The organism is Thiohalophilus sp. (assembly GCF_034521165.1).
Lineage (GTDB): Bacteria > Pseudomonadota > Gammaproteobacteria > UBA6429 > Thiohalophilaceae > Thiohalophilus.
Genome location: NZ_JAXHMV010000002.1, coordinates 114,462 through 170,309, shown reverse-complemented (window position 1 = coordinate 170,309; position 55,848 = coordinate 114,462). Strand labels below are relative to the sequence as shown.

Annotated in this window: 60 protein-coding genes and 1 tRNA gene (1 of these 61 cut by a window edge); 46 read left to right on the top strand and 15 right to left on the bottom strand. The window is 57.7% G+C overall.

The window, feature by feature from the left end; translation table 11 throughout:
• From U5K34_RS02590 to U5K34_RS02505, 18 genes are all read left to right on the top strand, one after another.
• On the top strand, positions 1-145 hold the 3' portion of the coding sequence (locus tag U5K34_RS02590) for a Stp1/IreP family PP2C-type Ser/Thr phosphatase (RefSeq protein WP_322566957.1). 665 nt of this gene lie to the left of the window's left edge; the window shows 145 of its 810 coding nt (coding positions 666-810); its start codon lies off the left edge, out of view; it ends in the stop codon at positions 143-145.
• Positions 146-167: 22 nt separating this feature from the next.
• Positions 168-818, top strand: coding sequence for an FHA domain-containing protein (locus U5K34_RS02585; RefSeq protein WP_322566956.1), 651 nt, complete (start codon positions 168-170; stop codon positions 816-818).
• 11 nt (positions 819-829) lie between these two features.
• Entirely contained in the window at positions 830-1,189 is a 360-nt protein-coding gene (locus U5K34_RS02580; protein WP_322566955.1) for an FHA domain-containing protein, read from the top strand.
• A gap of 179 nt (positions 1,190-1,368) precedes the next feature.
• Entirely contained in the window at positions 1,369-2,118 is a 750-nt protein-coding gene (locus U5K34_RS02575; protein WP_322566954.1) for a YebC/PmpR family DNA-binding transcriptional regulator, read from the top strand.
• Positions 2,119-2,287: 169 nt separating this feature from the next.
• Positions 2,288-2,815 carry a crossover junction endodeoxyribonuclease RuvC gene (gene ruvC, locus U5K34_RS02570; RefSeq protein ID WP_322566953.1) on the top strand — a complete coding sequence of 176 codons (528 nt, stop codon included), beginning with the start codon at positions 2,288-2,290 and terminating at the stop codon, positions 2,813-2,815.
• 299 nt (positions 2,816-3,114) lie between these two features.
• Positions 3,115-3,729: a Holliday junction branch migration protein RuvA gene (gene ruvA, locus U5K34_RS02565; protein WP_322566952.1), complete on the top strand. Its 615-nt coding sequence runs from the start codon at positions 3,115-3,117 to the stop codon at positions 3,727-3,729.
• A gap of 39 nt (positions 3,730-3,768) precedes the next feature.
• Positions 3,769-4,812 (top strand): Holliday junction branch migration DNA helicase RuvB, encoded by a 1,044-nt coding sequence (ruvB, locus tag U5K34_RS02560; RefSeq protein WP_416224004.1) that lies wholly within the window; start codon positions 3,769-3,771, stop codon positions 4,810-4,812.
• A 194-nt stretch (positions 4,813-5,006) separates the two neighbouring features.
• Positions 5,007-5,411, top strand: a complete 405-nt coding sequence (gene ybgC / locus U5K34_RS02555; RefSeq protein WP_322566950.1) for a tol-pal system-associated acyl-CoA thioesterase — start codon at positions 5,007-5,009, stop codon at positions 5,409-5,411.
• A 230-nt stretch (positions 5,412-5,641) separates the two neighbouring features.
• Positions 5,642-6,325, top strand: a complete 684-nt coding sequence (gene tolQ / locus U5K34_RS02550) for a protein TolQ (protein WP_322566949.1) — start codon at positions 5,642-5,644, stop codon at positions 6,323-6,325.
• Entirely contained in the window at positions 6,322-6,762 is a 441-nt protein-coding gene (tolR, locus tag U5K34_RS02545; RefSeq protein ID WP_322566948.1) for a protein TolR, read from the top strand. Before tolQ ends, tolR begins: the two co-directional genes overlap by 4 nt.
• A 2-nt stretch (positions 6,763-6,764) precedes the next feature.
• Entirely contained in the window at positions 6,765-7,664 is a 900-nt protein-coding gene (tolA, locus tag U5K34_RS02540; RefSeq protein ID WP_322566947.1) for a cell envelope integrity protein TolA, read from the top strand.
• A complete protein-coding gene (gene tolB, locus U5K34_RS02535; RefSeq protein WP_322566946.1) occupies positions 7,664-8,983 on the top strand; it encodes a Tol-Pal system beta propeller repeat protein TolB in 1,320 nt (439 codons plus the stop codon). Before tolA ends, tolB begins: the two co-directional genes overlap by 1 nt.
• A gap of 28 nt (positions 8,984-9,011) precedes the next feature.
• Positions 9,012-9,560 carry a peptidoglycan-associated lipoprotein Pal gene (gene pal / locus U5K34_RS02530; RefSeq protein WP_322566945.1) on the top strand — a complete coding sequence of 183 codons (549 nt, stop codon included), beginning with the start codon at positions 9,012-9,014 and terminating at the stop codon, positions 9,558-9,560.
• Between the two features lies 1 nt (position 9,561).
• Positions 9,562-10,410 carry a tol-pal system protein YbgF gene (gene ybgF / locus U5K34_RS02525; RefSeq protein WP_322566944.1) on the top strand — a complete coding sequence of 283 codons (849 nt, stop codon included), beginning with the start codon at positions 9,562-9,564 and terminating at the stop codon, positions 10,408-10,410.
• Positions 10,411-11,079, top strand: coding sequence for a 7-carboxy-7-deazaguanine synthase QueE (queE, locus tag U5K34_RS02520; protein WP_322566943.1), 669 nt, complete (start codon positions 10,411-10,413; stop codon positions 11,077-11,079).
• Between the two features lie 206 nt (positions 11,080-11,285).
• Positions 11,286-11,960 carry a 7-cyano-7-deazaguanine synthase QueC gene (gene queC / locus U5K34_RS02515; RefSeq protein WP_322566942.1) on the top strand — a complete coding sequence of 225 codons (675 nt, stop codon included), beginning with the start codon at positions 11,286-11,288 and terminating at the stop codon, positions 11,958-11,960.
• Between the two features lie 196 nt (positions 11,961-12,156).
• Positions 12,157-13,419, top strand: a complete 1,263-nt coding sequence (locus U5K34_RS02510; protein WP_322566941.1) for a YeeE/YedE family protein — start codon at positions 12,157-12,159, stop codon at positions 13,417-13,419.
• A 108-nt stretch (positions 13,420-13,527) separates the two neighbouring features.
• Positions 13,528-13,603: transfer RNA gene (locus U5K34_RS02505), tRNA-Lys, on the top strand.
• Positions 13,604-13,988: 385 nt separating this feature from the next.
• On the opposite strand, the gene soxA is transcribed toward U5K34_RS02505, so the two are convergent.
• The 5 genes from soxA to U5K34_RS02480 all read right to left on the bottom strand — a co-directional run bounded on the left by soxA (position 13,989) and on the right by U5K34_RS02480 (position 17,817).
• A complete protein-coding gene (gene soxA / locus U5K34_RS02500) occupies positions 13,989-14,882 on the bottom strand; it encodes a sulfur oxidation c-type cytochrome SoxA (protein WP_322566940.1) in 894 nt (297 codons plus the stop codon).
• Positions 14,883-14,921: 39 nt separating this feature from the next.
• On the bottom strand, positions 14,922-15,236 hold the full coding sequence (gene soxZ, locus U5K34_RS02495) for a thiosulfate oxidation carrier complex protein SoxZ (RefSeq protein ID WP_322566939.1): 315 nt from the start codon (positions 15,234-15,236) through the stop codon (positions 14,922-14,924).
• A 42-nt stretch (positions 15,237-15,278) separates the two neighbouring features.
• Positions 15,279-15,743 carry a thiosulfate oxidation carrier protein SoxY gene (soxY, locus tag U5K34_RS02490; protein WP_322566938.1) on the bottom strand — a complete coding sequence of 155 codons (465 nt, stop codon included), beginning with the start codon at positions 15,741-15,743 and terminating at the stop codon, positions 15,279-15,281.
• A 25-nt stretch (positions 15,744-15,768) separates the two neighbouring features.
• Positions 15,769-16,131 carry a sulfur oxidation c-type cytochrome SoxX gene (gene soxX, locus U5K34_RS02485; RefSeq protein ID WP_322566937.1) on the bottom strand — a complete coding sequence of 121 codons (363 nt, stop codon included), beginning with the start codon at positions 16,129-16,131 and terminating at the stop codon, positions 15,769-15,771.
• Between the two features lie 234 nt (positions 16,132-16,365).
• Complete coding sequence (locus U5K34_RS02480) at positions 16,366-17,817, bottom strand: M48 family metalloprotease (RefSeq protein WP_322566936.1); 1,452 nt, start codon at positions 17,815-17,817, stop codon at positions 16,366-16,368.
• Between the two features lie 215 nt (positions 17,818-18,032).
• On the opposite strand from U5K34_RS02480, the gene U5K34_RS02475 reads away from it, so the two are divergent.
• The 3 genes from U5K34_RS02475 to dsrE2 all read left to right on the top strand — a co-directional run bounded on the left by U5K34_RS02475 (position 18,033) and on the right by dsrE2 (position 19,295).
• Positions 18,033-18,353: a rhodanese-like domain-containing protein gene (locus U5K34_RS02475; protein ID WP_322566935.1), complete on the top strand. Its 321-nt coding sequence runs from the start codon at positions 18,033-18,035 to the stop codon at positions 18,351-18,353.
• 144 nt (positions 18,354-18,497) lie between these two features.
• Positions 18,498-18,728 (top strand): sulfurtransferase TusA family protein, encoded by a 231-nt coding sequence (locus U5K34_RS02470; RefSeq protein WP_322566934.1) that lies wholly within the window; start codon positions 18,498-18,500, stop codon positions 18,726-18,728.
• 90 nt (positions 18,729-18,818) lie between these two features.
• Entirely contained in the window at positions 18,819-19,295 is a 477-nt protein-coding gene (gene dsrE2, locus U5K34_RS02465) for a sulfur carrier protein DsrE2 (protein WP_322566933.1), read from the top strand.
• Between the two features lie 306 nt (positions 19,296-19,601).
• Here dsrE2 and U5K34_RS02460 read toward each other — a convergent pair whose 3' ends face one another.
• Positions 19,602-20,843: an OmpP1/FadL family transporter gene (locus U5K34_RS02460; RefSeq protein WP_322566932.1), complete on the bottom strand. Its 1,242-nt coding sequence runs from the start codon at positions 20,841-20,843 to the stop codon at positions 19,602-19,604.
• A gap of 314 nt (positions 20,844-21,157) precedes the next feature.
• On the opposite strand from U5K34_RS02460, the gene U5K34_RS02455 reads away from it, so the two are divergent.
• From U5K34_RS02455 to nusB, 9 genes are all read left to right on the top strand, one after another.
• Positions 21,158-22,456: an OmpP1/FadL family transporter gene (locus U5K34_RS02455; protein ID WP_322566931.1), complete on the top strand. Its 1,299-nt coding sequence runs from the start codon at positions 21,158-21,160 to the stop codon at positions 22,454-22,456.
• Between the two features lie 174 nt (positions 22,457-22,630).
• Positions 22,631-23,554: a hypothetical protein gene (locus tag U5K34_RS02450; RefSeq protein ID WP_322566930.1), complete on the top strand. Its 924-nt coding sequence runs from the start codon at positions 22,631-22,633 to the stop codon at positions 23,552-23,554.
• Positions 23,555-23,963: 409 nt separating this feature from the next.
• Positions 23,964-25,214, top strand: a complete 1,251-nt coding sequence (glyA, locus tag U5K34_RS02445) for a serine hydroxymethyltransferase (RefSeq protein ID WP_322566929.1) — start codon at positions 23,964-23,966, stop codon at positions 25,212-25,214.
• A gap of 173 nt (positions 25,215-25,387) precedes the next feature.
• The gene (gene nrdR / locus U5K34_RS02440; protein ID WP_322566928.1) at positions 25,388-25,906 is read left to right on the top strand and encodes a transcriptional regulator NrdR; all 519 of its coding nucleotides are present in this window, start codon (positions 25,388-25,390) and stop codon (positions 25,904-25,906) included.
• A 14-nt stretch (positions 25,907-25,920) separates the two neighbouring features.
• On the top strand, positions 25,921-27,021 hold the full coding sequence (gene ribD / locus U5K34_RS02435) for a bifunctional diaminohydroxyphosphoribosylaminopyrimidine deaminase/5-amino-6-(5-phosphoribosylamino)uracil reductase RibD (protein WP_322566927.1): 1,101 nt from the start codon (positions 25,921-25,923) through the stop codon (positions 27,019-27,021).
• 276 nt (positions 27,022-27,297) lie between these two features.
• Positions 27,298-27,954 carry a riboflavin synthase gene (locus tag U5K34_RS02430; RefSeq protein WP_322566926.1) on the top strand — a complete coding sequence of 219 codons (657 nt, stop codon included), beginning with the start codon at positions 27,298-27,300 and terminating at the stop codon, positions 27,952-27,954.
• 5 nt (positions 27,955-27,959) lie between these two features.
• On the top strand, positions 27,960-29,072 hold the full coding sequence (gene ribBA / locus U5K34_RS02425; protein ID WP_322566925.1) for a bifunctional 3,4-dihydroxy-2-butanone-4-phosphate synthase/GTP cyclohydrolase II: 1,113 nt from the start codon (positions 27,960-27,962) through the stop codon (positions 29,070-29,072).
• A gap of 12 nt (positions 29,073-29,084) precedes the next feature.
• Complete coding sequence (gene ribE, locus U5K34_RS02420) at positions 29,085-29,552, top strand: 6,7-dimethyl-8-ribityllumazine synthase (protein ID WP_322566924.1); 468 nt, start codon at positions 29,085-29,087, stop codon at positions 29,550-29,552.
• A 5-nt stretch (positions 29,553-29,557) separates the two neighbouring features.
• Positions 29,558-29,995, top strand: a complete 438-nt coding sequence (gene nusB / locus U5K34_RS02415; RefSeq protein ID WP_322566923.1) for a transcription antitermination factor NusB — start codon at positions 29,558-29,560, stop codon at positions 29,993-29,995.
• Positions 29,996-30,153: 158 nt separating this feature from the next.
• Here the strand turns inward: nusB and U5K34_RS02410 are convergent, their stop codons facing one another.
• On the bottom strand, positions 30,154-31,122 hold the full coding sequence (locus U5K34_RS02410) for an IS30 family transposase (protein WP_322566922.1): 969 nt from the start codon (positions 31,120-31,122) through the stop codon (positions 30,154-30,156).
• 214 nt (positions 31,123-31,336) lie between these two features.
• Between U5K34_RS02410 and thiL the strand changes: the two genes are divergently transcribed.
• The 4 genes from thiL to U5K34_RS02390 are packed head-to-tail and all read left to right on the top strand — an operon-like array spanning position 31,337 to position 33,844.
• Positions 31,337-32,317: a thiamine-phosphate kinase gene (gene thiL, locus U5K34_RS02405; protein ID WP_322566921.1), complete on the top strand. Its 981-nt coding sequence runs from the start codon at positions 31,337-31,339 to the stop codon at positions 32,315-32,317.
• Complete coding sequence (locus U5K34_RS02400) at positions 32,317-32,805, top strand: phosphatidylglycerophosphatase A (protein WP_322566920.1); 489 nt, start codon at positions 32,317-32,319, stop codon at positions 32,803-32,805. The genes thiL and U5K34_RS02400 overlap by 1 nt, the downstream gene beginning before the upstream one ends.
• Positions 32,802-33,194 carry a hypothetical protein gene (locus U5K34_RS02395; RefSeq protein ID WP_322566919.1) on the top strand — a complete coding sequence of 131 codons (393 nt, stop codon included), beginning with the start codon at positions 32,802-32,804 and terminating at the stop codon, positions 33,192-33,194. The genes U5K34_RS02400 and U5K34_RS02395 overlap by 4 nt, the downstream gene beginning before the upstream one ends.
• A 2-nt stretch (positions 33,195-33,196) precedes the next feature.
• Complete coding sequence (locus U5K34_RS02390) at positions 33,197-33,844, top strand: retropepsin-like aspartic protease family protein (protein WP_322566918.1); 648 nt, start codon at positions 33,197-33,199, stop codon at positions 33,842-33,844.
• A gap of 218 nt (positions 33,845-34,062) precedes the next feature.
• Here the strand turns inward: U5K34_RS02390 and folE2 are convergent, their stop codons facing one another.
• From folE2 to U5K34_RS02365, 5 genes are all read right to left on the bottom strand, one after another.
• A complete protein-coding gene (gene folE2, locus U5K34_RS02385; protein WP_322566917.1) occupies positions 34,063-34,860 on the bottom strand; it encodes a GTP cyclohydrolase FolE2 in 798 nt (265 codons plus the stop codon).
• 1 nt (position 34,861) lies between these two features.
• The gene (gene queD / locus U5K34_RS02380) at positions 34,862-35,248 is read right to left on the bottom strand and encodes a 6-carboxytetrahydropterin synthase QueD (protein WP_322566916.1); all 387 of its coding nucleotides are present in this window, start codon (positions 35,246-35,248) and stop codon (positions 34,862-34,864) included.
• 28 nt (positions 35,249-35,276) lie between these two features.
• Entirely contained in the window at positions 35,277-37,172 is a 1,896-nt protein-coding gene (gene dxs / locus U5K34_RS02375; RefSeq protein WP_322566915.1) for a 1-deoxy-D-xylulose-5-phosphate synthase, read from the bottom strand.
• 76 nt (positions 37,173-37,248) lie between these two features.
• Positions 37,249-38,136 carry a (2E,6E)-farnesyl diphosphate synthase gene (gene ispA / locus U5K34_RS02370; RefSeq protein WP_322566914.1) on the bottom strand — a complete coding sequence of 296 codons (888 nt, stop codon included), beginning with the start codon at positions 38,134-38,136 and terminating at the stop codon, positions 37,249-37,251.
• 3 nt (positions 38,137-38,139) lie between these two features.
• On the bottom strand, positions 38,140-38,418 hold the full coding sequence (locus U5K34_RS02365) for an exodeoxyribonuclease VII small subunit (RefSeq protein WP_322566913.1): 279 nt from the start codon (positions 38,416-38,418) through the stop codon (positions 38,140-38,142).
• 312 nt (positions 38,419-38,730) lie between these two features.
• Here U5K34_RS02365 and U5K34_RS02360 point away from each other — a divergent pair, with 312 nt between their 5' ends.
• The 3 genes from U5K34_RS02360 to U5K34_RS02350 all read left to right on the top strand — a co-directional run bounded on the left by U5K34_RS02360 (position 38,731) and on the right by U5K34_RS02350 (position 41,330).
• Positions 38,731-39,153, top strand: a complete 423-nt coding sequence (locus U5K34_RS02360) for a rubrerythrin family protein (protein ID WP_322566912.1) — start codon at positions 38,731-38,733, stop codon at positions 39,151-39,153.
• A gap of 96 nt (positions 39,154-39,249) precedes the next feature.
• Positions 39,250-40,584 (top strand): heterodisulfide reductase-related iron-sulfur binding cluster, encoded by a 1,335-nt coding sequence (locus U5K34_RS02355; protein ID WP_322566911.1) that lies wholly within the window; start codon positions 39,250-39,252, stop codon positions 40,582-40,584.
• Between the two features lie 164 nt (positions 40,585-40,748).
• Positions 40,749-41,330, top strand: coding sequence for a DUF3501 family protein (locus tag U5K34_RS02350; RefSeq protein ID WP_322566910.1), 582 nt, complete (start codon positions 40,749-40,751; stop codon positions 41,328-41,330).
• Between the two features lie 593 nt (positions 41,331-41,923).
• Here U5K34_RS02350 and U5K34_RS02345 read toward each other — a convergent pair.
• Together U5K34_RS02345 and traF are read right to left on the bottom strand one after the other, a co-directional pair.
• On the bottom strand, positions 41,924-43,054 hold the full coding sequence (locus tag U5K34_RS02345) for an IS110 family transposase (protein ID WP_322566909.1): 1,131 nt from the start codon (positions 43,052-43,054) through the stop codon (positions 41,924-41,926).
• A 212-nt stretch (positions 43,055-43,266) separates the two neighbouring features.
• Entirely contained in the window at positions 43,267-44,379 is a 1,113-nt protein-coding gene (traF, locus tag U5K34_RS02340; RefSeq protein WP_322566908.1) for a conjugal transfer protein TraF, read from the bottom strand.
• Between the two features lie 137 nt (positions 44,380-44,516).
• On the opposite strand from traF, the gene pcnB reads away from it, so the two are divergent.
• From pcnB to U5K34_RS02300, 8 genes are all read left to right on the top strand, one after another.
• Positions 44,517-45,788, top strand: a complete 1,272-nt coding sequence (pcnB, locus tag U5K34_RS02335; RefSeq protein WP_322566907.1) for a polynucleotide adenylyltransferase PcnB — start codon at positions 44,517-44,519, stop codon at positions 45,786-45,788.
• On the top strand, positions 45,785-46,276 hold the full coding sequence (folK, locus tag U5K34_RS02330; RefSeq protein ID WP_322566906.1) for a 2-amino-4-hydroxy-6-hydroxymethyldihydropteridine diphosphokinase: 492 nt from the start codon (positions 45,785-45,787) through the stop codon (positions 46,274-46,276). Before pcnB ends, folK begins: the two co-directional genes overlap by 4 nt.
• On the top strand, positions 46,269-46,922 hold the full coding sequence (locus U5K34_RS02325; protein ID WP_322566905.1) for a deoxynucleoside kinase: 654 nt from the start codon (positions 46,269-46,271) through the stop codon (positions 46,920-46,922). The genes folK and U5K34_RS02325 overlap by 8 nt, the downstream gene beginning before the upstream one ends.
• The gene (panB, locus tag U5K34_RS02320; protein WP_322566904.1) at positions 46,919-47,737 is read left to right on the top strand and encodes a 3-methyl-2-oxobutanoate hydroxymethyltransferase; all 819 of its coding nucleotides are present in this window, start codon (positions 46,919-46,921) and stop codon (positions 47,735-47,737) included. The genes U5K34_RS02325 and panB overlap by 4 nt, the downstream gene beginning before the upstream one ends.
• 22 nt (positions 47,738-47,759) lie before the next feature.
• Entirely contained in the window at positions 47,760-48,077 is a 318-nt protein-coding gene (locus tag U5K34_RS02315; protein ID WP_322566903.1) for a DUF4156 domain-containing protein, read from the top strand.
• A gap of 49 nt (positions 48,078-48,126) precedes the next feature.
• A complete protein-coding gene (gene panC, locus U5K34_RS02310; protein ID WP_322566902.1) occupies positions 48,127-48,966 on the top strand; it encodes a pantoate--beta-alanine ligase in 840 nt (279 codons plus the stop codon).
• Positions 48,967-49,118: 152 nt separating this feature from the next.
• Positions 49,119-49,499, top strand: coding sequence for an aspartate 1-decarboxylase (gene panD, locus U5K34_RS02305; protein WP_322566901.1), 381 nt, complete (start codon positions 49,119-49,121; stop codon positions 49,497-49,499).
• A gap of 765 nt (positions 49,500-50,264) precedes the next feature.
• Positions 50,265-50,714, top strand: coding sequence for a DsrE family protein (locus U5K34_RS02300; protein ID WP_322566900.1), 450 nt, complete (start codon positions 50,265-50,267; stop codon positions 50,712-50,714).
• Between the two features lie 384 nt (positions 50,715-51,098).
• On the opposite strand, the gene ppc is transcribed toward U5K34_RS02300, so the two are convergent.
• Positions 51,099-53,936, bottom strand: a complete 2,838-nt coding sequence (gene ppc, locus U5K34_RS02295) for a phosphoenolpyruvate carboxylase (protein ID WP_322566899.1) — start codon at positions 53,934-53,936, stop codon at positions 51,099-51,101.
• A gap of 194 nt (positions 53,937-54,130) precedes the next feature.
• Between ppc and pgi the strand changes: the two genes are divergently transcribed.
• Positions 54,131-55,795 carry a glucose-6-phosphate isomerase gene (gene pgi, locus U5K34_RS02290; protein ID WP_322566898.1) on the top strand — a complete coding sequence of 555 codons (1,665 nt, stop codon included), beginning with the start codon at positions 54,131-54,133 and terminating at the stop codon, positions 55,793-55,795.
• The last annotated feature ends 53 nt before the right edge of the window (positions 55,796-55,848 follow it).

Below are 55,848 nucleotides of genomic sequence, written 5' to 3'. Positions count from 1 at the left end.
CAAGACCGATGGCTGTAATCTTGAAGAAGCAACACAGGCACTTGTCGGGCTTGCAAACGACAAGGGCGGCAAGGACAATATTTCAATAGTGCTGGTATGCCTGCAACAGGCTTTTTCCGATTCCAGCGGATTAGAAGATGATTAATCCTGAGCGGAGCTCTTTGGAAATGGCAAGAATTATATTGACCCACAACGGCGCGGTCGTGAAGGAATATCCGCTGAGCAAGGAACGGATGACCGTCGGGCGCAAGCCCAACAACGATGTGCAGCTCGATGATCCGACCGTCAGCGGTAATCATGCCGCTTTCCTGATGCTGCAGCATGCGTATATCGAGGACCTGAACAGCACCAACGGGATACTGCTCAACGGCAAAAAAGTCAACAAGCGACAGCTCAATCATGGTGACGTGGTGCGTATCGGTCGCCATGAATTCAAATACGTGGATGATAACGCCGAGGATTTTGAAAGCACCGTCATTATTTCCGCGGATAGCGGTTCGGCCGGAAAGGCGTCCGCCCCCGCACAGCCATCGGCACCGCCGCCCAAAAGCTACCAGGTGAAAGTGCTCTCCGGCGCCAAGTCGGGTGAGAGCCTGCCGTTGACCAAACCCTATACCACTTTGGGAACCCCGGGCTCGCAAATGGCGGTCATCGCCCGGCGCGGCCAGAACTACTTTTTGATGCGCATGAGTGGCAGCGGCACCGCCAGCCAGCCGCCTGTCATTAATGGTCAGCCACTGAAAAGCGAAAGTCTGCAGCTGAACCCCGGTGACGTGATCGAGGTCTCCAATACCCAGATGCGTTTTGAGGAAGCCTGAGGCAAAGCGCGATGCCGGCAAAATTACTACTCAAACATGAAGGGTTGACCCTGAGCAGTTACGAGTTTGACCGCAAGGAAATGAATATCGGCCGCCAGGCCGGTAACGAGATTCAGCTGGATGATCCGGCCGTCAGTGGCCGCCATGCCCGGCTGGTCCTCAAGCCGAACGACTATCTCGAAAACTACTACGATGTCTATCTCGAAGACCTCGGCAGCACCAACGGCACCATTGTCAATGACAGCAAAATCATTCGCCAGCTGCTCAAACACGGCGACGTGATCAAGATCGGCAGCCACGAATTCACCTTCGACAGCGGTGCCGACGACGAACACTACGAACAGACTGCCATCTACCTCCCCGATAGTTAGTCGTCAGTTTGCAGTCATCAGATGGCAGTTGACAGCAAAAAACTGAATTAGAATTCTGCCAACTGCCAACTGCCAACTGCCAACTGCCAACTGCCAACTGCCAACTGCCAACTGCCAACTGCCTACTTTAATGTTAAGATCCCCGCTGTCGAAAGCTAACGGAACATCAAGAGGTGGTCATGGCCGGACACAGTAAATGGGCCAATATCCGTCATCGCAAGGCCGCGCAGGACGCCCGTCGGGGCAAGCTGTTCACCAAACTGATTCGCGAGATCACCGTCTCGGCCCGCGAAGGGGGCGGTGATCCGGAAACCAACCCGCGCCTGCGTACGGCCATCGACAAGGCGCTGTCGTCCAATATGACCAAGGACACCATTGAGCGGGCCATCAAGCGCGGCAGCGGCGATCAGGACGGCGCCAGTTATGAAGCGGTCCGCTACGAAGGTTACGGCCCCGGCGGGGTGGCGATCATGGTCGACTGCCTGACCGACAACCGTAACCGCACCGTCTCGGAGGTGCGTCATGCCTTTACCAAAAACGGTGGCAACCTCGGTACCGACGGCTCGGTGGCCTATCTGTTTTCCAAACTGGGCACGCTGAGTTTTCCACCCGGCAGCGATGAGGAGACCCTCATGGAAGCGGGCCTGGAGGCGGGCGCCGAGGACGTGGTCACCAGCGAGGATGGCAGCATCGAAGTGACGACCGCCCCGGAAGACTTTCTCGATGTCAAAAGCGCCATGCAGGCGGCGGGTCTGGAGCCGGAAATGGCGGAAGTGACCATGCGCGCCGCCACCAGCGTCGATTTGCCGCTGGAAGAAGCCGAGCAGGTGATGAAACTGATGGACATGCTCGAAGACCAGGACGACGTGCAGAACGTCTACACCAACGCCGACTTCTCCGACGAAGTCCTCGAACAACTCGGCCAGTGACCTTATGTAATTTTGAATTGCAGACCCAGATTCCATTCAAAATTCAACATTAAAAATTCAAAATTACCCGAGCGCCTCTGCGTTAAAAAGCCGCCCTCTGAGCTGCCGCGGACGTCGAAGCAGCCTGAAAACCGTTTTCTCGGCTGCCGGTATCCTGTACTCTTTTTGAATGGCACGTATTCTGGGCATTGACCCCGGTTCCCGATTGACCGGCTTTGGCATCATCGAGATGCAGGGATCGCGCGCCCTGTGGATCAGCAGCGGCTGCATACGCACCGCCGATGGCACCCTGGATACCCGCCTGAAAACCATCTGTCAGGGGATTGAGGCCCTGCTCGAGGAGCATCGTCCCGACGAGGTGGCGATCGAGCAGGTATTCATGCACCGCAATCCCGATTCCGCGCTCAAACTGGGTCAGGCCCGGGGCGCGGCGATCAGCATGGTCGCGCTGCGTTCCCTGCCCATGAGTGAATACAGTCCGCGGGAAATCAAAAAGGCCATTGTCGGCAAGGGCAGTGCCGCCAAGGCGCAGGTTCAGCACATGGTCCAGCATCTGCTCGGGCTTAACAAGCTGCCCCAGGAAGATGCCGCCGATGCCCTGGCCGTGGCGCTCTGCCATGCCCATCTGCGTCAGAGCATGCAGGAGTTATCATCCCGGTTGCCGCCCGATGTGCGTCGTTTGCGCCGGCGTCGATAGCGAGGTTTCTGGGAAATAACGCGGAGGGCGCGGAGACGCGGAGTCGCAGAGAAGACATGATTTTATTTCCTTCAGATCCAGAACTGACTTGAGTCGTATTTACTGAAGACAAGTTTCAGGATTTTCATCATTCCGGGCCATTCTGAGCTGAGAAGTGTGTCTGTTGTGAGGTAGGTCCTGCCGTGAGCCAAATCCAGAAAATTTTGTCTCCGCGTCTTTGCGCCTCCGCGACCTCCGCGTTAATTCCAGAGAACTCAAGAAATGGTACAGTTAGACAAAATCCAGGCAGGAGTTAACAGGTGATCGGGCGTATTCAGGGGATTCTGGTCAGCAAGCAGCCGCCGCAGTTGCTGGTGGACGTGCACGGGGTGGGCTATGAGATCGAGGCGCCCATGTCGACCTTTTACCAGTTGCCGGAGCTGAACCAGCCGGTGACCCTGCAAACCCATCTGGTGGTGCGCGAGGATGCACAGCAGCTGTACGGATTCGCGAGCGAACAGGAACGGCGTCTGTTCCGCAGTCTGATCCGGGTGAACGGCGTGGGGGCCAAGCTGGCCCTGGCGATTCTTTCGGGTATGAGCGCCGGCGAATTTGCCCGTTGCGTGCACGACAACGACAGCCGCAGCCTGGTCCAGTTGCCCGGAGTGGGTAAAAAGACCGCCGAACGGCTGATCATGGAGATGCGCGATCGGCTGGCCGACTGGGAGGACGAGGAGCTGGCGGCCACGCCGCCAGCCGGGGGCGTGGCCCCCGCGGCCGGCTCGCAGGAGGCCGACCGGGAGGCGGTCAGCGCCCTGATTGCTCTGGGCTACAAGCCCCAGGAAGCTTCTCGTATGGTCCAGTCGGTGGACAGCGAGGGCCGAAACAGTGAAGATATTATCCGCGCCGCCCTCAAGGCGGCGGTAAGTCGTTGATATTATAATTATTCCAACACAGGCTCCTGGAACCCGATGATTGAAAACGATCGCCTGATTGCCGCCCACCAGCAGGGCGCCGAGGATGCCCTGGACCGGGCCATCCGGCCCGCCAGGCTGGCCGATTATGTGGGCCAGGCGGCGGTGCGCGAGCAGATGGGGATTTTCATCGAGGCGGCGCGCAACCGCGGCGAGTCACTGGACCATGTGCTGATCTTCGGGCCTCCCGGGCTGGGCAAGACCACGCTCTCGCATATTATCGCCAACGAGCTGGGGGTAAACATGAAACACTCCGCGGGGCCCGTGCTGGAACGCCCCGGCGATCTGGCGGCATTGCTGACCAATCTGGAACCCCACGATGTCCTGTTTGTGGACGAAATCCATCGCCTCAGTCCCGTGGTTGAGGAGATCCTCTATCCGGCCATGGAGGATTACCAGATCGACATCATGATCGGCGAGGGGCCGGCAGCCCGTTCCATCAAGCTGGATCTGCCGCCTTTTACCCTGGTCGGCGCCACTACCCGTGCCGGCCTGCTCACCTCGCCCCTGCGGGATCGTTTCGGGATTGTGCAGCGGCTGGAATTTTACAGCCCGGACGATCTCTTGCGTATCGTGCGTCGTTCCGCGCAGATTCTCGAGGTGGAGATTGAGGATGAGGGCGCCCTGGAGATTGCCCGGCGCTCCCGTGGCACACCGCGCATAACCAACCGCTTGCTACGCCGCGTACGCGACTACGCCCAGGTCAAATCGGACGGGCGCATCAGCGCCGCCGTGGCCCACGAGGCGCTGGATATGCTGGATGTGGATAACCACGGTTTTGACATGATGGATCGCAAACTGCTGCTGACCATCATCGAAAAATTCAGCGGCGGACCGGTGGGCATTGACAACTTGGCCGCCGCCATCGGCGAGGAACGCGGCACCATCGAGGACGTGCTCGAACCCTACCTGATCCAGCAGGGCTTTATGATGCGCACCCCGCGCGGGCGCATGGCCACCCGCCATGCCTATCTCCACTTCGGCCTGCCGGCGCCGGCGACAGAAACCGCGGCCAGTTCCCTTGAACTTTTCGACAATCAATAAAAATAATTTTTCAACGCAGAGGCGCAAAGACGCAAAGATCGCAGAGTTTTATTGGTTTTGTCAGAGATGATTTCAACAACGGATATCGGAATTTACAGAGTCGTTCATCAAATCAATGCGGCCATTTTCCTGAAAGTCTTTGCGTTCTCTGCGCCTTTGCGCCTCTGCGTTAAAGTTTTTTGGAGTAAGGAATCGTGAACGAGTTCCTGTGGCCGGTGCGGGTTTATTACGAAGATACGGATGCCGGTGGGGTGGTGTATTACGCCAATTATCTCAAATTCATGGAGCGGGCCCGTACCGAGTGGTTGCGCAAGCTGGGTTTTGAACAGGATGAACTCATCGCGCAACACAATGTCTTATTTGCCGTACGCCGGGTGACGGTCGATTATCGTCAGCCGGCCCGGTTTAACGAAAAACTGGTCGTCAGTGCCCGTGTGGCGGAAGCCGGCAAGGCCAGCCTGACGTTCGCCCAGGCCATATACCGTGAAGCGGGCAATGTCCTGTTGTGTGATGGCGAAGTCAAAATCGCCAGCCTGGATGCGTTAACGTTCAGGCCGCGCGCGATTCCGGGGGAGTTACAACAAAAACTGGTTGTTTGACGGACAGTCCTTGAATGCACCTTTCAGCAGTGAGGCAGTAACTACTGAAGACACCGAAATTACCGAAAAGGTACTTCTTAACCTGGAGTCTGGTTCGGCACATTCAGTACCTTCGGTGTCGTCGGTGGTTCTAAAATACATTTGTTTCAGTCAGGCCGATTTGGTCTGGCCGTGACAAAGTTCATTACCAGACCCATGATATTAAACAGGGGAAATACACGTTGCCGGAAATGTCGATCACCCACCTGATTCTCGAAGCCAGCTTTGTTGTGCAGCTGGTCATGTTGTTGTTGCTGGTTGTCTCGATCCTCTCCTGGACGCTGATCTTTTTTAAATACGCGGTGATTAAACGGGCGCGGGCGGCCGCCGAGCAGTTTGAACGGCGTTTCTGGTCCGGGGTCGATCTGGGGGATCTGTATAAACGACTCTCCAGCCGACGAGGCCGACTGGAAGGCATGGAGCTGATCTTCGAGTCCGGTTTCCGTGAATTTGCGCAGCTGCGCAAGAATCGTAATGTGGACTCGATGGCCGTGATTGAAGGTGCCCAGCGGGCCATGCGGGTGGCATTGAACCGTGAGATCGATCGCCTGGAAAATCATCTCTCTTTTCTGGCCACGGTCGGCTCCACCAGCCCCTATGTCGGTCTGTTCGGGACCGTCTGGGGCATTATGAATTCATTCATGGGGCTGGGCGCGGTCAAACAGGCGACCATTGCCACCGTCGCGCCGGGTATTGCCGAGGCGTTGATCGCCACGGCGATGGGCCTGTTCGCGGCGATTCCGGCCGTGATTGCCTATAACCGCTATTCCAATGACGTGGAGCGGTTGATCAGCAAATACGATATTTTCGCTGAAGAGTTCTCCAGTATTCTGCAACGTCAAACTCATACCAGCAGCGCAGCGGACTCGTCATGAAAGTCACCAGCGGACGCGTCAAGCGTAAACGCATGTCGGAGATCAATGTGGTGCCCTACATTGATGTCATGCTGGTACTGCTGATCATCTTCATGGTGACTGCCCCCTTGCTGAGCCAGGGGGTTGAGGTCAGTCTGCCCGAGTCGGGCGCGAAAACCCTGGATGAGACCGGGGAAGAACCGCTGGTGGTGTCGGTCAATCGTTCCGGGAATTACTTTCTTAATCTCGGTGAACAGACCGATACGCCGCTGGATAGTGACACGCTGGTGCAACGGGTCAGGGCCGTATTGTCCAGGCGCAGCGACAAAACCGTTTATATCAAGGGCGACAAGGAAGCCCGTTACGGTCAGGTAGTGGCGGTGATGGCGTTATTACAGGAATCGGGGGTCCGGGATCTGGGCCTGGTGACCCGCTCACCGGATGACGCTGACCGCTGATTATGTGGCAAATCATCAAATCGTACCCGCTGGCGGCGCTGGCCGCGGTTATGGTCCATGTGCTGTTGATACTCATTTTGATGATCAATATTGACTGGCCATCGGAGGACGCCAGCGCCGACAAGCAAACCGAGGTCGAGGTCATCGAAGCCAAAGCCGTCAGCGAACAGCAACTGGCCGAGCGGGAGCAACGCCTGCGCGAGGCCGAACGTCAAAAACGCGAAGCGGCACTGGCCCGGCAACGGGAACAGGAACGCAAACGTCAGGCCGAGCTGAAAAAACAGCGTGAAGCGGCCGAACAGCAACGTCGCGAAGAAGAAGCCCGTAAACAACGTGAGGCTGAGGAAAAACGCCGACAGGAAGAGGCCGCACGTCAACAACGTGAAGCCGAGCGCCAAAAACAGCGCGAGGCCGAAGAGAAGCAGCGTCGCGAAGAGGAAGCCCGCAAACAGCGTGAAGCGGAGGAACAACGCCGGCAGGAGGAAGCGGCGCGTCAGCAACGCGAGGCCGAACAGCGTCGTGAACAGGCGCGGGCGGAACAGGCATTGCAGGAAAAGCTGGCGGCCGAAGCCGAGGCGCAGGCCCGGCGCGAAAAGCTGGCGGGGCGCGAGGATGAGATCAATCAGTATAAAAACCAGATCAAGCAACGCATCACGCGGGTGTGGCGCATTCCCGCCTCGGCCCACAGTAGCATGCGTTGTGAAATTATGGTGAGATTGTTACCCGGCGGCGAGGTGGCCCGGGTCGAGATTGTGCGCAGCAGCGACGATGCCACGTTCGACCGCTCGGTGGAAGATGCGGTGCGCAAGGCCTCGCCCCTGCCGGTGCCGGATGTGGAGTCGGGACTGTTCGATGAGTTCCGGGAACTGAAATTTTCATTTGAACCGAAGCATAAACGCTGATGATCTGGATAAAACGCCTTTGTTTGTTGCCCCTGTTATGGCTGCTTGTCAGCCTGCCGGCGCGGGCTGTATTGACCATCGAGATAACCCAGGGACTGGATAACGCCATGCCGATCGCGGTGGTGCCCTTTGCCTGGGAGGGCGAGGGGGAAGCACCGGCGGCGGTCGGCGAGATCATTGCCGCGGATCTGCGTCGCAGCGGTTTTTTCCGACCCCTTGCCGAGGACGATCTGATCGCCCGGCCGCATCGCGCGGCACAGGTTAATTACCCCGACTGGCGGGCGCTCAAGGTCGATCATCTGGTGGTTGGCCGGATGCTGCCGCGCGAGGATGGCGACTATACCGTGCAGTTCCAGCTGCTGGATGTGAATCGCCGCCGGCAGCTGGCCGGCTACAGTCTGCGCGCGAGCAAATCGGAGTTGCGGCGTACGGCGCACCAGATCAGCGACATTATCTATGCGGAAATTACCGGCAAGCCCGGCGCGTTCGATACCTTTATTGCCTATATCACGGTGACCGGCGATCGCACCGACCGGCCAGCCTATCAGCTGGCGATTGCCGATTCCGACGGCCATAACGAGCAGATTGTGTATCAGTCCCGTCAGCCGGTGTTGTCGCCCGCCTGGTCGCCGGACGGGCGGCACCTGGTGTTCGTCTCCTTCGCCCGCGGACGCTCGGAGATCTATATCCAGAATATCCAAAGCGGTGAACGCCAGCGGGTTGCCGCCTTCGATGGGCTTAACAGTGCGCCGGCCTGGTCACCCGAGGGTCAGTATCTGGCCATGACCTTGTCCCGGGACGGCAACCCGGAGATCTATGTGATGCATCTCGAGACTCAGAAATTGCAGCGCATCACCCGCAATTACGCCATCGACACCGAACCGGCCTGGCTGCCCGATGGCCGGGGGCTGGTGTTTACCTCGGATCGGGGCGGCTCGCCGCAGATTTACGAGGTGGCGCTGGACAAAAACAAGCGCGCGAGCGGGCGTCCCGAGCGGCTCACGTTCGAGGGGCGCTACAACGCCCGTGCCTCGGTCTCGCCCAACGGGCGCTATGTCGCCATGGTCCATCGCCAGGACGGGCAGTTTCGCATTGCCGTGCAGGATCAGGAGAGTGGCCTGTTTCGCGTGCTGACCGATTCCCGCCTGGATGAGTCGCCCAGCTTTGCCCCAAATGGTAGTATGATTATCTATGCCACCGAGGAGAATTACCGGGGGGTTCTCTCCGCTGTTTCGGTGGATGGGCGTGCCCAGCAACGCCTGAGCCTGCAACAGGGCGACGTCCGTGAGCCGGCCTGGTCGCCGTTGCGGCCCGAATAACAACGGGGAGTCAAAGGAGAAAAATATAATGCGCCAGTTTCTGACCTATCTCTTGCTGACACTGTTTGTGCTGGCGCTGGGCGGTTGCCGCTTCGGCCCGGTCAAGGATCGTGGCGACGAGGTCACCGAACCGTCCGGCGAACAAAGCCAGCAGGAAACCGTGGAAGGCGGCGATCTCAGTTTCTCCGGCGATCTGGGCAGCGGTGCCCGGATGGAGGAGCTGAATGATCCGGACAGCCCGCTCTCCAAGCGGGTGCTTTATTTTGATTTTGACAGCAGCAACGTGACCGAGGAGCAGCGCGAGATCATCGATGCTCACGCGGCATTTTTGAGCCGTAACCCCGATGTCAGCGTGGTGCTGGAAGGCCATGCCGACGAACGCGGCACTCGCGAATACAATCTGGCGCTGGGCGAGCGCCGTGCCAAGGCGGTGGAACAACTGCTCCAGGTCCAGGGGGTTGCCGCCGACCAGATACAGGTCATCAGCTTCGGCGAGGAGCGCCCGGTCGCACTGGATCATAACGAATCGGCCTGGCGTCTCAATCGCCGGGTTGAAATCCTCTATTCCGGTTACTGATATGATAGCTCGCCTGTCCCGTCTCCTGATTGTTTTCCTGGCGCTGGCCCTGCCGGCGTCGTGGCTAGCCGCGCAGGAGAATCCCTCGACCGACCAGCGTCTGGAAAGGCTGGAGCGGCTGGTCGACAGTCAGGGCCTGGCCGATATCCTGATGCGTCTGAACAGCCTGGAGGCCGAGGTGCGCGAGTTGCGCGGTCTCAGTGAAGAGCAGACGCATACCATTGAAGAGTTGAAAAAGCGCCAGCGTGAGCTGTATATCGATCTCGATCGGCGCCTGTTGCAACTGGAACGTGCCGGCGTAACGTCACAACAGGATGCCCGGGCCCCTGAGCCGGCGCAATCAGCTTCAACCTCCGAGCGACGCGCCGTCGGCAAACCGACCGCCTCCGACAGCATCGCGCCGCAGGAGCGTCGCCCGGGAAGCACGCCTGAAAAGGCGGTACCCATGTCGGTGGAGAAAAGTGAGCAGGAAGCCTATCAGGAGGCCTTTAATCTGCTGCGGGAGCTGGAGTATGACAAGGCTATCGACGCTTTCGACCGGTTCCTGCAAAACTATCCCGACGGGCGCTACGCGCATATTGCCCGTTACTGGCTGGGCGAGGCCAATTATGCGCGACGCAATTTCCAACAGGCGATTGTGCATTATCAGAACCTGATCGACCGTTATCCCGACAGTCCCAAGGTGGCCGAGGCCATGCTCAAGATCGGCTACAGTCACAACCAGCTGGAAGCTTATACAGCGGCGCGCGATGTGCTCGAAAAGCTGATCGCGAGTCATCCCGGCACCACCGAGGCCAGCCAGGCCCGTAACCTGTTGCAGAAAATCCGCGCCAAACTGAGCGACGGGTAAATGTCACAGAACCAGGTCAATGCCGCCGGCGATCGTCTGCGTATCACCGAGATTTTCTATTCCCTGCAGGGCGAGGCCCGCAGCGTCGGCTTGCCGACGGTGTTTATTCGCCTGACCGGTTGTCCCCTGCGCTGCGGTTATTGCGATACCAGCTATGCTTTCAGCGGCGGGCAATGGTATGAGCTACCCGAGATCCTCGCCGAAGTGGTCCGGTATAATACCCACCATATCACCGTGACCGGTGGCGAACCCCTGGCGCAAAAAAACTGTCCGGCCCTGCTCACCCAACTGTGCGATCATGGTTACAGCGTCAGCCTGGAAACCTCCGGCGCCCTGGATGTCTGCCAGCTGGACCCGCGGGTGATCAAGGTGATGGATCTCAAAACCCCGTCCTCCGGCGAGCTGGACAAGAACCTTTACAGTAATATCGACTGTCTCAATTTGCAGGATCAGGTCAAATTCGTCATCGGCGATCGAGCGGATTACGACTGGGCGCTGGAACAACTGCAGCACTATCAACTGGCCGAACGCTGCGAAGTGCTGTTCTCGCCCGTGTTCGAGAGCCTCAAACCCGCCGAACTGGCCGACTGGATCCTCCAGGACCAGCTCCCCGTCCGCTTCCAGCTACAACTGCACAAACTGCTGTGGGGCGACGAACCGGGGCGCTAATTTCACCACGAAGACTCGAAGTCACGAAGAAGATCTTTCTCTCGCAGAGACGCGAAGAGATAATTTTGAATGTTGAATTCTGAATTTTGAATTGTGGTTCATAATTTATTCAGAACTCAGAACTCAGAACTCAGAACTCAGAACTCAGAACTCAGAACTAAAATTACTCCGCGCCTCTGCGTTGAAATTATTATGAGGATAAGGTTATGAAAAAAGCGGTGGTGCTGGTCTCGGGTGGGCTGGATTCGGCCACGGCGCTGGCGCTGGCGCGCGAGCAGGGGTATGCCTGTCATGCGATCAGTTTCGATTACGGCCAGCGCCATAAATGCGAGCTGGAGGCCGCGCAGCAGGTGGCGGGCTCGCTGGGGGTGGTCGAGCACAAGCTGATGCAGTTGAATATGGACGACCTGGGCGGCTCGGCGCTGACCGATGCGAGTATCGAGGTGCCGAATGAAGGGGTCGGTGAGGGGATTCCGGTCACTTATGTCCCGGCGCGCAACACGGTGTTTTTGTCTCTGGCACTGGGCTGGGCCGAGGTGCTGGATGCCGAAGCCATCTTTATCGGGGTCAACGCGGTGGATTATTCCGGTTATCCCGATTGTCGGCCCGAATACATTGACGCTTACCAGCGACTGGCCGATCTGGCCACCCGGCGCGGGGTGGAGGGGAATCCCATCCGGATCGCCGCACCACTGATTCACCTGACAAAGGCCCGGATTATCCGTGAGGGCACGCGCCTGGGCGTCGATTACGGCCTGACAACCTCCTGTTATGCCCCCGATGCGCAATGCCGTGCCTGTGGCCGTTGTGATGCCTGTCGTTTGCGCCAGGCGGGCTTTGAGGCCGCCGGTATCCCGGATCCAACCTGCTACCAGTCCTGAATCTTTTAGAAATCATTGACTTATATGAGTGCATAATGCACCGGCGGTGAAGTACGGGGTTGTGAAACTGGTCACTTTTGGGGGAAGCCCGTACAATGCCGCCATTTGGTCGGACTTGTGCGGAGGAGGTACCGGTCAGGCCCTGGGCGCCCTGCGGGCGAGATCATAATTATGCGTAAATCGAGAGGGTTGTATCATGACATTCGAAAGCTTTGCGGATGCGCACTGGACGATTCTGTGGCTGGGCTTTGCCATCGCCTTCGTCATGGGGGCGGTCGTCAATAAAACCAATTTCTGCACCATGGGTTCGGTCTCCGACATGGTCAACATGGGCGACAGCGGTCGTTTCCGGGCCTGGCTGCTGGCCATTGCCGTGGCCATGCTCGGCGTGGCGATTATCGAAGGGCTCGGGCTGATCAGCGTCGATCAAACCGTGCCGCCGTATCGGGCCAGCAACTTTGCCTGGCTGGAATATATCCTGGGCGGCGTTCTGTTCGGGATCGGCATGACCTACGGCAGCGGTTGCGGCAGCAAGACCCTGATCCGCATTGGCGGCGGTAACATCAAGTCGATTATTGTGTTTGCGGCTATCGCCGTCTGTGCCTATTTTATGCTCAACCCCTTCCCGGGGACCGACCAGACCATCTATTCCCTGGTGTTCTACCACTGGACCAGCCCGACTTCCGTCTCGCTGGCGTCCCAGCAGGATCTCGGGACGCTGCTCGGTCGCGCCTTTGGCAGCGAAGCCGGTGTCACCCGGGTTGTGGTCGGGTTGTTACTGGTCGCGTTCCTGGCCTGGGTCCTGTTCAAGTCCGCGGATTTTCGCAAGAACTTCGACAATATCCTGGGCGGCCTGGTGGTTGGCCTGGCGGTCCTGGCGGCCTGGTATGTGACTGACGCCGCGGTCATCGATGTCGGGGGCGAGACCTTCACCTGGTCGGGCTATGCCGAGCCCAATAACTGGAGCTTCATGGAATCTGGCCAGCCGCCCCGTTCGGTCGGGACCCAGTCCTATACTTTCATCAACCCCGTCGGTCAGACCCTGGGCTATGTGAGCGAGAGTTTTGCCAGTCGCTATCTGACCTTCGGCGTGATGGCCGTATTCGGCGTGATCCTCGGCTCCCTGTTCTGGGCCATCATTTCCCGGAGTTTCCGGGTCGAATGGTTCGTCAATTTCCGCGACTTCATCAACCATGTGATCGGTGGCGTACTGATGGGCGTGGGTGGTGTGCTGGCCCTGGGCTGCACCGTGGGACAGGGGATTACCGGCATCTCGACCCTGGCCCTGGGCTCCTTCCTGGCCTTTGGTGGCATCGTGCTGGGCAGTGCCATGACCATGAAAATCCAGTACTACAAGATGGTCTATGAAGACGAGGCTACCTTCGGCAAGGCGTTTGTTACCGCGCTGGTGGACTTCAAGCTGCTGCCCGAGGGCATGCGCAAACTGGAAGCCATCTAACGCCATCCGGGCGGTTCACCGGGGACGGGGTTGCCATTCCCGGTGAGTCCGGTAAAATGCGCGCTTCCTGTTACATCCGGCTCTCACAGGGCCTGTGACAGATTATTCGGGACGTTAGCTCAGTTGGTAGAGCATCCGGCTTTTAACCGGTTGGTCGAAGGTTCGAGTCCTTCACGTCCCACCATATCGGGGGCTGCCCAGGCGGGTGGCCCCTTTTTTTGTCCTTCCGGAACGCGTTATACCCCGTCATTTATTAACCTGAGTTCTGAGTTCTGAGTTCTGAGTTCTGAGTTCTGAGTTCTGAGTTCTGAGTTCTGAGTGCTGAGTGCTGAGTGCTGAGGGGCAAGTTTGCAGATGGCAGTTGGCAGCCAATGCCGGGTATGGTCAGGTTGTCCCCATTTGGATGGGTTACGTTGAGAAAGTCACGCAGGCTATCGCCAGCGTGACCTACGCGGTGGGGCTGTCCAAGCTAGATTATCTGACGACTGCCATCTGCCAACTGCCAGCTTGTCTCATAAAAAAAGCCCGGCAGAGCCGGGCTTTTCTTTTAGCGGTATGTTGCTTGCCGCTTACTGGCGGATAGCCGGACCGTTCAGGCGGATGCCGTTGCTCATATAAGTATGGAAATACTCCAGAGCCACGTATTCCGGATGCTGCATACCGCGCTTGTAGTCGCCGTTTTTGTACTTGTTCAACGGCAGGGCACGGACCTGCTTGTTGCAGCCGCTGTAACGACGCTGGATGGTACCAAAGCCTTTCACGCCGCTTTCATTGCCCTTGGCCCACTTGCGGCGCCATACCGGGAAGTGCGAGGTATGACCCAGTGCGGGGCTGAGCAGGTTACCGCGTGCCATCATGCCGGAGTTGTAAACGTGGCAATCGGCGCAGGCCATGTTCAGCTGACCACGCTTGGCGTAGAAGTGCTCCTTGCCTTTCTCATAGATGGCCAGAGCGCGATCGTCGTTCGGAACAACCACGTTCTGTTTCTCACCCCGGGAGGTGTAGGCCATGTAGCCGGCGATAGCAGCGAAGTTGCCCTTGCCAAAACGCAGGCCTTCCGCTTTCAGGTCCACGTTCTTGCGCTTCAGGCAGGTCATCAGGTCGCCTTCCAGGGTCCGTACGGTGCCGGACTTCTTGTCGAAGTAGGGATAGTGCTGTTTGATGCTCTTGCCGCCGTTTTTGAAGCAGCTGGCCAGGCCATATTTTGTAAACATGGCACGTCCCTTGTTGACGCCGTCTTCATAGGAAGGAAACTCTTCCATCATCCGCCATTCGTCACGGCGGACCTTGTCGAGGGCGTAAATCCCGTCACTGTATTCCTGCAGTTTGATGCCAGGGAACTTCTTGTAGAAGTACTGGCGGAACTCGTTCAGGTCTTTTTCCGGATCGGTTTTGGCGACCGCCGTGGCGGAGGCACCACCCAGAACCGAAAGCGCTGTCATAGCGATTATCAGTTTTCTCATTGTTATAACTCCTGTCATCCAGTTGGATTGACTCGTTGATTACTTGATCTGGGTGGTCAGGGAGTCTTTCTGCCCCTTGTTGTCGACCCAGCTGATGGAAACGTCGTCGCCGGATTGGCCACCCGTGAACTGGTAAGACAGATACGGGTTCTTGGAGACGGCCGGTCCCCACTGCGCCAGCACGATTTCGGTGCCGTTGTGGGCGCAGCTCACTTCCTGAATGAAGTGGGCGGGGATTTTCTTGCCGGTTTTCTCGTCTTTGCGCATACCGGTTTCCATAACGTGCGTAATCAACGCTTTGACCGTGACGGTGTCCCCCTTGAGGGTCGCCCGGGCTCGGATACTCTTAGCCATAATTAAAATCCTCTTGATTCAATTCGTTTGAGGTCGGGCTGATTAACCGCCGCAACCGCCGATGGTGACTTTGACCTCTTTGCGGGCCGAGTAGGCCTTGCCGCCGGTTTTGACCACGGCGATGACATTCGAGGTTTTGGCCATCTTGATGCGGGTGGAGACATAGCCTTTGGCATTGTTCGCCAGCTTGAAGTTGGCGGCCAGGGGGCTGCCGTTCTTCTCGGCGATGATGGCGATTTCCTCAATGCCGCCGATGCCGGTTTCCACGGAGACCGGGACCACGGCGCCGTTTTCGGCGATATCCGGGGCCTTGATGGTGATGTCATCGGTCGGCTGGGTCTGGGCGGTACCGAACAGATCGTTCATGGCCGTTTCCATGCTTTCGGTTTCGAACGCCCGCTTGGGCCAGGCGGCCATGACGGCGCCGGGCGTCAGCAGGCCGGCACTGACGGCCACCGCGACGGACCCGCTGGCCAGGCTGCCTTTCAGAAAGGTTCTACGTTGCATTGATAGTGTCCTCCACTTGCCGGAATTAAAGGGTATAGACCCACTCAGTCACGTGATCGATCTCTTCTTCGGTCAGAATGTTGTGCTTGCCGAAGGGAGGCATCATGGTGTCTGGATTGGTTTTGGTCGGATCGGCAATCCACTGACGCAGTTTGCTTTTGTCCGGGAAGCGGGCTTTCATGGCCACCAGCGGCGGTCCGATGTTACCCGGCAGGTGGGCGCCTTCGTAACTATGGCAGGCAAAGCAGTTGCCGGCTTTGCGATCTTCGGCAATTTTCTTGCCCATTTCTGCGCTTGCAGCGACTGCTGTGCTGGGTACCAGTGCTGTGGAACCGAGCAACATAGCAACAGTACTGGCGGCAGCTATGAGTTTAGCGGGTTTCCGCATGGTCTCCTCCTCATTGAAGTTAGAGATGGGGTCAGTTTTAAGGCTGACGGTCTTATTATTGTGGACGCTTATCATGCTGATAAGACTTATACCTCCGTTACGGTTCATAGGATACAGATTGAGAACCTAATAGCAAGCATCGTCAGTGTGTTTCAGTAAATCAGTTATCGCTAATGTACTGATTAACCGAACGATTATGCTGTTCGCCAGTGTAGTGCAAAACGCGGGGCGTTGTCAGGAGCGATCTTCGAGTGCGGCGATTTCGTTTTTCAATTCCTGCAGGCGGGCCTCGGCACGGGCGGCGTCGTAAAAGTCGAGCGCGTCACTTTTGAGTGCCTGGTTGAACTGGCTGATGGCCTGACGGGAGAGGCCGGTGCGGTAATAGTATTCACCCTGCGCGATCTGGGCGTGCGCGCGATTGCCGAGTTTCTCTTCGGCTTCGGCCAGCAGTTGATAGAAGCGGGGCTTGCGATCCCGTTCGCGCAGGAAATCCCGCAGGACCTGACGGGCGGTGTCGGCCTGGTCACTGCGTAACAGGCTTTCCGCATAGCCCTGGGTCAGCGCGGGATTTTGCGGATAGAGCTTGAGCGCATTGCGATAGTGTTCGAGTGCCGCGTCGATTTTGCCCTGCTGGAAGTTCAGCTGCGCGCGGCCCAGCAAAAAAGCGATGCGCTGCGGCTGCTCGGCCAGCAGGGTGTCCAGCTGTTGGCGGGCGCGTTTGACATCGCCGGTTTCCAGCAGACTCAGGACATAGCCGTAACGCTCGGCGGTGCGGTTGAGATAACGGCCGGATTTCAGATTGTCGGCAAACTGGTCGCGTAGCCCGGCGGGTTCGCGGCTGGTCAGCACCTTGATGCGGTTACGCATCAGATGGAAGCTTTCGGCGTCCTCGCTCAGGCTGGGCGAGTATTCACGCGCACGGTTGCGCGCGTCGGCGATACGCGTGTCGGTCACCGGGTGGGTACGCAGAAACTCCGGTCCCTGCGGGCCGTAAAGCCGGCTGGCCTTGTGCAACTGCTCGAAGAAGCTGGCCATGCTGTTGGGGTCGAAACCGGCATTGGCCAGCAATTTGATGCCCTGATGATCGGCTTCCTTCTCATTGGCACGGGTGAAGTTAATCCGGCTCTGGATGCTGCCGGCGGTCATCGAGGCGATGGCTGCCTGGCCGATCTCCGGGCTCTGCGCGCCCAGCACGATGGCGGCGATCAGCGCGGCCAGCACCGGCAGACTGCTGCCACCGCCAAAATCGTAGGCGCGGGCATGGTGGCGCTGGGTGACATGGGCGATTTCATGGGCCATGACCGAGGCCAGCTCGCTCTCGGTCCGGGTGGAGAGAATCAGCCCGTAGTGAATCCCGATATAGCCGCCGGGCAGGGCGAACGCGTTGATATCGGGCGCGTCGATCAAAAAGAAATGAAAATCGGTCATGTCGCTGTCGCCGGCGGCGATCAGCCGGTAACCGAGATGGTTGAGATAGCTGTCGATCAGCGGATCGTTAATGATGCGCCCGCTGCGCTGGATATTGCGCATCACCGTCTCGCCCACCCGCTTCTCCTCGGCGGGCGTGGCCACGCCCGCCGCAGCATCGCCAATATCCGGCAGATTCGGCTCGGCCGGCAAGCGTGCCGGCGTGAGAACCAGCAGGGCGATGAGCAGCCAGCCGGGATGGATTCTGAAAGGGCGCAAAATAATCTCGTTAGACCTCGTCAACAGCAGGGTATTGGCATCATACGGTGATCCGGTCGCGATCGCGATGACCGAACCCGCAATCTATGACCCCCGGCAACGTGATGGGTTCGACTCGTATTCATTTCAACATTCCAGTAGACTATGCGCGCTTTGTCTAAAGCCCTGCTTGCCTCAGGGTTTTAGGGTGCCAGGAGAGTCATGGGAGAGACACGATGCAGGTATTCAAGGAGATCGAGGTTGCGGATCTGGCCAGCATGCTGGAGGATAGCGACCACGGCATCAGCCTGATTGATATTCGCAATCCGGTTGATGCTTCGCAGGAGAGCATTCCAGGGGCCCGAAATGTGCCCATGTACCAGCTGCCCCTGGAACTGGACGAGCTGGAGCCGGAACATCTGGTGGTGCTCTATTGCCAGATAGGACAGCGATCCGCCCGGGCGTGTGCCTACCTGAGCGCCAGCGGGTTTGACAATGTGCATAACCTGCGAGGCGGGATTCAGGCCTGGAAATCCAGCGGCCTGGCGGTGGCATGAAGCCCTCATTGACAATACTGGATTACCACAAAAATCTTGTGTTCCAAATCCAGTTGTCATATAAGTGTAAGTTTGATTGCTAATATTCAAGCAACTTTTTTCTGAAACCCAAACCAACTCAGATGACTTGAAGGAGAGAACGAGATGGCTGATTTCGATCAAGAACTGGACGCTTCAGGCCTGAACTGCCCGCTGCCGATCCTGCGTGCCAAGAAATCCCTGGCCGGTATGTCCGCAGGACAGGTCCTGCACATCATCGCGACCGACCCCGGTTCCGTAAAGGACTTTGAAGCATTTTCCAAGCAGACCGGTAACGAGCTGATGGAATCCAAGGAAGAAGGCGGGAAGTTTTACTTCCTGATCAAAAAGGCCTGAGGCCGCTGACGACTATTATTATAAATACATTAAAACCGCTGTTACCGTGCCCGGCATATGGCGGGCAGGTGACAGGCATCGAGGTGCACTATGTCTAAAAAACTTGCCATTATCGCGACGAAGGGGACGCTGGACTGGGGCTATCCGCCGTTCATCCTCGCCTCCACCGCCGCCGCGCTGGGCTATGACGTCCAGATCTTTTTCACCTTCTACGGACTGCAGCTGCTGAAGAAGAAAATGAACGTCAAGGTCAGCCCGCTGGGCAACCCCGGCATGCCGATGCCGATGGGCATGGACAAGTGGTTCCCCGTGATCGGAACCGCCATCCCTGGTATGCAGGCGGTGATGACCAAGATGATGAAAGCCAAGATGAAATCCAAGGGCGTTGCCAGTCTCGAAGACCTGCGCGACCTGTGTGTCGAAGCCGACGTTAAAATCATCGCTTGCCAGATGACCGTCGATCTGTTCGACATGAACCATTCGGATTTCATCGACGGAATCGAATACGGCGGTGCCGCCATGTTCTTTGAATTCGCCGGCGAAGCAGATATTACCCTGTTCGTCTAAATCCGGATTCAAATCGTGGGAGAGAAAAAACCCGAAGCTTGCGCTTCGGGTTTTTTTATGTCTGTAGGAGCGGCTCTGCCGCGATAGCTCGTGGCAGTCGGGAATCGTAAGTCATTAATCGTCAATCGCAAGTCTCAAGGTGCAGATGGATGACCATCGATGATTATTTCCAATCGCAAGGTAACTGTTGCCTGAGGACCGGGCAGGAGCGGCTGCGCCGCGACAGGCCTGCGTACGTACCGCCAAGGCCCATCGCGCCAGAGGCGCTCCTACCCAACCACTAACTCAGCACCTGGCACTCAGTACTCAGAACTTCATTGATATCCCGACACTGATCAGATCCGAGTCGGATTTGTAGGTGCCGTTGTAAGCATCAGTACCGTTTGCCTCAGCGCCGGCATAGGCATCAGTGGAATTAATGTCACGATCATCCACGTCTACCAGCATATAGGCCAGCTCCAGGTTCCAGTTACCGAAGTCGTGGGTCATACCCAGACTGAACAACTGCCGATCGTCATCAGGAACCCGCGCGGAGAAGTATTCATCCGGCTGAGGTGTCTCATCGGCTGAATAGCCAAACATCAGTTTGGTTTTCGGGTTCATCTGGTAAATGGCGCCCAGACGATAGGCCCAGGTGTCGTCCCAGTTATTAATGCTGGAAGTTAATTCTGCTCCATCGCTTCTGACTATGCTGATTTTATCAAAACTGCTCCAGCCGGTGCGCTCGATGTCCAGCTCCACTCCCAGTCTATCCGTTACCTGATAGTGGATGCCGGCCTGGAACATGTCGGGAAATTCCAGTTTTGCCGTTGCGGCCAGAGCGGGCGGTGTTCCCGCATTGGTAGCATCAAAAAAACCAGATACGTCAACTTCAACGGCGCTGCGATAGCTCGCACCGAAGGTTAATTTATCCATTTTCTTCTGGTAAGCAATGTTCCATCCCAGATCGCCGCCACGACCCTTGATTCTAATATCCTGAGTATTGAACACCAGTTCATCTAGATCGTAGTAATTGATTCCAAAGGCAATGCTGCTGGTGTCATCAAGTTGCCAGGCGATGTTGGGATTAACATTAAACATCTTGATCCGGCTTAGTTCTGGCGCAAGTGCTTGGCCTGGGCCACCGAAACCACCAAAAGTGTTTCTCGGCCATTTGGTTTCCAGACCGAAAGGGGCGTTAACGGCCAGGCCAAAGGACATATTGTCATGCCCCTTTACCATGAAGTAACCGTTGGGGATCCAGAAGGTATCCTCCCCGGTGGAACTGGTGGCTGTACCGACATCGGGTGTCACCTCGGGCTCATAGGTGATCCGGGTAATCCCGGCATTGATCGCATTGGCATCGTGAAACGACATTGCTGCCGGGTTATAGGCCAGCGCGCCGGTCTCGGTGGTGTTGGCCACCAGCGCGTTGGAGGTGGCGGTGCCGACGGTGGAGATTTCCGGAATCCGGAAGCCGGAGGCCATGGCGTGCGATCCGGCCAGGGTCAGGCCCGTTGCCAGCAGGATGGAACGGGACAAGCGCGAGTAGGTAAATTGTTCTCCCATGGGTGTAACCTCGTATGCTGTTGTTACTTGTTGTGCTCATACTGTAACGGGGAAAATTTCAGCTGACCATAGAGCAAGAAATAAATAAGAAAATTATAATATAGTAATAATCAAAATCGATAGCCGCCTAAAAATTGCTTGACACTATCGGGCCCCTAATGAAAGATACGGTGCCAGTTGCAAACACCTTTCGTTGCACCATAACAACAAACACTGTCACCGCCACAACAATACCCATAACGCATGCTCGACATGCAGGCGACTGACGATCACAACAACAATGTCACACTTCACCTTTCATGGGAGATGAAACAATGAAGAAAATCAACAAACGACTGCTCGCTACAGCCGTCGCTGCCGCACTTGCCCTGCCGACGGCGGCTCATGCGACCAACGGTTACTTCGCTCACGGTTATGGCACCAAGAACAAGGGCCTCGGCGGCGCCGGCGTGGCCCTGCCGCAGGATTCACTGGCGGCAGCTACCAACCCGGCCGGCATGGTCTGGGTTGGCGATCGCATGGACCTGGGTGCGGCTCTGTTCAGTCCGCAGCGCGAATACACAGTTACAGGTGCTCCTAGTGGTGCTCCTGGTTCATTTGGTTTGACGCCTGAGACTGTTGAGAGTGATTCCGACTATTTTTTGATTCCACACTTCGGTCGTAACTGGATGCTGGATGCTAACAGTGCTGTGGGTATCAGTATCTATGGTAACGGTGGCATGAACACCGATTATCCGGCCAGCGCCGGCGGTGGCGCTGGTACATTTTTTGGTGGAGCTTTTGGCGGAGAAGCCGGGGCCGGAGTGAATCTGGAACAGCTGTTTGTGGATGCCACCTACTCGCGCAAGATTGATGACAAGTCCTCCTGGGGTGCCAGTGCCATTCTGGCCTATCAGCGCTTCGAAGCTACTGGCCTAACCGCATTTGGGGCGCAAGGTTTTTCCTCTGATCCAACCAAGCTGACCGATAATGGTACGGATGATTCTTTCGGTTTCGGCTTCAAGCTGGGTTACCAGGGGGAAGTGGCGCCTGGCCTGACTCTGGGGGCTTCCTATCAGAGCGAAATGGCGATGGACGAATTCAGTGACTATGCCGGCCTGTTTGCCGAGCAGGGTGATTTCGATATTCCGGCTACCTGGACGCTGGGTCTTGCTTACGACATGGGTAACTCGGGTACTGTCGTATTTGATGTGCAGGAGATTATGTACAGCGATGTCGCTTCAATCGCCAACCCGTTGCTTCCGAATCTCCAGACAGCACAACTGGGTGACAGTGCTGGTGCCGGCTTTGGCTGGGAAGACATCACTGTTTACAAGCTGGGCTATCAATGGGCAACCAGTGCCGAATGGACCTGGCGCGTGGGTTATAACCATGGCGATCAACCGATTCCGAACTCGGAAGTCCTGTTCAATATCCTGGCACCGGGTGTGATGGAAGATCACTTTACCTTTGGTTTCACCAAGAGCACCGGTGCGGATAGCGAGTTCAACTTTGCTGCTATGTATTCACCGAGTAATAGTGTGACAGGCGCTAATCCACTGGATCCGGGTCAGACCATTGAACTGGAAATGACCCAATGGGAAATGGAAGCCAGCTGGGCCTGGAAGTTCTAAGTCGTCAGAGTCTGCTCTGATGTCACAGGGATGTCGACAGGGCCATGGAGTGACTCCATGGCCCTTTCTGTTTCAGACTATTGAATTGTTTGTGTTACGGGTAGTCGTTGTTCGTTTGACGATTTGTGCCCGTTAACTTGCCGAATCATATTTAAAAATATGGATGGGAGATCTATGAAATCAATGAAACTTGCTCTCACCGGGTTGCTGGCTCTGTTGTTATCGACAGGCATTCTGCAGGCCGAGGAGAAGATTAAACCGTTTGTGCTGGCTGACAGCCAGGGGGCCGATATGGCCACCGCGGTCAGTACGGCCAAACAGAAGCTGGTCGATGCCGGTTTTGAAGTGGTTGGCGAATACTCGCCCTATGACAATGCCACCATCGTTGCCATTACCAGTGACGCACTCAAGGCGACGGCCGCCAAAACCGATTACGGTGTGTTCGGGGCCGCGCAGCGGGTGACGTTCTACAATGCCGGCGATAATGTGCAGGTGGCCTACACCAACCCGGTCTATCTGGCACATGCCTATCGCCTGGATGGCAGTCTGGCGGCGGTTGCCGCACAGCTGGAAGGGGCGCTGGGTAAACAACAGACCTACGGCTCTGAAAAAGGGCTGACCGGCGAAGACCTGCGCGATTACCAGTACAAGTGGCTGATGCCGTACTTTTATGACCGCCTGAACCTGGCCGACTACAACACCTACGAGGATGCCGTAAACGGCGTTGAAGCGGCGATTTCCGCCGGCAAGGGCGGGGTAAAACCGGTCTATCGCATCGATCTGCCGGGCCAGGAAGCCAGCGTATTCGGGGTTAACATCCTGGGTAACAGCGATGAGACCGAATGTGCCGGTGACCAGTACATCATGGAACGCATCGACTTCAAGGACACCAAGTCTCTGGGTCATCTGCCCTATGAGATCGTGGTCAAGGGCAACAAGGCCTACGCGCTGCGTGCCGAGTTCCGGATTGCCATCAGCTTCCCGGATCTGTCCATGATGGGCAGCAACAGCTTCGCCTCCATTATGTGCGCGCCCTCGGCGATCGAGGCCGCGCTGACCAAAGCCGCCGGCGGCAAAACCGGCGGTGACGAGTGGTAAGCGAGCACTTTTGTCGGGTGAATGCTTAACATTTGTGCATAAAAAAAGGTAAACTCAGCACTTATTTGGTACCTCCTCCACGTACCAATTGAGCCCCGGTGGTTTTCATCGGGGCTTTTTTTCGTTATGGGGCAGGCATTTGACGAAATGATGGGCCGGAGCACGGGGCAGACCGCTTTTCGTCATGCCGGGCTTGACCCGGCATCCAGTCCCGATTCGGGTGGAGAAATCGGCCCGAGAGCGTTGTGCTGCGCGTACCCCCGGCAAAACCCCCTGAACGCCATGAAAAAAATCCCCGGATCGGTTAGAATACGGCTTCTTTGCGCGAGCTGTAACAGCCCCGGGCGCACCCTGCGCTGGGCTGTAACGCTCTGAATTTATTGAATTTTATCTGAACCGGGAGTAATTGATGTTTAAACGAGACATGACCATTGAAGGCTATGATGACGAACTGTGGGCGGCGATGCAGAACGAAGAGCAGCGCCAGGAAGAGCATATCGAACTGATCGCCTCCGAAAACTACACCAGCCCTCGTGTCATGCAGGCTCAGGGGTCAGTGCTCACTAACAAATATGCCGAAGGTTATCCCGGCAAGCGTTATTACGGCGGCTGCGAATATGTCGACGTGGCCGAGCGGCTGGCCATCGACCGGGTCAAAGAGCTGTTCGGCGCCGATTACGCCAATGTGCAGCCCCATTCCGGCTCCCAGGCCAACGCCGCGGTCTATATGGCGCTGCTGCAGCCCGGCGATACCGTGCTGGGCATGAGCCTGGCCCACGGCGGGCATCTGACCCACGGCGCCAAGGTCAACTTCTCGGGGAAGATCTACAACGCCGTTCAGTACGGCATCGACGAGCAGGGCTTCATCGATTACGACGAAGTCGAGCAGCTGGCCAAAGAGCACAAGCCGAAGATGATCGTCGCCGGCTTCAGCGCCTATTCCCAGGTGGTGGACTGGCAGCGTTTTCGCGAGATTGCCGACATGGTCGGCGCCTGGTTGATGGTGGATATGGCCCACGTGGCCGGTCTCATTGCCGCCGGCGTTTATCCCAGCCCGGTCAACATCGCCGATGTGACGACTTCCACCACGCACAAGACCCTGCGCGGTCCGCGCGGTGGCATCATCCTGGCCAAATCCAACCCGGACGTTGAAAAGAAACTCAACTCGCTGGTGTTCCCCGGCACCCAGGGCGGCCCGCTGATGCACGTCATCGCCGCCAAGGCCGTCGCCTTCAAGGAAGCGCTGGAACCGGACTTCAAGGCCTATCAGCAGCAGGTGGTGAAAAACGCCAAGGTGATGGCCGAGGCCTTCCAGAACCGTGGTTTCGATGTCATCTCCGGCGGTACCGAAAACCATCTGTTTCTGGTCAGCTTCATCAAGCAGGAACTGACCGGCAAGGACATCGACGCCTGGCTGGGCAGCGCCAACATCACCGTCAACAAAAACGCCGTACCCAACGATCCGCAATCGCCCTTTGTCACCAGCGGTATCCGGGTCGGTACCCCGGCCTCGACCACCCGGGGTTTCGGCGAAGATGAAAGCCGGGATCTGGCCGGCTGGATGTGCGATGTCATCGACAGCAAGGGCGACGAGAAGGTGATTGCCGAGACCAAGAAGAAAGTCCTGGATCTCTGCAAGAAACATCCGGTCTACAAGTAACAGGGACGAGTTACGAGGGCCGAGTGACGAGGTGGAAAAATGGTACTTACAGACTTGATCATTTTTTCTGGCTGCTGCGACGATGTTGATGATTTATGGAACCGGGAAACAGTGATATGACACAGAAATATTTTGTTCCTCGTCCCTCGTCCCTCGTCCCTCGGCACTGAGCGATGCATTGTCCGTTCTGTGGCGCCGACGATACCAAGGTGATCGACTCGCGCCTGGCGGGTGAGGGCGCCGCCGTGCGTCGGCGGCGCGAGTGCCTGAGCTGTCACGAACGCTTTACCACCTTTGAAACCCCCGAACTGGTCATGCCGCGGCTGGTCAAGAATGACGGCCGCCGCGAGCCGTTCGATGAGGAGAAGCTGCGTGCCGGCATGCAGCGGTCACTGGAGAAGCGGCCGGTCAACACCGATGCCATCGAGGATGCTCTGAACCGGATCCTTAAACAGTTACGGGCCCTGGGCGAGCGCGAGATCGACTCCAAGCAGGTGGGTGAACTGGTCATGCAGGAATTGCGTGATCTGGATCAGGTCGCCTATGTGCGTTTCGCCTCGGTGTATCGCAGTTTCGAGGATGTCAGCGCCTTCCAGGAAGAGATCGAAAAACTCCAGAATGTCCCCTCGCCGGAAATGAAACGCCAGCAACAATCGCTGTTGCCGGATGACGACGACAACAAGAAACAATAAGCGGTCCTTCCCTGATGAGCTTCAGCGCCGATGATCACCGTTACATGGCCCGTGCCCTGCAACTGGCCGAACGCGGCCTGTATACCACCGATCCCAATCCCCGCGTTGGTTGCGTGCTGGTACGGGATAACGCCGTCGTCGGTGAAGGCTGGCACGAACGGGCCGGCGAACCCCATGCCGAAGTCCATGCCCTGAAGGCCGCCGGCGATGCCGCGCGCGGCAGTACGGCCTACGTCACGCTGGAGCCCTGTTGCCATCAGGGGCGCACCCCCCCGTGCAGCGACGCGCTGATCCAGGCCGGTGTCAGCCGGGTGGTGGTGGCAATGCGCGATCCCCATTCGCAGGTTGATGGCGGTGGCATCAGCCAGTTGCAAGCCGCCGGGATTTCCGTGCAAAGCGGCCTGATGGAAGCGCCGGCACGGCAACTCAATCCCGGTTTTATTCGGCGCATGCAACGCGGTCGTCCCTTCGTGCGACTGAAACTGGCCATGAGCCTGGACGGGCGCACGGCCATGGCTTCGGGCGAGAGCCAGTGGATCACCGGCGCGGCGGCGCGGCAGGATGTGCAACACTGGCGGGCGCGCAGTTCGGCGATCCTCACCGGCGTCGGTACCGTGCTGGCCGACGATCCGTCCATGACCGTGCGCCTGGAACAAACCGAACGTCAGCCCCTGCGAGTGATTATCGATACCAACCTGAGCACGCCGGCCAATGCGAAAATTTTACAACAGCCCGGGCAGAGCGTGATTATGACCTGCAGCGAGGATGAGGCCATGCGAGAGGAACTGCAAAATGCGGGCGCCAGGGTGATCGCCGTCCCGCAGGATGCACACAACAATGTCGATCTGGCCGCGGTCCTGGATCAACTCGGCGAGATGGAAATCAACGAACTGCACGTGGAAACCGGCGCCACCCTGGCCGGTGCGCTGTTACAGGCCGGGCTGGTCGATGAGTTAATCCTCTACATGGCCCCGACCCTGCTCGGTGACGCGGCCCGCAGCCTATTTCACCTGCCGGGGCTGGAGAACATGGCCGATCGGATGCAGTTGCAGATAAAGGATATTCGTGCCATTGGAGAAGACTGGCGAATCACGGCGGAAGTGAGAAAAAGCTAACCACCAAGACGCCAAGACACAAAGTTTATTGATTTAATTTTCCTTCTTCGTGTCTTTGTGTCTTGGTGGTGAGATTTACTGATCTGGACTCGCAGATATACTGTCTGGGAGCGCAAAACCGGGAAGGTGTAGTTAACGACGAGACTAACCACGAAGACACGAAGTTTATTGATTTAATTTGTTTCTTTGTGTCTTCGCGTCCTGGTGGTGAGATTTATAGAACTGGACTCGCAGATATACTGTCTGGGAGCGCAAAACCGGGGAAAGGCACAGGCCATGTTTACGGGAATCATACAGTCGGTGGGCACGATTGCCGCGATCGAATCGAAAGGTTCTGATGCGCGAATGCGCATCCAGACCGGCAAATTGCCGCTGGAAGATGTCGCCATCGGTGACAGCATCGCGGTCAACGGGGTCTGCCTGACGGCGGTGGAATTACCGGGGGACGGGTTCTGGGCGGATGTCTCGGGGGAGACGTTATCGCGCACGACCTTTGCCGATGTTCAGAGCGGCAGCAACGTGAACCTGGAAAAAGCACTGACGCCCACCACCCATCTGGGTGGCCATCTGGTCAGCGGTCATGTGGACGGCCTCGGTGAGGTGATCGAACGATCCGATGCCGGGCGTTCGGTGAAATTCCGTATCCGGGCGCCGGATGAGCTGGCCCGTTACATCGCGACCAAAGGGTCGATCTGTGTCGATGGCATCAGCCTGACGGTCAATGCGGTGGAGGGCGCGGTGTTTGATCTGAATATCGTACCGCACACGCTGGTGGAAACCACCATGGGTGATTTTGGAACAGGTCAGCGGGTTAATCTCGAAGTGGATGTGATCGCCCGTTATCTGGAACGTTTACTGTTGGGGGACAAAGCGGCACAATCGGGTCAGGGCGTGACCGAGGCGTTGCTCGCCGAACACGGTTTTATCAAGTAGGACTTATGGCACTGAACAGTACACAAGAGATTATCGAGGACATCCGCCAGGGCAAAATGGTGATCCTGATGGATGACGAGGATCGCGAGAATGAGGGCGATCTGATTATTGCCGCGGAAAAGATCACGCCCGAGGCGATCAATTTCATGGCCAAATACGGTCGTGGCCTCATTTGCCTGACCCTGAGCAAGGAGCGCTGCGAGCGCCTGCGCCTGCCGCCGATGGTCACGGAGAACCGCGAAGCCCATGCGACAGCGTTCACCGTATCGATTGAAGCCGCGGAAGGGGTGACGACCGGCATTTCCGCCGCGGACCGTTCCGTGACGATCCGGACCGCCGTGGCCCCCGATGCCAAACCGTCGGATCTGGTGCAGCCGGGTCACGTGTTTCCCCTGATGGCCCAGCCGGGCGGGGTACTGACCCGGGCGGGGCATACCGAGGCGGGTTGCGATCTGGCGCGCATGGCCGGACTGGAGTCGGCCTCGGTGATTGTCGAGATTCTCAATGAAGACGGCAGCATGGCCCGGCGACCGGATCTGGAAAAGTTTGCCGCCGAGCACGATCTGAAAATCGGCACCATCGCCGATCTGATCGAATATCGCATGCGTAATGAAAAAACCGTCGTGCGCGCCGCCACCTGTAACATGCCCACCCGCCATGGTGACTTCGATCTGTATGCCTATCGCAACAGCATCGATCACCAGGTTCATCTGGCCCTGGTCAAGGGCGATCTCGATCCCAAAAAACCGGTACTGGTGCGGGTGCACGTGGAAGATACCCTGTGTGATATATTCGGTAGCCAGCGCGACGATTGTGGCTGGCCACTGGGCGATGCCATGCGGCGCATAGCCGATGAAGGCGAGGGCGTGGTGATCATCCTGCGCCTGGCCGAGGAGTCGGAGACCCTGGTGTCGCACATAAAACAGTATAATGAGCAGGATCAGGGCCACGATCTGCCACACTACGAATCGGGCGAGGATCTGCGTACCTTCGGGATCGGCGCGCAGATTCTGACGGATCTCGGCGTGAAGAAAATGCGCGTGCTGAGCGCGCCGAAAAAAATGCATGCCCTTTCCGGCTTTGGCCTGGAAGTGGTGGAATACGTTTACGGGGAATAACAGGAAAGCACAATGACAATGAAAACCGTGGAAGGCGATCTGGTCGTCAAAGGTGCGCATTTCGGGCTGGCCGTGGCGCGTTTTAACAGCTTTGTCGTGGAAAGTTTGCTGCAGGGCGCGGTCGATACCCTCACCCGCCACGGCGGCAGTGAAAGCGATATCGAGATCGTGCGCGTGCCGGGAGCCTATGAATTGCCGCTGGTGGTACAGCGCATGGCGCAGGGCAAAAACTACGATGCCATCATCGCCCTGGGTGCGGTGATTCGCGGCGGCACGCCCCATTTCGATTATGTCGCAGGCGAATGCGTCAAGGGCATGTCCTCGGTGATGCTGCAACAGGATGTGCCGGTGGCCTTCGGGGTGCTGACCGTGGATACCATCGAGCAGGCCATCGAACGGGCCGGCACCAAGGCCGGCAACAAGGGCGCCGAGGCGGCCATGTCGGCCATCGAGATGGTCAACCTGCTGAAGAATCTGTAGCCCCGATGAAACCCAATCCCCGTAGCCGCGCCCGCCGTCTTGCCATGCAAAGCCTGTATGAATGGCAGATGTCCGGGAACACGATCGACAAGATCATTGGCGAATATGCCGTTGGCGAACAAATGCGTAATGTGGACGAAGCCTATTTTCGTGAGTTGAGCAACGGCGTTGCCGAGCATAGCGAACAGCTCGATCAATCCATTACGGCCTATCTTACACGCCCCTACGACGAGATCGACCCGGTCGAAAAGGCCGTGCTGCGCCTCGGCGCCTTTGAGCTCAAGTTCCAACCGGAAATCCCCTACCGCGTGATTATCAACGAAGCTGTCGAACTGGCTAAAACCTTTGGCGCCGAAGCCAGCCACAAATTCATCAACGGCGTCATGGACAAACTCGCCGCCGAACTGCGCGGCATCGAAATGCAGGCTCACAAAAAGTCCTGACAGGTATTGGTTGCCTCTTTTCCCGTTTTTGGGAAATAACGCAAAGGACGCGAAGACGCAAAGGACGCAAAGTTAAAATTATTTTTCACTATAAATTTAGTCTCAAAAGTAACCTGACTTGATTTTTTTAAAACCAAAACAGAATAATAAACGCGGTTTCAAGTTGCTAGTGCAACATCAGGGTGTATCCCGAAAAATACCTGATTCGGTGTTTTGATACCAAGACATTTTCGGGGACGGTTGTTGAGTTTCTCCATCACGCGTTGAATTTGTCGTTGAGTGATGGTCGTAAAATCATGCTTCTTGGGGAAATACTGGCGAATGAGTCCATTGGTGTTTTCATTCAGGCCGCGCTCCCAGGAAGCAAAGGGATGCGCAAAGTAAAACTTGGCATTGAGTGCTCTGGCAATTTTTTGATGCTGAGCAAATTCACGGCCGTTGTCGGCGGTGAGGGTATGCACCCAGGGCGCCAGTGGCTTGAGCAATCGGATGATGGCCTCGCTGACAGCTTCAGCCGTTTTCCGGGCGACCTTGGCAATGAGTGTCAGTTTGGATTTGCGTTCAACCAGTGTCACCAGGGCCTGGCGGTGGTTTTTACCGATGACCGTATCCAGCTCCCAGTCGCCGTAACGATGACGTGAGTCGACCACCGCCGGACGTTGGTCGATAGAGATTTGATTCGGGATCTGGCCCCGGCGTGAATAGGTGCCATAGCGCTTTTTACGTTGCTTCTGGCAACGCAGGTGCCGATAGAGTGAGCCGCCAGCCTGTTTATCGGCGAGGACATACAGGTAAATGGACTCATGACTGACTGACAGACCGGCTTCCTTGGCCAGCCAGAGACCGATCTGTTCAGGGCTCCAGTCCTCGCGCAGGAGTCGACGGACGTGATGCCAGGTAGCGGATTCGATACGAGACTGAGCTTTGTCCGCACGGCGCTCAAGGCAGAAACGGTGGGCCTGTTGGGCACGGTAGCCCCGGCGCCCGCGGTTGCGACGTACTTCACGGCTGACGGTCGATTTATCGACGCCGATGAAATTCGCGGTCTGAGTTTGATTAAAACCGGCTTTCATATAGGCCTGAATTTGGTATCGTTGTTCCTGGGTAAGCTGCGCGTATTGCTTCATGTGTGCTCCTCAAACTTTGGTCGGTGAGAGAAGCTGCATAGGCTACCGCAGCTTGCCCTCTCACCAAACCGGTTGAGTTGCACTTACAAATTGAATTCACGAAAGTATTTTGATTATAAATGCTTTCTTGGCGTTCTCTGCGCCTTTGCGGACTTTGCGTTTTCAATCGCAAATAAAGTAGAGGATAAATCTATTCCTGCCTCGGGACTTAACTATGCCGCTTTCTGAATTTGACATCATCGCCCGTTATTTTGCCCAGGCTACGCCCGGGCGTGAGGATGTGGTGTTGGGGATTGGCGATGATGCGGCGTTGATCGATCCGCCCGCCGGTCAGCAGCTGGTGGTGGCGATCGATACGCTGGTGGCGGGGGTGCATTTTCCACTTGAAACGGATCCGTATGACATTGGCTGGAAGGCGCTGGCGGTGAATCTCAGTGACCTGGCGGCGATGGGGGCCCAGCCGGCCTGGCTGACGCTGGCACTGACACTCGAGCACAACGATGACGACTGGCTGGCGGCGTTCAGCCGGGGACTGGCCGATCTGGCCGGCGAATACGGCATTCAGCTGGTGGGAGGGGATACCACGCGCGGTCCATTGACGGTGACAGTACAGGTCGCCGGGTATCTGCCGCCCGGCCAGGCCCTGACGCGCAAAGGGGCAACCCCGGGCGATGAAATCTGGGTTTCCGGCACACTCGGTGATGCCGCGCTGGGTTTGCGGATTGCGCAGGGTCAGCTGCAAGCGGATGATTCAGTGAAGGCGACATTATGCCGTCGGCTCAACCGGCCTGAACCCCGGCTGGCATTGGGCATCGCGCTGCGCGACGTTGCCAGTAGCTGTATCGATATTTCCGATGGCCTGCTGGCCGATCTTGGGCATCTGTGCGCGGCGGCCGACTGCGGTGCCAGCCTGCACTGTGCCGATTTGCCGTTGTCATCCGCGGCCCGTGAGTTAATGTCTGCCGACTCGGGGCTTGGCGATCTGCCGCTGACCGGGGGCGATGATTATGAACTTTGTTTCACCGCAGCGGCCAGTCGTCATGGCGCAATCCAGTCGCTGGCAACACAACTGGATTGCCCGCTCAGCTGTATTGGTCTGGTCGAGGCCGAAAACGACATACACTGCCATGATCCGGATGGCCAGATACGAAATATCTCCGGTCACGGCTATCGCCATTTTAACGAGTCAAATTGATGCGAACCCCCGTTGATCCCCGATTGTTAATGAACCCGGTTCACCTGTTGAGCCTGGGGTTTGGCAGTGGTCTGACCCCCAGGGCACCGGGGACGGCCGGTACCCTGGTGGCGATTCCGGTTTATCTGTTGCTGATCGAGCTGAGTCCGATAGCCTATTTGCTGCTGTCGCTATTCCTATTATATATAGGCATTCATCTTTGCCAGGCCACGGCGCGACGGCTGGGGGTCCACGATCATCCCGCCATTGTCTGGGATGAAATCGTCGGCTATTTGTTGACCATGGTCGCGGTGCCGTTTGACTGGGTCTGGATTGTGGCCGGCTTTGTACTGTTTCGGCTGTTCGATGTCTGGAAGCCCTGGCCCATCGGTTTTCTGGATCGACGGGTGTCGGGCGGGATCGGTATCATGCTGGATGATCTGCTGGCGGCGGTGTATGCCTCGATCGTGTTGCAATTGATCATCTATCTGACAGGAGGGGCTTTATGAAGGGAATAATAACAATCAGCCTGTTGTTGCTGGGCACACTGGTGCGGGCCGGGGAGGTGGAAATTCTCCAGGTCGAGCTGCGCGAACAGGGGTCGCAAAGCTGGCGCGCCGACGTGACGCTCAGACATGCCGATACCGGCTGGGAACATTACGCCGACGGCTGGCGCGTGGTGACGCCCGATGGCGAAGTGCTGGGGCATCGGACATTGCATCATCCGCACGTGAACGAGCAGCCGTTTACCCGCAGCCTGTCGGGGATCGCCATTTCGCTGGCGATGACACAGGTGGTGGTGGAAGCCCATGACAAGGTGCACGGCTGGTCGTCCGACCGGGTTACTGTCGATCTGGCCCGCCCAGAGGGCGACCGCTACCGGCTGGAGCGGCTCTAGCCATGCGCTATCTGCCGTGTCGGGGTTGGCTGATGTTACTGCTGTTGGCGGAGAGCATGCTGGCCCATGCGGTGGATATACAAATCCAGGGCCTGTTTCGGGATATGGCGATTTTACAGGTGGACGGCAGCCGATACACGCTGCGACCGGGCGAGTCGACGCCACAGGGGATTATCCTGATCCGGGCCGACAGCGAGCAGGCCGTGCTGGAGATCGATGGCCAACGGGAAACCTACCCCCTCGGCAGCCAGATCAGCACCGTTTATTCCCGCCCCGAAATGGCCGAGGCGGTGATCTATCGCCGGAACGGCATGTATTTTGGCAGTGGCAGTATCAACCGCCAGTCGGTCAGTTTTATTGTGGACACCGGGGCGAGTGCCATTTCCATGAACGAGGCCCAGGCCCGGCGCCTGGGTCTCGACTTTCGGGTGATCGGCGATCCGGTTCGTGTCTCCACCGCCAACGGTATCGTGCGCGCCTACAAGGTCACGCTGGATCGGGTCAAGGTGGGCGATATCCAGCTGAACAACGTTACCGGCATCGTCCATCAAGGCGGTTCACCCCCGACCATCCTGCTGGGCATGTCCTTCCTCGGCCAGCTGGACATGCAGCGCGACGGCGAGCGGCTGGTGCTGAAAAAGAAGTGGTGAACTTTTTTCGATTCTCTGGGAATTAACGCGGAGAACGCAAAGACGCGGAGGGCGCAAAGTAATGTTGAATTCTTAATGATGGATTTAGAATTAATTGCGAATTTAAATTCAAAACTCAGAATTTAACATTTAAAATTATTCCTTCGCGTTCTCCGCGTCTTTGCGTCCTCTGCGTTTCAATCCCATCCCTGGAAAATCGGCAATAATCGGCTGGCTGTTTATGCTTTTTTGTCTTTTTCGATCAGTGCGTAGGCGGAGTGGTTGTGGATGGATTCGAAGTTTTCGGATTCGACCACGTAGTAGTTGATGCGCTTGTCGGCGTTCAGGCGCGCGGCGACGTCGCGGACCATGTCTTCGACGAATTTGGGGTTGTCGTAGGCGCGTTCGGTGACGATTTTTTCGTCCGGGCGCTTGAGCAGGCCATAGAGTTCGCAGGAGGCTTCCGACTCGACCAGCTCGATGAGTTCTTCGACCCAGACGAATTCCTCGATGCGCGCGGCAACGGTGACATGGGAGCGCTGGTTATGTGCGCCATAGTCGGAAATATTTTTTGAGCAGGGGCAGAGGCTGGTAACGGGGACGATGACCTTCAGCGTCATCTGCACTTCGCCGTCGTGAATCTCGCCGATGAAGCTGACGTCATAGTCCATCAGGCTTTCCACGCCGGAGACGGGCGCCTTCTTGTTGATGAAGTAGGGGAAGGCCATCTCGATGTGACCGGAATCGGCTTCCAGTTTCTCGGCCATCTCGGCCAGCATTTCCTTGAAGGACTGCACTGAAATCTCGCGTTCGTGGTTATTGAGAATATTCACGAAACGGGACATGTGAGTGCCCTTGAAGTTATGCGGCAGATTGACGTACATGTTGAACGAGGCGACGGTGTGTTGTTCGCCCTCGTTGCGGTCGCGGATACGCACGGGATGACGAATGTCCTTGATGCCAACCTTGTTGATCGGAATCCGGCGGGTGTCGGCGCTGCTTTGTACGTCTTCGATGGGATCGGTTACGGCATTCATTTCAAGTCTCGTCCTCTGTGTAGGTGACGCAGGCACGGTCGGTTTCCCAGATCGTCACGGCGTTCACTTTCACCACGTCGGAATTTAACGATTCCGACAGTTTGCTGTAGAAAAACGCGGCGATGTTCTCGGCGGTCGGGTTGATACGATCGAACGGGGCAATATCGTTCAGATTGTAGTGATCCAGTCCGCCCAGCAACTCGCGGGTCGCGTCCTTGATGTCCTTGAAGTCCATGCCCATGCCGACCCTGTCCAGGGCGCTGGCCTGCACGTGAACCTCGACTTTCCAGTTATGGCCATGGAGCCGGTTACAAACACCTTCATAATCGCGCAGATAATGGGCCGCGGCGAAATCGGTGACAATGGTCATGGTATAGCGTGACGCCATGGTAATACCTGAGTGAATAACTAGGACTTTACGCGAGTGTCGCGTGTTTGGCAAGAGGCTGTTCGCCCAGTACCGCGGTAATGGCCCGGATTATACCATCTGCATCCAGTCCTGCCTCGGTAAGGAGTTGTTCGCGGCTGCCGTGCTCCAGGAACGTATCGGGCAGCCCCAGATGTAACACCGGTATCGGGTGGGGTTGTTCGCACAGCCACTGGCTCACCGCGCTGCCGGCGCCGCCAGCGATGGCATTGTCTTCCAGGGTGACCAGCAGGTCATGATCGCTGACCAGTTGTTGCAGCAGTTCGGTATCCAGGGGCTTGATAAAACGCATATTGGCCACGCTGGCATCCAGTTGTTCGGCCGCGGCCAGGGCGTTGCCCAGCAGGGCACCGAAGGAGAGGATCGCCACCCGTTTGCCCTGGCGGCGCAGCTCGCCGCGACCCACTTCCAGCGTCTCCAGCGTGGGTTCCACGGCCACGCCCATTCCGGTACCGCGCGGATAGCGCACGGCGGTCGGACCTTCCAGCTGGAAGCCGGTGTTCAGCATCTGACGACACTCGTTTTCATCCGCCGGGGCCATGATGGTCAGGTTGGGAATGGCGCGCAGGTAACTCAGATCGAAACTGCCGGCGTGGGTGGCGCCGTCGGGACCGACGATGCCGGCCCGGTCGATGGCGAACAGCACCGGCAGGTTCTGCAGGGCGATATCGTGGATCAGCTGATCGTAGGCACGTTGTAAAAAGGTGGAGTAGATCGCGACCACCGGTTTCATGCCGTCGGCGGCCAGGCCGCCGGCGAGGGTCACCGCGTGCTGCTCGGCAATGCCCACGTCAAAATAGCGATCCGGATACTGTTCGGCAAAGGTCACCAGCCCGGAACCCTCGCGCATGGCCGGGGTGATCCCCACCAGCCGTTCGTCCGCCGCCGCCATGTCGCACAGCCACTGGCCAAAGACCTCCGTATAGGTCGGTGTGCCGCCGCCCCCGCTGCCGTGCGGTTGGCCGCTGTCGATATCGAACGGCCGCACGCCGTGATAGGTGCAGGGGTTGTCCTCGGCGGGCGCGTAGCCTTTGCCCTTTTTGGTGACGATATGCAGAAATTGCGGGCCCTTGAGCTGGCGCAGGTTGCGCAGCGTCTTGACCAGGGTATTGATGTCGTGGCCGTCCACCGGGCCGATGTAATTGAAGCCCAGCTCCTCGAACAGGGTGCCCGGCACCACCATACCTTTCATGTGCTCCTCGGCGCGCCGGGCCAGCTCCCAGACCGAGGGCATGACACTGAGCATTTTCTTGCTGCCCTCGCGCATCGAGGCATACAGCCGGCCGGAGAGGATCCGCGCCAGATGGTTGGACAGCCCGCCCACATTGGGCGAGATGGACATGTCGTTATCGTTGAGGACAACCAGCATGTTGGCGTCCATATCCCCGGCGTGGTTCAGGGCCTCGAATGCCATGCCCGCGGTCAGGGCGCCGTCGCCGATGACCGCCACCGTGCGGCGATCGCTGCGTTGCTGGCGGGCGGCCAGCGCCATGCCCAGCGCGGCACTGACCGAGGTACTGGAGTGGCCGACGCCGAAGGTGTCGTATTCGCTTTCTTCGCGGCGCGGGAACCCGCTGAGGCCGTCTTTCTGGCGCAGGCTCGGCATCCGCTCGCGCCGGCCGGTGAGAATCTTGTGCGGGTAGCTCTGATGACCGACATCCCAGACCAGCCGGTCCTGCGGCGTGTCGTACACATAGTGCAGGGCGAGGGTCAGCTCGATGGTGCCCAGGCTGGCGGCCAGATGCCCGCCGGTGCGGCTGACCGACTCGATCAGAAAGCGACGCAATTCCTCCGCTAGCGGCAACAGCTGCGACTGGTCGAACTCGCGCAGATCGGCCGGCAAATGGATCTGATCGAGCAGCGGATAGGGCGCGGAATCGGACATCGGTATCGGGCTATCGGCCAGGTGGCGAATGAAGGGGGTGATTATAGCAACTTGTCGCGCGTTTGTGCTGCCGGCGTTAATGCTGGCGCTGCACGATATAGCGGGCGATCCCGCGCAGCGGTTCGGCCGCCTCGTCCCATTTGGCCAGGCTGTGCAGGGCATCCTCGATCAGCTCATTGGCCAGGCGCTTGGCGTCGTCCAGGCCGAGCAGGGCTGGGTAGGTGGGTTTGTTGCGGGCCAGATCCGCGCCGTGTGTCTTGCCCAGGGTCTGGGTATCGCCTTCCACATCCAGCACGTCGTCCTGGATCTGAAAGGCCAGCCCGATGCATTTGGCGTAGTGATCCAGCTGCCCGAGTGCGGTTTCGTCGATCCCGGAGCGGCACAGTGCCCCGAGTTTGACACTGGTGCGGATCAGGGCACCGGTCTTGTGGACGTGCATATTCTCCAGCTCAGCCACGTTCAGATCCTGGCCCACCGCGGCCAGATCGATCGCCTGGCCCCCGGCCATGCCGCGCGAGCCGCTGGCCAGGGCCAGATCCTCGATCATCTGCAGGCGCTGTTGCGCGGGAATCTGCGGATCGAGATGCCGGGCCAGGATGAAAAAGGCCAGTGATTGCAGGGCATCGCCACACAGGATGGCCGTGGCCTCGTCGAACGCCTTGTGCACCGTGGGCTGACCGCGACGCAGATCGTCGTCGTCCATGGCCGGCAGATCGTCGTGTACCAGCGAATAGGCATGGATCAGCTCCATCGCCGCGGCCGGGGCATCCAGGGGTTCGGCCTCGAGCGACAGGGCATGGCCCGCCGCGTAGGTCAAAACCGGGCGAATCCGTTTGCCGCCGTTGAAAACGGCATAGCGCATGGCGCGGTGCAGATCCCGGGGCAGGGTTTCCTCGCTCGGCAGCCAGCGCTGCAGGGCGGCATCGGCGCGCTGGCGCCATTGTTCGATCACTGTGTCGTTCACGGCTTATTGATCGTCGGGGTCAAAGGGGACCAGCTCTTCCTGGCCGTTTTGTTGCAGGAGCTGTTCGACCTTCTGCTCGGCGGTTTTCAGCGCCTGCTGGCACTGGCGGGTCAGCGCCACGCCGCGCTCGAAGTCCTTGAGGGACTGTTCCAGGCTCTGATCGCCCTGTTCCATCCGTTCCACCAGGGTTTCCAGCTCGGCCAGGGACTTTTCAAAATCGGGGGCTGCGGTTCGGGCCGCCGTCTTTTTGCTGGTTTTCTTTTTACTGTCTTTTTGGGTCACGGCACTTATACTCAAAGGCTCTGAACGATTATTTATTCAGCCACAGGATGCTGTCACGGGCGGCGCCCCGGGCGCAGGCCTAATGATAGGGGGATTTCCCCGTCGAAAACACCCCCGGTCGGGGACGCAAGGCTCGGGGGCGGTTTAAATGGTCCGCCCGTGTCCCCATGCAGAAGGAACCGACGCCGTGGCCGCAGGATTTAGACTCAGTCTTGACACGGGCCGGCGGCTGGTCTATCTTTCTAGCACAATTTAGACAGAGTCTAAATTTTCGATTTTTTCAGCAAGTCCATGATAATGGAGGAAACCACAATGGCAGAACTGAAAGGCAGCAAGACCGAACAGAGCCTGAAAGACGCTTTTTCCGGCGAATCTCAGGCTAACCGCCGTTACCTGTACTTCGCGGCCAAGGCCGACGTAGAAGGGTATAACGATGTCGCGACCGTATTCCGCTCCACCGCGGAAGGCGAAACCGGCCACGCCCACGGCCATCTGGAATACCTGGAAGCCTCCGGCGACCCGGCTACCGGCCTGCCGATCGGCGGTACCGATGCGAACCTGAAAGCCGCGATCGCCGGCGAAACCCATGAGTACACCGATATGTACCCGGGGATGGCCAAGACCGCGCGCGACGAAGGTTTCGACGAAGTCGCCGACTGGTTCGAAACCCTGGCCAAGGCGGAGCGTTCCCACGCCAACCGCTTCCAGAAGGCCCTGGACAACCTGGATTCATAAATCCGGCGTTGCCCGAACAAAACCGGGATCAGGCGACTGATCCCGGTTTTTCAAATTTAATGATCCACCCAAATTCAAAAACAACAGGGAGTTCACATGGCCGGTTCAAATGTTCGCGAAGGCAGTCTTGAGGCGCCAACCCGTCATCCGCTGGATTGGCAAAGCGAGTCATTCTATGACGAGCAGGCGCTGAACGAAGAGCTGGAAAGGGTTTTTGATATCTGCCACGGCTGCCGCCGTTGTGTCAGCCTGTGCCATTCCTTCCCGACGTTGTTCGATCTGGTGGATGAATCCGAGACCATGGAAGTCGATGGTGTCGCCAAAGAAGATTATTGGAAAGTCGTGGAGCACTGCTATTTATGCGATCTGTGCTACATGACCAAATGTCCTTATGTGCCGCCGCACGAATGGAATGTGGATTTTCCGCATCTGATGTTGCGCGCCAAGGCCATCAAATTCAAAAAAGAGGGTACCTCGTTCCGCAACAAGATGCTCTCTTCCACTGACACGGTGGGCAAGCTGGCCGGTATTCCGGTCGTCGCCCAGACCGTGAATACCGTTAACAAGATCAAGCCGCTGCGTAAACTGATGCAGCCGATCACCGGCATCCATGCCGAGGCCACGCTGCCGCGTTTTGAAAGCAAGCCGTTTCGCAGCCGATTCAAAGGCAGCGGCGATCTGCAGGGCGAACCCGGCGAGACCACCTCTGGCAAGGTCGCGCTGTTTGCCACCTGCTACGGTAATCGCAATGAACCGAGCATGAATGAAGATCTGGTCGCCGTGCTGGAACACAACGGCATCCCCGTGGTGCTGGCCGAGAAGGAACAGTGCTGCGGTATGCCCAAGCTGGAACTGGGCGATCTGGAATCGGTCGCCGCCGCCAAGGAGGCCAATATCCCGGTGCTGGCCAAACTGGTAGACGAAGGGTATGACCTGATCGCGCCGATCCCCTCCTGCGCCCTGATGTTCAAGCAGGAACTGCCGCTGATGTTCCCGGATGACGAACAGGTCAAAAAGGTCCAGCAGGCGTTTTACGATCCGTTTGAATACCTGATGCTGCGCAACAAGGAAGGCAAGCTGAAGACCGAGTTCCCCAACAAACTGGGCAAGGTGGCCTATCACGTGGCCTGTCACCAGCGGGTGCAGAACATCGGCATGAAGACCCGTGATGCGCTGAACCTGGTGCCCGATACCGAGATCGAAGTGATCGAACGTTGCTCGGGTCATGATGGAACCTATGCCGTCAAGCAGGAATATCACGAGATTTCGATGAAGATCTGTCGCCCGGTGTTCAACAAGGTCAAACAGGCCGAGCCGGATCACTATACCAGTGACTGCATCATGGCCGGCCACCAGATCGAAAACGGCCTGCGCGATGGGTCCCATCCCGAACATCCGATGACCCTGCTACGGGTTGCTTACGGCATATAAGCAACAGGACCGAGGGACGAGTTACGAGGGACGAGGAAAACCATTAACCGCCAGGACACGAAGAAAATAAATAATTTATTACCTGGTGCCTTTGTGTCTTGGTGGTGAGATTTTAGTTCCTTTGTTGTTGACCGAATACACATGCAGATTCGAGAGGTTTGATAATGGCTATGTTGACACGTGATGACCTGATGTCGCTGGAAGAGTACGCCAGGGAGCGCAAGAATTTTCGCGCCAAAGTGCTGGAACATAAAAAATCGCGCAAGGTGATTTTGTCCGATCATGCGACGCTGTATTTCGAGGACAAGCTGACCATGCAGTATCAGATCCAGGAAATGCTGAGGGTTGAGCGTATTTTCGAACAGGAAGGGATTCAGGATGAGCTGGATGCCTATAATCCGCTGATCCCCGACGGCAGCAACCTCAAGGCCACCTTCATGATCGAATATGAGGATGAAGAGGAGCGCAAAAAGGCGCTGGCCAAACTAATCGGTGTCGAGGATAAAGTCTGGGTCCAGGTTGAAGGCCAGGACAAGGTCTATGCCATTGCCGATGAAGACATGGAACGGGAAGACGAGACCAAGACCTCGTCGGTGCATTTCATGCGCTTCGAGCTCACCCCGCCGATGGTCGAAGCCGCCAAAAACGGCGCGGCGATTAATATGGGCATCGACCATGAGAACCTGACGACCAGTATCACCGTCAGCGACGACATCCGCGAGGCACTGGTAGCCGACTTCCAGTAACCCGTCGTTAACCTGCAAAAAAGCCCGGCCTGTGATGGCCGGGCTTTTTGTGTCTGGAAAAGACTGTTTCACCGCAGAGACGCAGAGGACGCGGAGAAATGATTTTTAGTGTTGAATTATGAATACAATATCCCTTTGCGCACTCTGCGTCTCTGCGGTAACAGCAGTAGCCGTAGGTCAGATTGCGCATAGCGCTACCTGACATTATTCGTGTTGGCAGAGGTGTCACGCAGTGGTAGGCCGGACATAGCAACGCGGTGTCCGGCAATCGGCGGTGTTGCCCGATACCGCGGAGTTTATGCCCGCAGGGTGCTTTATCGGGCCTGATATGGATTGACCTGTCAAACGCTTGCACTGATTATGTTGTTTTCATTTCCTTATCAATGGCTTCGGCTCAGGATATGAAAGGCAATTAGCGACGGTGGATCACTCTGATATGCGTGGGTTGGTTACCGACCTGACTTCACTTCGTCGCGGAGCTGCCCTTCTCTACAGTCGTGGGTCTGCCCTCCCTAAAAAGGACGCCACATAGGCCCGGCAGGGGTTCTCCTCACCGGCCTCCCATACCCTGAGCCGAAGCCACTGACCGTGCGTCATGCCAGTGCCTTGCTGCCGTGGGCTTTCCCCTGAACTTCACAGACGATGGCCCAGATAAAGCCCGCTAGTTCCCGCGCCACGGCGGTGGTCACCTGCTTTTTATCCTTGCCCGCCTGCATCAGCGTTCGGTAGCGTCCACACAGGCGTTTTTGTGCCTGCCAGGCGATGGCCTGAACCTGGGGGGACGTTTTCTCGGCACGCCGTTCAATACAGTGGGTCTTGCGGGCGGCAAAGCGGTAATTCCAGGCGGCCTCCACCAGCACGCGTCGCACATGGCCGTTGCCCGTGCGGGTAATCCCGCCCTGACGTCGTGACGGGCCGCTGGAGTGTTCGCTGGGCACCAGTCCAAGATAGCCCATCAGTTCCCGGGGCGAGTCAAAACGGGTAATGTCGCCCAGCTCGGCCAACGTTGTCACGGCCGTGACAAGACTCACCCCGCGCAGCGCCATCAGCGCTTCGGCCACCACGCCAAGCGACCAGATGCCAAGATGGTCGCGCATCTGCGCCTCCAGCTGTGCCACGCGCCGTTGGGCCGACCTGACACTATCGATGTACTCCTGTAGCACGAGTTGCTGGAGCACCTGTTCGAACTTGACGCCCTCCAACCAGCGCCAATGTGCCTGGGTCCATCGGCTCTTCCCGGGATAACGCTTGCCATGACGCAGCAAAAACGCGCCCAACCGTTGCCGTGCCTTGAGCTCCAGGCTTTTCATGTCCTCCCGGGCCCGACTCAGATCACGCATGGCTTCTTGTTCTTCATCCGGTACCCAGACCGCCGTCAGCTCGCCGGAGCGATGCAGCCGGGCCAGCATCAGCGCATCACGCCGATCGGTCTTCATCCGCTCGCCGGACTTGCGAGGAATGAGCGAGGGAGCAACCACCTCGCACGCATGACCCAGGCCGATCAGTTGCCGATAGAGACCGTAACCGCACGGGCCGGCTTCGTAACAGAAGCGCAGTGCCTCGCCATCCGGGCTCAGCCGGTTGATCAGCTTGGCCACAGCGGCGCAGCTGTTCTCGATTTCGCCGTGATATTCCGGCTCGCCACGTCCCTCCCTGGCAACGGCAACCGCAATCGTGGCTTTGTGAACATCCAAACCAACGTAAATGTTGTTAAACTCGTTCATGACCTGCCCCCTCGATGTGGCTCTGTGTTAATGGGTTTTCCCAACCTCCTAACATAACCCACGTTGTCGAGGCTGGGCAGGTCAATCCATTATGTCTACGACTTTCGAGTACGAAAATTAAACGCGGAGTTCGCAGAGACGCGGAGGCGCAGAGAAAATAATATGCTTTTCTTTGCGGCTCAGCGTCTTTGCGAGAGTGCCGGGGTGATTGCTCAGAACTGCAACCCCATCTGCACAAAGCCGGACAGGTTGTTGTCGTTGCCCATGACCGCGGCGTCGACCTGCAGTCCCAGGATGTTGACGCCCAGGCCGGCGGAGAGCAGGTCATCGTCGGGGCCGGTGACGTCGGCGGTGTTTTTCACATACCCGGCGCGCAGCTTGAGCGTGTTGAAGGCATCGACCTCGAGCCCGGCGGCCAGCATCTGGGTCTTGTCGCTGCCGTCGACCAGCGGATCGTTTTCCTGCAGATCGTAATCCACCGCCACGGTGATGACATCGCCGTTATAGGCCAGGCCGGCGCGGGTCTGGGGTTCGATCTTCACCGTATTGTTCCGTGAAGTGGTGTAGGTTTGCTCACTGATATTGCGCATCACCACGCCGACCTGCCAGCGGCTTTCCTCGCCCAGCTGGTAGACCAGGCCGATATCGGCATTGAGGCTGCCGCCGTGATCCTTTTCGCCTTCCTCGGTGGCGGCGTCGATCAGATCGCTTAGATCGTCGACCGTGCGCAGCAGGACCGAGTCCGAATCATAGGAAGTGACCGACTGGGATTTGGGCGTGAGGCCGATGGACAGGCGACCGAACTGGCGGGCCAGGCTGACGCCCACCTCGGTCACTTCCAGGCCGACCAGGTCGATGGTTGAATCGACACCGTTGCTGCCAGCGTAGGTGACGCCGCTGTTGGCCTGAATATACTGGTTGGCACTGACGGCCCCGGCCCATTTTTCCGCCGAGAAGCCGACATTCAGGGCGCCGTTGCCCAGCACGTCGAGCCGCTTGCCGTCGGCGCTCAGGGCAGCAGCCTGTGTCCCGGCCGCATCGCCGGCGTCGTAGGCGTCGCTGAAGTCCTCGATATCATCCAGCAGGTTTTCGTTATCGATGGCCTGAACCCCGAGCCCGGCGGTGAGGGAAAAATCGTCCTCGAAACGCTGGGCGGCCAGCATGGCCGGGTTGGTGAAGGGGGCCGAGGCGATATTGCTGCTGGCCACGCCGGTGGTGCCCATCCCGGCCGAGCGGGCCTCGTAGGTGGCAAACGGCAGGGCGGTGGCATTCAGGCTCAAACCCAGTAACGAGGCGGTCAGCAAGGGGCGTGTGAATTTCGTCATTATTTTCTCCCGTGTGTGGCAACAAAACCCGGTACGGTGACAGGGCAGCAAAAAATACATGGTTATGCCGATTTTTTGTTATTATCGGGTGCTGACCAAATTGCTTTAATAATTAATAGATTACGAGCCAGTTCCCGTTGCAGCCAGAAATCATCCCACGTGCCGAGCATGCCGTCTCCCGGGCGGATATCAGTGAGTATGCGCTCAAGGTGCTCTATCGCCTGAAAAAGGCCGGCTATGCGGCCTATCTGGTCGGCGGCGGGGTGCGCGATTTGCTATTGCGCCATCGGCCCAAGGATTTCGACGTGGCGACGGACGCCACCCCCGACGAGGTCAAAAAGCTGTTTCGCAATTGCCGGCTGATCGGCCGGCGTTTTCGGCTGGCGCATGTGCATTTTGGCCGGGATATCATCGAAGTCGCCACTTTTCGGGCCCAGCACCGCGACGGGGACGAAGACGGGGTGATGACCGACGGGATGATTCTGCGCGATAACGTCTTCGGCAGCCTGGAAGAGGATGCCTTCCGGCGCGATTTCACCGTCAATGCCTTGTATTACAACATCGAGGATTTTTCCCTGGTCGACTACACCGGCGGGCTGAGCGATCTGGAACAGCGCCGGCTGCGGATGATTGGCGATCCCGAGGTGCGCATCCAGGAAGATCCCGTCCGTCTGCTGCGGGCGCTGCGTTTTGCCGCCAAGCTTGGCTTCAGTCTTGATCCGCAACTGGAGCAGCAGTTCGCTCGCCATGGCGGGCGGCTGCTGGATGTGCCCCCGGCACGGCTGTTCGAGGAAATCCTGAAGCTGTTTATGAGTGGCTATGGGATCCGGGCGTTCGAACTGTTAGTGCACTACGATATTTTCCGTTACCTGTTCCCGCAGACGGCCGATTTAATGGAAGCTGATGACGGTTATACCCGGCGCTTTATCGAAGCCGGTCTGGGTAACACGGATCGCCGTCTCCAGGATGACAAGCCGGTCACGCCGTTCTTTTTATTTGGCGTGCTGCTGTGGCCGGTGGTCCGGCAACAGGCACAGCTGTTACAGGAACAGGATGAGAGCGAGCTGCAGGCCCTGCAACAGGCGGCCGGCGACGTGGTGCAGGCGCAGACCCGCCGCATCACCATTCCCAAACGGTTCGGTCTGCCGATGAAAGAGACCTGGTTGATGCAGGCACGTCTGTCACGACGCCAGGGCAAGCGGGCGGTGCGCCTGCTGGAGGCCCCCCGGTTTCGCGCCGGGTATGATTTTCTGTTGCTGCGTCAGCAGGCCGGTGAGCCGTTGCAGGAATTGTGCGACTGGTGGACGCAGTTTCAGGAGGCCGACGAGAAAGGCCAGCGCGACATGCTGCAGACGGTCTCTCCCGGCAAGAGCAAGCGCGGTCGGCGGCGCCGGAAAAAACACACATGATCACCGCTTATATTGCCCTGGGCAGCAACCTCGATGATCCGCTTGCCCAGGTCAGACAGGCCATGGCGGAACTGGAGCGGCTGGAGGAGAGCGCCTTGCAGGCGGCGTCATCCCTGTATCGCTCCACGCCCATGGGTCCGGCCGATCAGCCGGATTATATCAATGCCGTGGTGGCGCTGCAGACCGGGCTTGCCCCGCATGCCCTGCTGGATACACTGCAGGCCATTGAGCAGGCCCATGGGCGGCAACGCGGCGCGCAACGCTGGGGGCCCCGTACGCTGGATCTGGATGTGTTACTCTATGGCGAGGAAACGATCAACGATCAACGTTTAACCATTCCGCACCCGGGCATCAGCGAGCGGGCATTTGTGTTGTTCCCGTTGCAGGAGATTGTCGCACCGGATTTCATTATTCCGGGTCACGGATCGCTGCAGGAGTTACTGCCCCGGGTCGCGGCGGATCGGCCGGAGCGTCTGCCAGATGCGTGATAGCGGTTCTCTCGGTTACATTGTGGTGGAAGGGCCGATCGGGGTGGGCAAGACCACCCTGGCCCGGCGCCTGGCCGATTCTTTCGGCTCGGATCTGATTCTCGAAGGCGCGGATGAAAATCCGTTTCTGGAACGCTTTTATGACAACCCCCGCGGTGTGGCGCTGCAAACCCAGCTGTTTTTTCTGTTTCAACGGGTGCGCCAGATCCAGGAACTGCAACAGAGCGATATGTTCGCTCCGGTGCGGGTGGCCGACTTCCTGATGGAAAAGGATCGCCTGTTCGCCGAGCTGACCCTGGATGCCGAAGAGTTCAAACTCTATGATCAGGTATATCAACACATGGCCGTGAGCGGGCCGCAACCGGATCTGGTGGTTTACCTGCAGGCGCCGGTTGACGTATTGCGCAAACGCATTGCCGAGCGCGGCCGCCCCTATGAACGCAGCCTGGATCCCAATTACCTGCACCGCTTGAGCGAAAGTTACATGGCGTTTTTTCATGATTACAACGCGTCGCCCCTGTTGATCGTCAATGCCGCCGGGATCGACTTTGCCAACAAGGTACAGGATTACGAACTGTTGCTGGAGCAGATCGGCAAGATTCGCAGTGGCCGTCATTATTTCAACCCCGGACCTCTGGAACTATGAGCCCGAACGATGAACCCATATTAACGGTCGAAGATTTGCGCGCCATGAAACAGCGTGGCGAGAAGATCGCGGTACTGACGGCCTATGACGCGAGCATGGCCCGCCAGTGCGAACAGGCGGGGGTGGAGGTGTTACTGGTGGGCGATTCGCTGGGGATGGTGGTGCAGGGGCACGATTCCACCCGCCCGGTGAGCATGGCGGACATGGTTTATCATATCGCCCACGTGGCCCGCGCCCGGCAACGGGCACAGTTGATCGCCGATATGCCATATCAAAGTTATGCCGACGATGCCCGGGCGCTGGAAAACGGTCGGGCCTTGCTGGAGGCCGGCGCCGACATGGTCAAGCTGGAAGGCGGTGGTCCACTGGTGACCCGGGTGCGCCATCTGGTCGACAACGGGGTGCCCGTCTGCGGTCACCTGGGGTTGTTGCCCCAGTCGGTGGCCGGGCCGGACGGCTACCGGGTTCAGGGACGCGATGCCGAGGCGGCGCGACAGATGATCGAGGATGCCCGGGCCCTGGAGCAGGCCGGTGCCGCATTGCTGGTCCTCGAGTGTATTCCCCGGCAACTGGCGATCCAGATCACCGAATCGGTCTCCATTCCGACCATTGGCATTGGTGCCGGTGCCGACTGCGACGGCCAGGTCCTGGTGATCTATGATCTGCTGGGTATCACACCCGGCAAGCGGCCGCGTTTTGTCCGCGATTTTTTACGTGGACTGGGACCGGGCCAGGGCATTCAGGAGGCGATTGCGGAATACGTGCGTCAGGTCAAATCCGGCGAGTTCCCGCAACCGGCACAAAGTTATCAATAACGCACAAGGATCGGAGGTCGAAATGAAAAAATTACTCCTCGTTATAACACTGGTGGTTTTGCAGGGCTGTACCTGGGTCAAACTGGACCCTGCCGGTGAACAGGTCAGGGTGGTTGAAAAGCAACATGTTGAACACTGCAAGCGTCTGGGCAAGACCACCGTGTCGGTCAAATCTACCGTCATCGGCGTAGAACGCAAGCAAGAAGCGATGCAGGAGGAACTGGAAATCCTGGCGCGCAATAACGCGGCGGATATCAAGGGAGACACGATTGTTGCCATCTCCGACATCGAGGATGGCCGACGGGTCTACGATATTTATCGCTGCAAGCAAGCCGAATAAACCGATCAGGCCGGTTTTCCTGTTCGGTGCCGTAGCGGAGCATTTCGATATGCAGGTTTTTGATCAGGTCCGCGACATGCAGCTGCAAAGTCTGTCGTGGCGGGCCGCCGGCTGGCGTATCGCCTTGGTGCCCACCATGGGCAACCTGCATGAGGGGCATCTGGATCTGGTGCGCGAGGCCGCGCGTCGGGCCGATCGGGTGGTGGTCAGTGTCTTCGTCAATCCACTGCAGTTCGATGATGCCGCCGATTTTCAGCGTTATCCCCGCACCCTGAATGATGATCTTGCGCAGCTGTCAAAGCTGAACGTGGCGGCGGTTTTCGCGCCCGGCGAGCAAGCCATGTATCCCGAAGGCCGCGAGACGGTGACCCGGGTGGAGGTCCCACAGCTGACCGGGGAACTGGAAGGCGCACGCCGACCCGGCCACTTTACCGGTGTCGCGACCGTGGTGACCAAGCTGTTTCAGGTGGTGCTGCCGGAAGTGGCGCTGTTTGGCGAGAAGGATTACCAGCAGCTGCTGGTGGTGCGCAAGCTGGTAGCGGATTTGAATCTGCCGCTGGAGATCGTTGGCTGGCCGACGCGGCGCGAAGCGGACGGGCTGGCCATGAGCTCGCGCAACCGGCTGCTGGGCGCGGACGAGCGGCAGCGAGCGCCCCGGCTTTACGCCATCCTGCAGTGGGTCGCCGAACAGGTGCGGTCGGGGCAGACGCATTTTACCCAGCTTGAAGCCGGGGCATGGGAGCAGCTGATTGCCGCCGGTTTCGAGCCCGAATATATCACTGTTCGCAGCGCGGTCGATCTGCGGGCTGCCGTTGTCGGCGAACCGCTGGTGGTACTGGGAGCTGCGCGGCTGGGCGAGGTACGGCTGATTGATAACCTGCGAATTTGAAGGCGGTCAGCCAAAAGCGGCGGGGCCTGTCAAGCCAGGTCTGTAAAAACACCTTATAAAAGAAGATCTTGGCTGGTAGGAAGGCCGGGTTGGGCATGCTAAAATAGATAGTTCCCAAACGCGTGTCGTAGTGATAGAGGAACAGTTGGACCATGATGACCACCATGCTGAAGGCCAAGCTGCACCGGGCCCGGGTGACCCATTCGGAGCTGGAGTATGAAGGTTCCTGCGCGATTGACGGCAAACTGCTCGAAATTTCCGGTATCCGCGAATACGAGCAGATCGAAATCTACAACGTCACCAACGGCGAGCGATTTACCACCTACGCGATCCGTGCCAAGGATGAGTCCGGCATCGTCTCCGTCAACGGCGCCGCCGCGCACAAAGCCAACCCCGGCGATGTGATCATCATCTGCGCCTACGTCGGCCTGGATCAGAAAGAACTGGCCAGCTACAAGCCCAAACTCGTCTATCTCGACGAGCACAACAACATCACCCACACCCGCAATACCATTCCCGTCCAGGTCGCCTGACCCTCATTCCCGTTAGTGGCCAGTTTCAGGGTAATGTCTCTTTCCCTGACGCTCTGGAAAATAACGCAGAGGACGCAAAGACGCGAAGGCCGCAAAGTAATTTTGAATTCTGAATGATGAATTTTGAATTGGTTAGTGAATACCGTCACTCAAAACTCAACATTGAAAATTGTCACTTTAATTAGAAAATGACCTCCTTTGAACCGGCAAATTCTATAAGGAGGCCATTATGAGAGAATGGTAGGCCGGACATAGCAACGCGGTGTCCGGCAATCGGCGGTGTTGCCCGATACCGCTTCGCTTTATCGGGCCTGCGACTCTTTTCTGACGCCTGGAAAATAACGCAGAGGACGCAAAGACGCGAAGGACGCAAAGTAATTTTGAGTTCTGAATGATGAATTTTGAATTGATTAGTGGTAGGCCGGACATAGCAACGCGGTGTCCGGCAATCGGCTAAAGACAATCTCGGATGTCGCCAACAGCGCAAAACCCGATTTAGACGAAATAACATGCACTTCCTTACATATTTTCTGCATCTTTTTATCAGGGGTAAATTTTTTGTGCCCCGAAAAGGCTTTGATCAAAACGCGCCGGGTTGATTTGTTCGCTGGTGGGTTGCATCGGTATTCGCTTAAAGGTAATGTTTTTGTAAAGTGGTAGCTGGATGTTTTACCACCAGAACAACGACGCAGGTTTTCCCGGTGTCGTCTATTAGATAATAACGATATAGATCAAGATATCATAAGAGCTGTAAGGAGAATGAGTATGCATACGGTAACGAATTTTATAAAAGGTGGACTGGTTTCGGTTGTACTTGCTACTGTCTTTCTGGGGCAGAGCGCCCTGGCGGGGCCGATGGATCCGGATCACAAGGTGATTATCCAGGTCAGTACGGATGATGCCCGCACCCAGAAGATTGCCCTGAATAATGCCGCAAACCTGCAAAAAGCGTACGGAATGGATAACGTTGACGTGCAGATTGTTGCCTATGGACCGGGACTGAGCCTGCTTACCGATAACGGGACAAATGCCAAGCGGGTCGAGAGCATGGCCATGCAGAATATCAACTTCAATGCCTGCGCCAATACCATGGCCAAGATCGAGAGCAAAAAAGGTAAAAAGCCGGCCCTGGCCGAGGGTGTTGAAGTGGTTCCCGGCGGCGTCGCCCGGATCACCGAGCTGCAGGAACAGGGTTACACCTACATTCGTCCGTAACCTTGTTTTACGAACAAGCTCGACTGCACAAAGGGCCGGTTTACCGGCCCTTTTTTATTCAGTAACAAACCGGAATCGTCTATCTCGATAAGAACAAATCTATCACCCACACCAGAAATACCATTTTCGAACAGGTCACCCGATCCCTTTTTTCTCATTCTCTGGGAATGAACGCAGAGGACGCAAAGACGCGAAGGACGCAGAGAAAGATTATCTATTATCAATCGTTTGTTCAGAACAAAATCGTCAGTAAAGCTAATTTTTATAGACTGGCGAACAATTATTCTGGTTATTTTTTCTTTGCGTTCTCTGCGCCTCCGCGTTCTCTGCGTTATTTAGCAGAGAACCCGAAAAAAGAATAATTACTGCGAGATAAATTCTCTTCTAGCCTGTATTGCGCATTCCCGCGGCGATGGCGTTGATACTGCGCAGCAGGGGGTTGAGCCACTGGTTGCGTTCTTCCTCGCTGATTGTTTCGTCGCGGAAGCGTTCGATGAGGATGCGCTGGATCTGGTTGAGGGGATCCAGGTAGGGATTGCGGCGTTTGAGAGAGAGGGCGAGGTTGGGGGTTTCGGCCATCAGTTCCTGCAAACGGGCGGCTTCCAGGACGCGCAGGCGGGTGCGGTTATATTCGCCGTTGATCATGTTGTAGATGGTTTTGGCAGTATTCGGATCCTTGCACAGGCCGGCGTAGTCCTGGGCGATGTGCATGTCGCCCTTGAACAGGGACATCTGGGTATTGCTCAGCAGGGCGCTGAAGAACGGCCAGCTCTGGTACATCTCCTGGAGCTTTTGCAGTCTCTCCGGGCTGCGCCCGACCCATTTCTCCAGCGCGCTGCCAATCCCGTACCAGGCCGGGATCGTATGGCGAGACTGGGCCCAGCCAAAGACCCAGGCGATGGCGCGGACCGATTCCTTGGAGCGATCGGTTTTCTTGCGATGCGAGGGACGCGAGCCGATGTTCAGCAGTCCGATCTCCGAAACCGGGGTGGCCTCGTAGAAATAATCGAGGAAGCCGGGGGTATTGTCGGTCAGTTCGCGATACTGTTTTTCGCCGGTCGCGGCCAGTTCGGCCATGATATCCAGGTATTCGGGATTGTCCGGCGGTGGCGGTTCGATCAGGTTGCGGCTCGCCTTGAGCAGTCCGGTGATGCCCATGGTCAGCTCGTAAACCGCGGTTTCCTGGTTACTGTATTTATAGGAGAGCACTTCACCCTGTTCGGTGAACTTGATCTCACCGTGCACGGTGCCGGTCGGTTGCGAGAGGATCGAATCGTGGGTCGGGCCGCCGCCGCGACCCATGGTGCCGCCGCGACCATGGAACATACGCAGCTTGATATTACGTTGCTGTGTCAGGGCCGTAATCTGTTGTTGTGCCTGATACAGGTTCCAGGTGGAAGCGAGAATGCCGCCGTCCTTGCAGGAGTCAGAGTAGCCCAGCATCACTTCCTGGGTATTACCGGAGGCATTGAGCAGTTCGGTGTAGGTCGGGATATCCAGCAACTGGTTCATCACCGGTTCGATATGGGCCAGATCGTTAACCGTTTCGAACAGCGGTGAGATGCGGATATGGCAAAACGGAGTCTCGTTCTCGTAACCCGACAGGCCGGCCAGCCAGCCGAGGAACATCACTTCCATTACATGACTGGCCTGGTGGGTCATGGAGATGACATAGGTACCGAAGGCGTGCGGGCTGACTTCCTCGCGCAGCCGGGCCATGACCTGAAAGACTTCGACGGTCTCGCGACTCATCTCCGACAGGGGTTCGAGATCGATTTGTGGTGCTTCGCCCTGGCGGATCAGCTCGGCCAGTTTGTTAAGCCGACCCTCCTCGTCCAGGGCGGCGTAATCGCTGCCGTCCAGCTGGCGAATGACCTCAGAGACCGTTTCGGTGTGGATGGTCGATTCCTGGCGAATGTCCAGCTGGGCAAGATAAAAACCAAAGGTTTCCACCAGGCGGATAAGATTTTGCAGTTCGCCGTCGGCGATGATGGTATCGTTGTGACTGATGAGTGAATCGCGGATCAGATAGAGATCGGCCAGCAGTTCATGTTCGTTGGCGTAGCCGCAGCCCAGACCGACATACTCGGCGTCGTCGATACGCGATTGCAGCTTGTCCAGGGTGGCCAGCAGCCGCTTTTGCATGATGAACAGCTTGCGGCGATAGGGCTCCTGCTTGAAGCGCCCCGGATTATCGGCGTAGATGTGCGGATAACGTTGTTCGTCCTGCTGCAGGCTGTCGTTGAACGCGGCATTCGGCGCGCATAGCTGCGAGGAGTGGGTCAGGGTGCGGGTCAGACCCCGTACCCGTTCGTAATATTCCTCCACCGCCGCCCGGGCCATCATGTTGACCGCCTTGACGGTGGTCTGCGGTTTGACGAAGGGATTGCCGTCACGATCGCCGCCAATCCAGGAACCGAAGCGAATAAAACTCGGGACCCTGACACCGTGGCCGGTGCCGTAAATATGGTTAAGGGACTTTTCCAGGTTGCGATAGGTATCGGGCACCGCGTCGAACAGGGATTCCTTGAAGTAATACAGCCCGTTTTTGACCTCGTCGAGCACCTGCGGCTTGTTCACCCGCACTTCATTGGTCTTGTAGAGAATGCGAATATGGCGGCGCAGCTTCTCGTGAATCTCTTCGCGCTGGTTGAGAGTCAGGTTCGGGACATCCAGCTCTTCACTGATGACGAAGATCCGGCGCAATGCCTCGAGGATGGTCCGGCGCTTGGCTTCGGTCGGGTGGGCGGTAAACACCGGAATATAGGCCAGGCGATCCAGCAGGGTCTGGACCTGGGCCGGTTCTATACCGTCGCCTTCCAGTTCCTTTAATACCGCGTGATAGGAGCCTTTCCAATCGGGACCGGTCTTGCCGGCGTCACGACGGCGCAGGCGGTGCTGAAAGGATTCCTCGGCAATATTGACCAGGCTGAAATAGATGGCAAAGGCGCGCACGACATGAACGAGGGTTTCGGCATCCAGCGTGGCGGTGTATTCGGCCAGTTTGTGCCGTTTTTTGGGGTTATCCACCTGGCGCAGGCTGATATGGCCCTTGCGCAGGGTTTCCACGGCGTTGAACACCTTCGCCCCGGCATGTTCCTGCAGGATCTGGCCGAGGATATTACCAAACAGTTTAACCCGGGAACGTAACGGTTTGTCGTTCACCGGCTGTTTGCCGGTCTGACGGGTCCCGTCTTGCGAGGAAGTTTTTTCTGCCGTCATAGCCGCTGCTTGTATCGGTTGCAAAATGACCGCACATTATAGCCGCCAAACTGAGGAGTGTGTCCCTTGACGGAATTTTTTCTATATGATCCGAAAAGGGTGGTAACAATGGTTGCCTTGTGGGGGCAGCGTGTTAGTATCTTTATAAACACCGTAAGTTAATGAATTATGACGGATTAATGACAGGTATATCAATGGACTCCGCCCCCGTATCCCGTACCGCTCTGCCAGCCTGGCAGGCCCTGCAGCAGCATGCCAAAACCATTGAATCGCTCCACATGCGCGAGCTGTTCGACAGCGATCCGGACCGCTTTGCCCGTTTCTCGCTGACGCTGGATGATCTGCTGCTGGATTATTCCAAGAACCGGATCACCGAGGAGACGCGGGCGCAGTTGCTGGAACTGGCCGGGCAATGCGAATTGCCGGCCTGGATCGAGCGCATGTACAGCGGCGAGGCGATCAACCATACCGAGCAGCGTGCCGTGCTGCACACGGCGCTGCGCGATCCCGAGTCGGGACCGATCCGGGTCGAGGGAGAGGATGTTCTGCCCCAGGTCCAGGCGGTGCTGGCGCAGATGCGCGAGCTCAGCGACACCATCCGTTCCCGTCAGTGGCGGGGCTATACCGGCCAGCCGATCACCGATGTGGTGAATATCGGGGTGGGCGGTTCGGATCTGGGGCCGGTGATGGCCTGCGAGGCTCTGCGGCCGTATGCCATCCATGATCTGCGCATGCATTTTGTCTCCAATGTGGACGAGAACCATATTCTCGACACCCTGGAAGCGATCAAGCCCGAAACCACCCTGTTTATTATCGTCTCCAAGAGCTTTACCACGCAGGATACCCTGGTCAATGCCAAAACCGCGCGTAAATGGTTTCGCCAGATCGCCGGGGACGAGGGAGCCATCGATCGCCATTTTATTGCGGTCAGCGATAATGTCCCGGCCGCCGTGGAATTCGGCATTCCCGAGTCCAACATCTTTCGCATGTGGGACTGGGTCGGTGGCCGCTATTCCATGTGGTCGGCGGTGGGTCTGAGTATCGCCATTTCGGTGGGGATGGATCATTTCGAGGCCATGCTGCAGGGCGCCTGCGATATGGATCGCCATTTTCGCAGTGCGCCACTGGAACAGAATATGCCGGTGATCCTGGGCCTGCTCGGTATCTGGTACAACAATTTTCTCGGCGCATCGACCTGCGCCATATTGCCGTATGATCAGCACCTCAAGTATCTGCCCGATTATCTGCGCCAGATGGATATGGAGAGCAATGGCAAGAGCGTGGACCGCCAGGGTAATCCGATTACCGACTACGAGACCGGCCCGGTGCTGTTCGGTCAGCTGGGGATTACCGGCCAGCACGCCTTTTATCAATTGATGCACCAGGGCACCAAACTGATCCCGGCGGATATCCTCGCCCCGATTACCAGCCTGCACTGCATCCGCGATCATCATCGTATCCTGATGTCCAATGTCTTTGCCCAGACCGAAGCCTTCATGCGCGGCAAAACCGACGCCGAGGCGCGCGCCGACATGCAGGCCCAGGGACTGGACGAAGCGGAGATCGAACGGTTGTTACCCTATCGCGTCTTTCCCGGTAACAAACCGACCAATACGATCCTGTTCCACACCCTCGATCCCCGCACCCTCGGACGGCTGATCGCTCTTTACGAACACAAGGTCTTCGTCCAGGGCGTGATCTGGAACATCAACTCGTTCGATCAATGGGGCGTGGAACTGGGCAAACAACTGGCCGCGGAAATCCTGCCCGAACTGGAAGACAGCACCCCCATCGACAGCCACGACAGCTCGACCAACGGGCTCATTAACTACTACAAGGGATTGCGTCCGGATAAGTAACAGGGACGAGGGACGAGTTACGAGGGACGAGGAAAAACGGTTACGGCATCCGG

Excerpts from the sequence above, each read along its gene's own strand:
- U5K34_RS02450 (WP_322566930.1), top strand. The coding sequence starts at position 22,631 with ATGAAATCAATGAAACTTGCTCTCACCGGGTTGCTGGCTCTGTTGTTA.
- ybgF (WP_322566944.1), top strand. The coding sequence starts at position 9,562 with ATGATAGCTCGCCTGTCCCGTCTCCTGATTGTTTTCCTGGCGCTGGCC.
- panC (WP_322566902.1), top strand. The coding sequence starts at position 48,127 with ATGCAGGTTTTTGATCAGGTCCGCGACATGCAGCTGCAAAGTCTGTCG.
- U5K34_RS02395 (WP_322566919.1), top strand. The coding sequence starts at position 32,802 with ATGAAGGGAATAATAACAATCAGCCTGTTGTTGCTGGGCACACTGGTG.
- soxY (WP_322566938.1), bottom strand. The coding sequence starts at position 15,743 with ATGCAACGTAGAACCTTTCTGAAAGGCAGCCTGGCCAGCGGGTCCGTC.
- dsrE2 (WP_322566933.1), top strand. The coding sequence starts at position 18,819 with ATGTCTAAAAAACTTGCCATTATCGCGACGAAGGGGACGCTGGACTGG.
- soxZ (WP_322566939.1), bottom strand. The coding sequence starts at position 15,236 with ATGGCTAAGAGTATCCGAGCCCGGGCGACCCTCAAGGGGGACACCGTC.
- soxA (WP_322566940.1), bottom strand. The coding sequence starts at position 14,882 with ATGAGAAAACTGATAATCGCTATGACAGCGCTTTCGGTTCTGGGTGGT.
- traF (WP_322566908.1), bottom strand. The coding sequence starts at position 44,379 with ATGACGAAATTCACACGCCCCTTGCTGACCGCCTCGTTACTGGGTTTG.
- U5K34_RS02575 (WP_322566954.1), top strand. The coding sequence starts at position 1,369 with ATGGCCGGACACAGTAAATGGGCCAATATCCGTCATCGCAAGGCCGCG.
- U5K34_RS02580 (WP_322566955.1), top strand. The coding sequence starts at position 830 with ATGCCGGCAAAATTACTACTCAAACATGAAGGGTTGACCCTGAGCAGT.
- nusB (WP_322566923.1), top strand. The coding sequence starts at position 29,558 with ATGAAACCCAATCCCCGTAGCCGCGCCCGCCGTCTTGCCATGCAAAGC.
- ppc (WP_322566899.1), bottom strand. The coding sequence starts at position 53,936 with ATGACGGCAGAAAAAACTTCCTCGCAAGACGGGACCCGTCAGACCGGC.
- panD (WP_322566901.1), top strand. The coding sequence starts at position 49,119 with ATGATGACCACCATGCTGAAGGCCAAGCTGCACCGGGCCCGGGTGACC.
- pgi (WP_322566898.1), top strand. The coding sequence starts at position 54,131 with ATGGACTCCGCCCCCGTATCCCGTACCGCTCTGCCAGCCTGGCAGGCC.
- U5K34_RS02390 (WP_322566918.1), top strand. The coding sequence starts at position 33,197 with ATGCGCTATCTGCCGTGTCGGGGTTGGCTGATGTTACTGCTGTTGGCG.
- glyA (WP_322566929.1), top strand. The coding sequence starts at position 23,964 with ATGTTTAAACGAGACATGACCATTGAAGGCTATGATGACGAACTGTGG.
- ruvC (WP_322566953.1), top strand. The coding sequence starts at position 2,288 with ATGGCACGTATTCTGGGCATTGACCCCGGTTCCCGATTGACCGGCTTT.
- tolB (WP_322566946.1), top strand. The coding sequence starts at position 7,664 with ATGATCTGGATAAAACGCCTTTGTTTGTTGCCCCTGTTATGGCTGCTT.
- U5K34_RS02350 (WP_322566910.1), top strand. The coding sequence starts at position 40,749 with ATGGCTATGTTGACACGTGATGACCTGATGTCGCTGGAAGAGTACGCC.
- ribE (WP_322566924.1), top strand. The coding sequence starts at position 29,085 with ATGACAATGAAAACCGTGGAAGGCGATCTGGTCGTCAAAGGTGCGCAT.
- tolA (WP_322566947.1), top strand. The coding sequence starts at position 6,765 with ATGTGGCAAATCATCAAATCGTACCCGCTGGCGGCGCTGGCCGCGGTT.
- U5K34_RS02400 (WP_322566920.1), top strand. The coding sequence starts at position 32,317 with ATGCGAACCCCCGTTGATCCCCGATTGTTAATGAACCCGGTTCACCTG.
- tolQ (WP_322566949.1), top strand. The coding sequence starts at position 5,642 with ATGTCGATCACCCACCTGATTCTCGAAGCCAGCTTTGTTGTGCAGCTG.
- U5K34_RS02315 (WP_322566903.1), top strand. The coding sequence starts at position 47,760 with ATGAAAAAATTACTCCTCGTTATAACACTGGTGGTTTTGCAGGGCTGT.
- panB (WP_322566904.1), top strand. The coding sequence starts at position 46,919 with ATGAGCCCGAACGATGAACCCATATTAACGGTCGAAGATTTGCGCGCC.
- U5K34_RS02300 (WP_322566900.1), top strand. The coding sequence starts at position 50,265 with ATGCATACGGTAACGAATTTTATAAAAGGTGGACTGGTTTCGGTTGTA.
- pal (WP_322566945.1), top strand. The coding sequence starts at position 9,012 with ATGCGCCAGTTTCTGACCTATCTCTTGCTGACACTGTTTGTGCTGGCG.
- soxX (WP_322566937.1), bottom strand. The coding sequence starts at position 16,131 with ATGCGGAAACCCGCTAAACTCATAGCTGCCGCCAGTACTGTTGCTATG.
- U5K34_RS02455 (WP_322566931.1), top strand. The coding sequence starts at position 21,158 with ATGAAGAAAATCAACAAACGACTGCTCGCTACAGCCGTCGCTGCCGCA.
- U5K34_RS02345 (WP_322566909.1), bottom strand. The coding sequence starts at position 43,054 with ATGAACGAGTTTAACAACATTTACGTTGGTTTGGATGTTCACAAAGCC.
- ribBA (WP_322566925.1), top strand. The coding sequence starts at position 27,960 with ATGGCACTGAACAGTACACAAGAGATTATCGAGGACATCCGCCAGGGC.
- nrdR (WP_322566928.1), top strand. The coding sequence starts at position 25,388 with ATGCATTGTCCGTTCTGTGGCGCCGACGATACCAAGGTGATCGACTCG.
- U5K34_RS02510 (WP_322566941.1), top strand. The coding sequence starts at position 12,157 with ATGACATTCGAAAGCTTTGCGGATGCGCACTGGACGATTCTGTGGCTG.
- thiL (WP_322566921.1), top strand. The coding sequence starts at position 31,337 with ATGCCGCTTTCTGAATTTGACATCATCGCCCGTTATTTTGCCCAGGCT.
- folE2 (WP_322566917.1), bottom strand. The coding sequence starts at position 34,860 with ATGAATGCCGTAACCGATCCCATCGAAGACGTACAAAGCAGCGCCGAC.
- U5K34_RS02325 (WP_322566905.1), top strand. The coding sequence starts at position 46,269 with ATGCGTGATAGCGGTTCTCTCGGTTACATTGTGGTGGAAGGGCCGATC.
- U5K34_RS02355 (WP_322566911.1), top strand. The coding sequence starts at position 39,250 with ATGGCCGGTTCAAATGTTCGCGAAGGCAGTCTTGAGGCGCCAACCCGT.
- queC (WP_322566942.1), top strand. The coding sequence starts at position 11,286 with ATGAAAAAAGCGGTGGTGCTGGTCTCGGGTGGGCTGGATTCGGCCACG.
- folK (WP_322566906.1), top strand. The coding sequence starts at position 45,785 with ATGATCACCGCTTATATTGCCCTGGGCAGCAACCTCGATGATCCGCTT.
- U5K34_RS02585 (WP_322566956.1), top strand. The coding sequence starts at position 168 with ATGGCAAGAATTATATTGACCCACAACGGCGCGGTCGTGAAGGAATAT.
- U5K34_RS02475 (WP_322566935.1), top strand. The coding sequence starts at position 18,033 with ATGCAGGTATTCAAGGAGATCGAGGTTGCGGATCTGGCCAGCATGCTG.
- U5K34_RS02460 (WP_322566932.1), bottom strand. The coding sequence starts at position 20,843 with ATGGGAGAACAATTTACCTACTCGCGCTTGTCCCGTTCCATCCTGCTG.
- queE (WP_322566943.1), top strand. The coding sequence starts at position 10,411 with ATGTCACAGAACCAGGTCAATGCCGCCGGCGATCGTCTGCGTATCACC.
- U5K34_RS02360 (WP_322566912.1), top strand. The coding sequence starts at position 38,731 with ATGGCAGAACTGAAAGGCAGCAAGACCGAACAGAGCCTGAAAGACGCT.
- U5K34_RS02470 (WP_322566934.1), top strand. The coding sequence starts at position 18,498 with ATGGCTGATTTCGATCAAGAACTGGACGCTTCAGGCCTGAACTGCCCG.
- queD (WP_322566916.1), bottom strand. The coding sequence starts at position 35,248 with ATGGCGTCACGCTATACCATGACCATTGTCACCGATTTCGCCGCGGCC.
- U5K34_RS02430 (WP_322566926.1), top strand. The coding sequence starts at position 27,298 with ATGTTTACGGGAATCATACAGTCGGTGGGCACGATTGCCGCGATCGAA.
- tolR (WP_322566948.1), top strand. The coding sequence starts at position 6,322 with ATGAAAGTCACCAGCGGACGCGTCAAGCGTAAACGCATGTCGGAGATC.
- U5K34_RS02410 (WP_322566922.1), bottom strand. The coding sequence starts at position 31,122 with ATGAAGCAATACGCGCAGCTTACCCAGGAACAACGATACCAAATTCAG.
- dxs (WP_322566915.1), bottom strand. The coding sequence starts at position 37,172 with ATGTCCGATTCCGCGCCCTATCCGCTGCTCGATCAGATCCATTTGCCG.
- ribD (WP_322566927.1), top strand. The coding sequence starts at position 25,921 with ATGAGCTTCAGCGCCGATGATCACCGTTACATGGCCCGTGCCCTGCAA.